The 55,182-nt window shown below is 68.7% G+C and carries 60 protein-coding genes (2 of these 60 running past the window's edge); 23 read left to right on the top strand and 37 right to left on the bottom strand.

Annotation, left to right across the window (positions count from 1 at the left end; translation table 11 throughout):
- From P0W64_RS06480 to P0W64_RS06510, 7 genes are all read right to left on the bottom strand, one after another.
- Positions 1 to 245, bottom strand: the 5' end (the start) of a protein-coding gene (locus tag P0W64_RS06480; protein ID WP_275479260.1) for a MarR family transcriptional regulator. The gene continues 265 nt to the left of window position 1, outside the view; the window shows 245 of its 510 coding nt (coding positions 1-245); the start codon lies at positions 243 to 245; its stop codon lies off the left edge, out of view.
- Positions 242 to 1,111 carry a 3-hydroxyisobutyrate dehydrogenase gene (gene mmsB, locus P0W64_RS06485; protein WP_275479261.1) on the bottom strand — a complete coding sequence of 290 codons (870 nt, stop codon included), beginning with the start codon at positions 1,109 to 1,111 and terminating at the stop codon, positions 242 to 244. Before mmsB ends, P0W64_RS06480 begins: the two co-directional genes overlap by 4 nt.
- Before the next feature lie 24 nt (positions 1,112 to 1,135).
- On the bottom strand, positions 1,136 to 2,299 hold the full coding sequence (locus P0W64_RS06490) for an acyl-CoA dehydrogenase family protein (RefSeq protein WP_275479262.1): 1,164 nt from the start codon (positions 2,297 to 2,299) through the stop codon (positions 1,136 to 1,138).
- Positions 2,300 to 2,312: 13 nt separating this feature from the next.
- On the bottom strand, positions 2,313 to 3,836 hold the full coding sequence (locus P0W64_RS06495; protein ID WP_275479263.1) for a CoA-acylating methylmalonate-semialdehyde dehydrogenase: 1,524 nt from the start codon (positions 3,834 to 3,836) through the stop codon (positions 2,313 to 2,315).
- Positions 3,837 to 3,964: 128 nt separating this feature from the next.
- The gene (locus tag P0W64_RS06500; protein WP_275479264.1) at positions 3,965 to 4,546 is read right to left on the bottom strand and encodes a GNAT family N-acetyltransferase; all 582 of its coding nucleotides are present in this window, start codon (positions 4,544 to 4,546) and stop codon (positions 3,965 to 3,967) included.
- 10 nt (positions 4,547 to 4,556) lie between these two features.
- The gene (locus P0W64_RS06505; RefSeq protein WP_275479265.1) at positions 4,557 to 5,417 is read right to left on the bottom strand and encodes an SDR family NAD(P)-dependent oxidoreductase; all 861 of its coding nucleotides are present in this window, start codon (positions 5,415 to 5,417) and stop codon (positions 4,557 to 4,559) included.
- The gene (locus P0W64_RS06510; RefSeq protein ID WP_275479266.1) at positions 5,414 to 6,907 is read right to left on the bottom strand and encodes an NAD(P)/FAD-dependent oxidoreductase; all 1,494 of its coding nucleotides are present in this window, start codon (positions 6,905 to 6,907) and stop codon (positions 5,414 to 5,416) included. Before P0W64_RS06510 ends, P0W64_RS06505 begins: the two co-directional genes overlap by 4 nt.
- 122 nt (positions 6,908 to 7,029) lie before the next feature.
- Here P0W64_RS06510 and P0W64_RS06515 point away from each other — a divergent pair, with 122 nt between their 5' ends.
- Entirely contained in the window at positions 7,030 to 8,250 is a 1,221-nt protein-coding gene (locus P0W64_RS06515) for a PucR family transcriptional regulator (RefSeq protein ID WP_275479267.1), read from the top strand.
- On the opposite strand, the gene P0W64_RS06520 is transcribed toward P0W64_RS06515, so the two are convergent.
- Positions 8,223 to 8,642, bottom strand: coding sequence for a hypothetical protein (locus tag P0W64_RS06520; protein ID WP_275479268.1), 420 nt, complete (start codon positions 8,640 to 8,642; stop codon positions 8,223 to 8,225). The genes P0W64_RS06515 and P0W64_RS06520 overlap by 28 nt on opposite strands.
- Before the next feature lie 91 nt (positions 8,643 to 8,733).
- Between P0W64_RS06520 and P0W64_RS06525 the strand changes: the two genes are divergently transcribed.
- Entirely contained in the window at positions 8,734 to 8,856 is a 123-nt protein-coding gene (locus tag P0W64_RS06525; protein WP_275479269.1) for a hypothetical protein, read from the top strand.
- A 23-nt stretch (positions 8,857 to 8,879) separates the two neighbouring features.
- On the opposite strand, the gene P0W64_RS06530 is transcribed toward P0W64_RS06525, so the two are convergent.
- From P0W64_RS06530 to P0W64_RS06540, 3 genes are all read right to left on the bottom strand, one after another.
- A complete protein-coding gene (locus P0W64_RS06530; RefSeq protein WP_275479270.1) occupies positions 8,880 to 10,088 on the bottom strand; it encodes an FAD-dependent oxidoreductase in 1,209 nt (402 codons plus the stop codon).
- Between the two features lie 120 nt (positions 10,089 to 10,208).
- The gene (gndA, locus tag P0W64_RS06535) at positions 10,209 to 11,642 is read right to left on the bottom strand and encodes an NADP-dependent phosphogluconate dehydrogenase (RefSeq protein ID WP_275479271.1); all 1,434 of its coding nucleotides are present in this window, start codon (positions 11,640 to 11,642) and stop codon (positions 10,209 to 10,211) included.
- A gap of 100 nt (positions 11,643 to 11,742) precedes the next feature.
- On the bottom strand, positions 11,743 to 12,150 hold the full coding sequence (locus P0W64_RS06540; protein WP_275479272.1) for a YbaN family protein: 408 nt from the start codon (positions 12,148 to 12,150) through the stop codon (positions 11,743 to 11,745).
- Positions 12,151 to 12,387: 237 nt separating this feature from the next.
- Between P0W64_RS06540 and P0W64_RS06545 the strand changes: the two genes are divergently transcribed.
- Positions 12,388 to 12,645, top strand: coding sequence for an acyl-CoA-binding protein (locus P0W64_RS06545; protein WP_275479273.1), 258 nt, complete (start codon positions 12,388 to 12,390; stop codon positions 12,643 to 12,645).
- A 17-nt stretch (positions 12,646 to 12,662) separates the two neighbouring features.
- Here the strand turns inward: P0W64_RS06545 and P0W64_RS06550 are convergent, their stop codons facing one another.
- Together P0W64_RS06550 and P0W64_RS06555 are read right to left on the bottom strand one after the other, a co-directional pair.
- Positions 12,663 to 13,826, bottom strand: a complete 1,164-nt coding sequence (locus P0W64_RS06550; RefSeq protein ID WP_275479274.1) for a DUF6596 domain-containing protein — start codon at positions 13,824 to 13,826, stop codon at positions 12,663 to 12,665.
- Positions 13,827 to 13,839: 13 nt separating this feature from the next.
- Positions 13,840 to 14,226, bottom strand: a complete 387-nt coding sequence (locus P0W64_RS06555) for a YciI family protein (RefSeq protein ID WP_275479275.1) — start codon at positions 14,224 to 14,226, stop codon at positions 13,840 to 13,842.
- Here P0W64_RS06555 and P0W64_RS06560 point away from each other — a divergent pair.
- Complete coding sequence (locus tag P0W64_RS06560) at positions 14,225 to 15,772, top strand: FAD-dependent oxidoreductase (protein ID WP_343232841.1); 1,548 nt, start codon at positions 14,225 to 14,227, stop codon at positions 15,770 to 15,772. The two genes, P0W64_RS06555 and P0W64_RS06560, sit on opposite strands and share 2 nt — an antisense overlap.
- A gap of 1 nt (position 15,773) precedes the next feature.
- Here P0W64_RS06560 and P0W64_RS06565 read toward each other — a convergent pair whose 3' ends face one another.
- On the bottom strand, positions 15,774 to 16,124 hold the full coding sequence (locus P0W64_RS06565) for a hypothetical protein (RefSeq protein WP_275479277.1): 351 nt from the start codon (positions 16,122 to 16,124) through the stop codon (positions 15,774 to 15,776).
- Positions 16,125 to 16,227: 103 nt separating this feature from the next.
- Here P0W64_RS06565 and P0W64_RS06570 point away from each other — a divergent pair, with 103 nt between their 5' ends.
- Positions 16,228 to 16,857, top strand: a complete 630-nt coding sequence (locus P0W64_RS06570; protein WP_275479278.1) for a DUF2461 domain-containing protein — start codon at positions 16,228 to 16,230, stop codon at positions 16,855 to 16,857.
- Here the strand turns inward: P0W64_RS06570 and P0W64_RS06575 are convergent.
- Positions 16,854 to 17,411 carry a dihydrofolate reductase family protein gene (locus tag P0W64_RS06575; protein WP_275479279.1) on the bottom strand — a complete coding sequence of 186 codons (558 nt, stop codon included), beginning with the start codon at positions 17,409 to 17,411 and terminating at the stop codon, positions 16,854 to 16,856. The genes P0W64_RS06570 and P0W64_RS06575 overlap by 4 nt on opposite strands.
- Positions 17,412 to 17,500: 89 nt before the next feature.
- Between P0W64_RS06575 and P0W64_RS06580 the strand changes: the two genes are divergently transcribed.
- Positions 17,501 to 17,968, top strand: coding sequence for a Rid family hydrolase (locus P0W64_RS06580; RefSeq protein ID WP_275479280.1), 468 nt, complete (start codon positions 17,501 to 17,503; stop codon positions 17,966 to 17,968).
- Here P0W64_RS06580 and P0W64_RS06585 read toward each other — a convergent pair.
- Positions 17,913 to 18,377: a peroxiredoxin gene (locus P0W64_RS06585; protein ID WP_275479281.1), complete on the bottom strand. Its 465-nt coding sequence runs from the start codon at positions 18,375 to 18,377 to the stop codon at positions 17,913 to 17,915. The two genes, P0W64_RS06580 and P0W64_RS06585, sit on opposite strands and share 56 nt — an antisense overlap.
- 48 nt (positions 18,378 to 18,425) lie before the next feature.
- Here P0W64_RS06585 and P0W64_RS06590 point away from each other — a divergent pair, with 48 nt between their 5' ends.
- Complete coding sequence (locus P0W64_RS06590) at positions 18,426 to 18,866, top strand: VOC family protein (protein ID WP_275479282.1); 441 nt, start codon at positions 18,426 to 18,428, stop codon at positions 18,864 to 18,866.
- A 17-nt stretch (positions 18,867 to 18,883) separates the two neighbouring features.
- On the opposite strand, the gene P0W64_RS06595 is transcribed toward P0W64_RS06590, so the two are convergent.
- The 5 genes from P0W64_RS06595 to P0W64_RS06615 all read right to left on the bottom strand — a co-directional run bounded on the left by P0W64_RS06595 (position 18,884) and on the right by P0W64_RS06615 (position 24,075).
- Positions 18,884 to 20,686 carry a glutamate decarboxylase gene (locus tag P0W64_RS06595; protein WP_275479283.1) on the bottom strand — a complete coding sequence of 601 codons (1,803 nt, stop codon included), beginning with the start codon at positions 20,684 to 20,686 and terminating at the stop codon, positions 18,884 to 18,886.
- A 253-nt stretch (positions 20,687 to 20,939) separates the two neighbouring features.
- On the bottom strand, positions 20,940 to 21,800 hold the full coding sequence (locus tag P0W64_RS06600; RefSeq protein ID WP_275479284.1) for a fructosamine kinase family protein: 861 nt from the start codon (positions 21,798 to 21,800) through the stop codon (positions 20,940 to 20,942).
- Positions 21,801 to 21,864: 64 nt separating this feature from the next.
- Positions 21,865 to 22,905 (bottom strand): acyl-CoA dehydrogenase family protein, encoded by a 1,041-nt coding sequence (locus P0W64_RS06605; protein ID WP_275479285.1) that lies wholly within the window; start codon positions 22,903 to 22,905, stop codon positions 21,865 to 21,867.
- Between the two features lie 73 nt (positions 22,906 to 22,978).
- Positions 22,979 to 23,521 (bottom strand): hypothetical protein, encoded by a 543-nt coding sequence (locus tag P0W64_RS06610; RefSeq protein WP_275479286.1) that lies wholly within the window; start codon positions 23,519 to 23,521, stop codon positions 22,979 to 22,981.
- Positions 23,518 to 24,075: a putative immunity protein gene (locus tag P0W64_RS06615; RefSeq protein WP_275479287.1), complete on the bottom strand. Its 558-nt coding sequence runs from the start codon at positions 24,073 to 24,075 to the stop codon at positions 23,518 to 23,520. Before P0W64_RS06615 ends, P0W64_RS06610 begins: the two co-directional genes overlap by 4 nt.
- Before the next feature lie 143 nt (positions 24,076 to 24,218).
- Here P0W64_RS06615 and P0W64_RS06620 point away from each other — a divergent pair, with 143 nt between their 5' ends.
- A complete protein-coding gene (locus P0W64_RS06620) occupies positions 24,219 to 24,827 on the top strand; it encodes an ElyC/SanA/YdcF family protein (protein WP_275479288.1) in 609 nt (202 codons plus the stop codon).
- 59 nt (positions 24,828 to 24,886) lie between these two features.
- Here P0W64_RS06620 and ychF read toward each other — a convergent pair whose 3' ends face one another.
- Positions 24,887 to 25,960 (bottom strand): redox-regulated ATPase YchF, encoded by a 1,074-nt coding sequence (gene ychF, locus P0W64_RS06625; protein WP_275479289.1) that lies wholly within the window; start codon positions 25,958 to 25,960, stop codon positions 24,887 to 24,889.
- Positions 25,961 to 26,089: 129 nt separating this feature from the next.
- Between ychF and P0W64_RS06630 the strand changes: the two genes are divergently transcribed.
- Genes P0W64_RS06630 through P0W64_RS06660 form a run of 7 tightly spaced genes read left to right on the top strand, consistent with a single transcriptional unit; the run spans position 26,090 to position 34,495 of the window.
- The gene (locus P0W64_RS06630) at positions 26,090 to 28,363 is read left to right on the top strand and encodes a carbon starvation CstA family protein (RefSeq protein WP_275479290.1); all 2,274 of its coding nucleotides are present in this window, start codon (positions 26,090 to 26,092) and stop codon (positions 28,361 to 28,363) included.
- The gene (locus P0W64_RS06635) at positions 28,360 to 28,533 is read left to right on the top strand and encodes a YbdD/YjiX family protein (RefSeq protein ID WP_275479291.1); all 174 of its coding nucleotides are present in this window, start codon (positions 28,360 to 28,362) and stop codon (positions 28,531 to 28,533) included. Before P0W64_RS06630 ends, P0W64_RS06635 begins: the two co-directional genes overlap by 4 nt.
- A gap of 52 nt (positions 28,534 to 28,585) precedes the next feature.
- Positions 28,586 to 30,043 carry an AlkA N-terminal domain-containing protein gene (locus tag P0W64_RS06640; RefSeq protein WP_275479292.1) on the top strand — a complete coding sequence of 486 codons (1,458 nt, stop codon included), beginning with the start codon at positions 28,586 to 28,588 and terminating at the stop codon, positions 30,041 to 30,043.
- Positions 30,044 to 30,090: 47 nt separating this feature from the next.
- Positions 30,091 to 31,185 (top strand): AI-2E family transporter, encoded by a 1,095-nt coding sequence (locus P0W64_RS06645; protein ID WP_275479415.1) that lies wholly within the window; start codon positions 30,091 to 30,093, stop codon positions 31,183 to 31,185.
- Positions 31,186 to 31,196: 11 nt separating this feature from the next.
- Positions 31,197 to 31,538: a DUF1801 domain-containing protein gene (locus tag P0W64_RS06650; protein WP_275479293.1), complete on the top strand. Its 342-nt coding sequence runs from the start codon at positions 31,197 to 31,199 to the stop codon at positions 31,536 to 31,538.
- A 55-nt stretch (positions 31,539 to 31,593) separates the two neighbouring features.
- Positions 31,594 to 32,667, top strand: coding sequence for a DNA recombination protein RmuC (locus tag P0W64_RS06655; RefSeq protein ID WP_275479294.1), 1,074 nt, complete (start codon positions 31,594 to 31,596; stop codon positions 32,665 to 32,667).
- 16 nt (positions 32,668 to 32,683) lie between these two features.
- Positions 32,684 to 34,495: a DUF6542 domain-containing protein gene (locus tag P0W64_RS06660; RefSeq protein ID WP_275479295.1), complete on the top strand. Its 1,812-nt coding sequence runs from the start codon at positions 32,684 to 32,686 to the stop codon at positions 34,493 to 34,495.
- Positions 34,496 to 34,499: 4 nt separating this feature from the next.
- On the opposite strand, the gene P0W64_RS06665 is transcribed toward P0W64_RS06660, so the two are convergent.
- Complete coding sequence (locus P0W64_RS06665; RefSeq protein WP_275479296.1) at positions 34,500 to 35,072, bottom strand: YdeI/OmpD-associated family protein; 573 nt, start codon at positions 35,070 to 35,072, stop codon at positions 34,500 to 34,502.
- Positions 35,073 to 35,078: 6 nt separating this feature from the next.
- Positions 35,079 to 36,029 carry a 4-hydroxy-3-methylbut-2-enyl diphosphate reductase gene (locus P0W64_RS06670; RefSeq protein WP_275479297.1) on the bottom strand — a complete coding sequence of 317 codons (951 nt, stop codon included), beginning with the start codon at positions 36,027 to 36,029 and terminating at the stop codon, positions 35,079 to 35,081.
- 60 nt (positions 36,030 to 36,089) lie between these two features.
- On the opposite strand from P0W64_RS06670, the gene P0W64_RS06675 reads away from it, so the two are divergent.
- From P0W64_RS06675 to P0W64_RS06685, 3 genes are read left to right on the top strand one after another with little or no spacing between them, the layout of a single operon-like run.
- The gene (locus P0W64_RS06675; RefSeq protein ID WP_275479298.1) at positions 36,090 to 36,764 is read left to right on the top strand and encodes a lipid droplet-associated protein; all 675 of its coding nucleotides are present in this window, start codon (positions 36,090 to 36,092) and stop codon (positions 36,762 to 36,764) included.
- A complete protein-coding gene (gene xseA, locus P0W64_RS06680; protein WP_275479299.1) occupies positions 36,761 to 38,035 on the top strand; it encodes an exodeoxyribonuclease VII large subunit in 1,275 nt (424 codons plus the stop codon). Before P0W64_RS06675 ends, xseA begins: the two co-directional genes overlap by 4 nt.
- Positions 38,032 to 38,256, top strand: a complete 225-nt coding sequence (locus tag P0W64_RS06685; RefSeq protein ID WP_275479300.1) for an exodeoxyribonuclease VII small subunit — start codon at positions 38,032 to 38,034, stop codon at positions 38,254 to 38,256. The genes xseA and P0W64_RS06685 overlap by 4 nt, the downstream gene beginning before the upstream one ends.
- Here the strand turns inward: P0W64_RS06685 and P0W64_RS06690 are convergent.
- Positions 38,253 to 38,840: a DUF4245 domain-containing protein gene (locus P0W64_RS06690; protein ID WP_275479301.1), complete on the bottom strand. Its 588-nt coding sequence runs from the start codon at positions 38,838 to 38,840 to the stop codon at positions 38,253 to 38,255. The two genes, P0W64_RS06685 and P0W64_RS06690, sit on opposite strands and share 4 nt — an antisense overlap.
- A 130-nt stretch (positions 38,841 to 38,970) precedes the next feature.
- Between P0W64_RS06690 and glpX the strand changes: the two genes are divergently transcribed.
- Both glpX and P0W64_RS06700 read left to right on the top strand, forming a co-directional pair.
- Positions 38,971 to 39,984, top strand: a complete 1,014-nt coding sequence (gene glpX / locus P0W64_RS06695; protein WP_275479302.1) for a class II fructose-bisphosphatase — start codon at positions 38,971 to 38,973, stop codon at positions 39,982 to 39,984.
- Positions 39,985 to 40,017: 33 nt separating this feature from the next.
- Positions 40,018 to 41,421: a class II fumarate hydratase gene (locus tag P0W64_RS06700; RefSeq protein WP_275479303.1), complete on the top strand. Its 1,404-nt coding sequence runs from the start codon at positions 40,018 to 40,020 to the stop codon at positions 41,419 to 41,421.
- A 55-nt stretch (positions 41,422 to 41,476) separates the two neighbouring features.
- On the opposite strand, the gene P0W64_RS06705 is transcribed toward P0W64_RS06700, so the two are convergent.
- On the bottom strand, positions 41,477 to 41,926 hold the full coding sequence (locus tag P0W64_RS06705; RefSeq protein WP_275479304.1) for an anthrone oxygenase family protein: 450 nt from the start codon (positions 41,924 to 41,926) through the stop codon (positions 41,477 to 41,479).
- 80 nt (positions 41,927 to 42,006) lie between these two features.
- On the opposite strand from P0W64_RS06705, the gene P0W64_RS06710 reads away from it, so the two are divergent.
- Positions 42,007 to 42,945, top strand: coding sequence for an AraC family transcriptional regulator (locus P0W64_RS06710; RefSeq protein ID WP_275479305.1), 939 nt, complete (start codon positions 42,007 to 42,009; stop codon positions 42,943 to 42,945).
- On the opposite strand, the gene P0W64_RS06715 is transcribed toward P0W64_RS06710, so the two are convergent.
- A complete protein-coding gene (locus P0W64_RS06715) occupies positions 42,921 to 43,235 on the bottom strand; it encodes a hypothetical protein (RefSeq protein WP_275479306.1) in 315 nt (104 codons plus the stop codon). The genes P0W64_RS06710 and P0W64_RS06715 overlap by 25 nt on opposite strands.
- 146 nt (positions 43,236 to 43,381) lie before the next feature.
- Here P0W64_RS06715 and P0W64_RS06720 point away from each other — a divergent pair, with 146 nt between their 5' ends.
- Complete coding sequence (locus P0W64_RS06720; RefSeq protein WP_275479307.1) at positions 43,382 to 43,969, top strand: class I SAM-dependent methyltransferase; 588 nt, start codon at positions 43,382 to 43,384, stop codon at positions 43,967 to 43,969.
- A gap of 7 nt (positions 43,970 to 43,976) precedes the next feature.
- Here the strand turns inward: P0W64_RS06720 and P0W64_RS06725 are convergent, their stop codons facing one another.
- The 7 genes from P0W64_RS06725 to P0W64_RS06755 form a co-directional block, all read right to left on the bottom strand.
- Positions 43,977 to 45,260: a permease prefix domain 1-containing protein gene (locus P0W64_RS06725; RefSeq protein ID WP_275479416.1), complete on the bottom strand. Its 1,284-nt coding sequence runs from the start codon at positions 45,258 to 45,260 to the stop codon at positions 43,977 to 43,979.
- A 65-nt stretch (positions 45,261 to 45,325) separates the two neighbouring features.
- Positions 45,326 to 45,682, bottom strand: a complete 357-nt coding sequence (locus P0W64_RS06730) for a PadR family transcriptional regulator (RefSeq protein WP_275479417.1) — start codon at positions 45,680 to 45,682, stop codon at positions 45,326 to 45,328.
- Between the two features lie 62 nt (positions 45,683 to 45,744).
- Positions 45,745 to 46,233: a nitroreductase/quinone reductase family protein gene (locus tag P0W64_RS06735; protein WP_275479308.1), complete on the bottom strand. Its 489-nt coding sequence runs from the start codon at positions 46,231 to 46,233 to the stop codon at positions 45,745 to 45,747.
- A gap of 115 nt (positions 46,234 to 46,348) precedes the next feature.
- A complete protein-coding gene (locus P0W64_RS06740; RefSeq protein ID WP_275479309.1) occupies positions 46,349 to 47,644 on the bottom strand; it encodes a PhoH family protein in 1,296 nt (431 codons plus the stop codon).
- A 348-nt stretch (positions 47,645 to 47,992) separates the two neighbouring features.
- Positions 47,993 to 48,823, bottom strand: coding sequence for an acyl-ACP desaturase (locus P0W64_RS06745; protein WP_275479310.1), 831 nt, complete (start codon positions 48,821 to 48,823; stop codon positions 47,993 to 47,995).
- 64 nt (positions 48,824 to 48,887) lie between these two features.
- On the bottom strand, positions 48,888 to 50,186 hold the full coding sequence (gene glyA / locus P0W64_RS06750) for a serine hydroxymethyltransferase (RefSeq protein WP_275479311.1): 1,299 nt from the start codon (positions 50,184 to 50,186) through the stop codon (positions 48,888 to 48,890).
- 5 nt (positions 50,187 to 50,191) lie between these two features.
- A complete protein-coding gene (locus P0W64_RS06755; protein WP_275479312.1) occupies positions 50,192 to 51,421 on the bottom strand; it encodes a DUF885 domain-containing protein in 1,230 nt (409 codons plus the stop codon).
- A gap of 77 nt (positions 51,422 to 51,498) precedes the next feature.
- Between P0W64_RS06755 and coaA the strand changes: the two genes are divergently transcribed.
- Positions 51,499 to 52,440, top strand: a complete 942-nt coding sequence (gene coaA, locus P0W64_RS06760; protein WP_275479418.1) for a type I pantothenate kinase — start codon at positions 51,499 to 51,501, stop codon at positions 52,438 to 52,440.
- A gap of 3 nt (positions 52,441 to 52,443) precedes the next feature.
- On the opposite strand, the gene P0W64_RS06765 is transcribed toward coaA, so the two are convergent.
- The 3 genes from P0W64_RS06765 to P0W64_RS06775 all read right to left on the bottom strand — a co-directional run.
- Positions 52,444 to 53,268, bottom strand: a complete 825-nt coding sequence (locus P0W64_RS06765; RefSeq protein ID WP_275479419.1) for an isoprenyl transferase — start codon at positions 53,266 to 53,268, stop codon at positions 52,444 to 52,446.
- A 172-nt stretch (positions 53,269 to 53,440) separates the two neighbouring features.
- On the bottom strand, positions 53,441 to 54,232 hold the full coding sequence (locus P0W64_RS06770; protein ID WP_275479313.1) for an ABC transporter ATP-binding protein: 792 nt from the start codon (positions 54,230 to 54,232) through the stop codon (positions 53,441 to 53,443).
- A protein-coding gene (locus P0W64_RS06775; RefSeq protein ID WP_275479314.1) for an ABC transporter substrate-binding protein crosses the window boundary here: on the bottom strand, positions 54,229 to 55,182 show its 3' portion. Its footprint extends 99 nt past the window's final position; the window shows 954 of its 1,053 coding nt (coding positions 100-1,053); the start codon falls outside the window, past its right edge — the gene reads right to left on this strand; its stop codon occupies positions 54,229 to 54,231. Before P0W64_RS06775 ends, P0W64_RS06770 begins: the two co-directional genes overlap by 4 nt.

A 55,182-nucleotide genomic window follows, 5' to 3' on the forward strand; every position in this document is an offset into this window, starting at 1 on the left:
CTCGCGCGGGAGATGGGCAGCGCGCCGCGCCGGCTGAACGCGAGCAGGCGCAGGAGTTCGAAGCGCGCGAAGGTGAGTCGGAAAGGCTTGAGTACGTGCTCGATCCGGCCCAGCATGATCTGGTGCGCGCGCATCACCGAGGTGACCGCCTCCATGCCGACGGCGATATCGCCGCCCCACCCGGCGTTCTCCCAATTGGCGCGCGCGAGCGCGATGGGGTCGGACCGCTCCTCGGGACTACTCATCTCAAGGTCGAGATTATTGCACTGAAGTCCAGACCACCGTGATCTGCCGCGAACGCCCTATACAGGTCCGCGGCGTGCGAGCCGATCGGTGCAGTGGCCCCGGTCGACGCCACGGCGTCCATAGCCAGGCCGAGGTCCTTGTTCATCAGCGACGTGGCGAAGCCCGGCTGGAAACCGTTGCCGGAAGGCGCCCCGGGCACCGGCCCGGGCACAGGGCAGTTGGTGTGCAGGGCCCAGCAGTTGCCGGTGGCACCGGTCACGACGTCGTACAACGCCTGGTCCTTCAGGCCGAGCTTCTCTGCGAGCACGAACGCCTCGCCCACCACGATCTGCTGCGCCGCGAGGATCATGTTGTTACAGACCTTGGCCGCCTGCCCGTTGCCGGGCCCGCCGCAGTGGATCACCTTGCCCGCCATGGGTTCCAGGATCGGCTGCGCCGCGGCGAACGCGGCGTCCTCGCCGCCCACCATGAACGCGAGGGTGCCCGCGTCCGCGCCCTTGACTCCGCCCGACACCGGCGCATCCACCTGCAGGCAGCCCGCAGCGACCGCCCGCGCGTGTACCTCACGGGCGTCATCGACGGAGATCGTGGAGCTGTCGACGAGCAATGTCCCTGCCGTGGCAGCGGACAGGATCTCGGAGTAGCACTCCTTCACTGCCGCGCCGTGGGGCAGCATCGTGATCACAGCGTCGACGCCCGTCACCGCTTCGACCGCGGAGGACACGACCGTGACGCCGTTCGCCCGTGCCGTCTCCTGCGCCGCGGGTACGGGATCGAACCCGGTCACCGAATGCCCCTCGGCCACAAGGTTCTTCGCCATAGGACCGCCCATATGTCCCAGCCCGAGGAATCCGATAGTGCTCATCTCACGCCTCCCGTGGTCATCCGCTCATCGCCCGCTCACGCGTACCGCCTCGGCTCGGCCGATGACCATCCGCATGATCTCGTTGGTGCCCTCCAGTATCCGGTTCACCCGGAGGTCGCGGACGATCTTCTCGACCCCGGTCTCATGGAGGTAGCCGTATCCACCGTGCAACTGGAGGGCGGAGTCAGCCACGCCATAGCAGGTCTCGGTGACGAAGCGCTTCGCCATGGCGCACAGCTCGACCTTGTCGGGATCGTTGTCGTCGAGGGCCGCCGCCGCGCGCCACAGCATCAGCCGCGACGCCTCGAGCCCGGTAGCCATATCGGCCAGCGTGAACCGGATGGTCGGCTCCTCGATCAGCTTGTGTCCGAACGCCTCACGCTCGCTCATGTACCGCAGCGCAAGGTCGTACGCGGCTTGCGCACCACCCATGGAGCAGGCGGCGATGTTGAGGCGCCCGCCGTTGAGCCCGTTCATCGCGATCCCGAAACCCGTGCCGGCGCCGTCGTCGCCGCCCAGCATGTTCTCGGCCGGTACGCGCACGCGATCCATGACCACCTGCGTCGTGGGCTGGCTGTTCCAGCCCATCTTCTGTTCGGGAGGACCGAAAGACAGTCCCTCGCTGCCCTTCTCGACGATGAACGTCGATATCCCGCGGGGACCGTCGACGCCCGTGCGCGCCATGACGACGTACACGTCGGAAGCGCCGCCCCCGGAGATGAACTGCTTGGTGCCCGTGAGGACGTACGAATCGCCGTCACGCTCGGCCCGTGTCGACAGAGCCGCCGCGTCCGACCCGGCATTCGGCTCCGTCAAGCAGTAGCTGGCCAGCAGCTCCATGGTCGCGAGCCTGGGGATCCACACCTTGCGCTGGTCCTCGGTGCCATAGGTGTCGATCATCCACGTGCACATGTTGTGGATCGACAGGAAGGCCGCTGTCACGGGGTCGCCCTTGGCGAGCTCCTCGAAGATGCGGACACCGTCGATGCGGCGCAGACCCGAGCCCCCGACGTCTTCGCGGGTGTAGATCGCGGCCATGCCGAGGCCGGCGGCCTCGCGCATCTCGTCGACCGGGAAGTGCTTCGTCTCATCCCACTCGAGTGCACTGGGCGCCAGGCGCTTCCGCGCGAAATCGCGGGCTGTCTCGACGATGTCGCGCTCGTCGCCCGAGAGGTTGGGATACGGCATGTGTCAGGCGCTCCTAGTGCATCGTCGGGATGGAGAACTCGGCGCCGTCCTTGATACCCGAGGGCCAGCGCGAAGTCACTGTCTTGACCTTGGTGTAGAACATGATCGACGCCGGTCCGTGCTGGTTCAGGTCGCCGAAGCCGGAACGCTTCCAGCCACCGAACGTGTGGTAGGCCACCGGGACCGGGATGGGCACATTGACGCCCACCATGCCGACCTGCACACGTGAGGTGAAGTCGCGTGCCGCGTCGCCGTCGCGGGTGAAGATCGCCACCCCGTTGCCGTACTCGTGCTCACTCGGCAGTCGGAGGGCCTCCTCGTAGTCCTGCGCCCGCACGATCACGAGCACCGGGCCGAAGATCTCGTCGGTGTAGATCGACATGTCGGACGTCACGTGGTCGAATAGCGTCGGACCTATGAAGTAGCCGTCCGAGAGGTCTGCATCACCGAAAGACATCTCGTCGCTTGATTTCTCGCGCCCATCGACCACCAGCTCTGCCCCGGCGTCGACACCGGCGGCGATGTAGCCCTTCACGCGCTCGAGCGCGGCTGCCGAGACGAGCGGCCCGTAGTCGGCCTTCGGGTCGTGGCTATGCCCCACCCGAAGGTGGGCGATGCGCTCGACGAGGCGCTCCCGCAGGCGATTCGCCGTCTCCTCACCCACCGGGACCGCCACGGAGATCGCCATGCAGCGCTCGCCCGCCGAGCCGTACCCGGCGCCGATCAGGGCATCCACGGCCTGGTCGAGATCGGCATCCGGGAGGATCACCATGTGGTTCTTCGCACCGCCGAAGCACTGGCTGCGCTTGCCGTTCGCCGCAGCGGTCTCGTAGATGTACTGCGCGATATCCGAGCTCCCGACGAAGCCGACCGCCTTGATCTCCGGATGCGTGAGGATCGCGTCGACGGCCTCCTTGTCGCCGTGCACCACCTGGAACACGCCGTCGGGCAGGCCTGCCGCCGTGAACAGTTCGGCGAGCCGCACCGGGACCGAGGGGTCCCGCTCGGAGGGCTTGAGGACGAACGCATTGCCACAGGCCAGGGCCGGCCCAGCCTTCCACAGCGGGATCATGCCCGGGAAGTTGAACGGCGTGATGCCGGCGACCACCCCGAGGGGCTGGCGCAGCGAGTACACATCGATACCGGCGCCTGCACCCTCGGTGTACTCGCCCTTGAGTAGATGCGGGATGCCGACCGAGAACTCGATGACCTCGATGCCGCGTTGGATGTCACCGCGCGCGTCTGCGATCGTCTTGCCGTGCTCGGAGGAGAGCAACCCGGCGAGCTCGTCCATGTTCTGGCCGACCAGGTCGATGAACTTCATCAGGACGCGCGCGCGGCGCTGCGGATTGAAGGCGGCCCACTCCCGCTGCGCCTGCGCCGCTGTGCGCACGGCCGCGTCCACCTCGTCCGCGGTCGCCATCGGAACCGTCGCCTGCACCTGTCCGGTGCTGGGGTCCATCACATCCGCGGTGCGCCCCGCTCCCTCGACCCGGCGCCCGTCGACGAAGTGCGGAATCGTCCTCGTACTCACCATCAACCCATCCCGTCGCCTAGTACTGTGTTCCCCATCACCATATACTTGGACATCCAAGTAATCAACCGAGTGTACCGAAAGCTACTACTACACAGGACTATCGGCCGGTACGCAGTACCCGTCGACCTCTACCCGGGGCGGTACATGGCGGCGAGCGGCGGGCTTCCGGCGATGCTCACCTCGCCCGTGACCTCGAATCCGAAGCGTTCGTACAGCGGGAGGTTGCGAGGGTTGCTGCTCTCCAGGTAGGCGGGCCCCTCGACGCGGTCGAGACCGTGCCGGAGTAGAGCCGTGCCGATACCCCGCCCAGGTGTCACAGCGCCGAGGGTCGAGAGATACCAGTGCGGTTCCGCCGGGCGCAGCTCCAGCATGCGCATCACGAGCCGCGCTCCGCGCACCGAGCCGGTCCGTACCGCCAACGCGAGCGGCGGCAACGCCAACAGCTGCATCACGGGCGGCGGCTCGTATCCGGGCGGGTCCCAGAATGCGGCGCCCACCGCGACACCGCGATCCCGAACGAGGTGCGCCGACCCCGGCGCACCGTGCATCGACGCGTACATCGCACGGAACAGCAGCACGTCGGCGGCCTGCAGACGACGCGGCTGCACCCACCGCACCACCGGATCGTCGGCGAATGCGCGCGCCATGACTCCGCACGCCTCGCGCACCGTCGTCGGGGTTACATCCAGGATCGTGCGGTCGAGACCCATGCTGGTGAATCTAGTGCCTGCGGGCCAGCTCCATCGCGGAGTCACCCATCACGCGCGCCATCATGCGGTTGACGAGACGCGGGTAGAGCGAGGGCAGGAGCCGCACCAGGACATCGACGCTCCGCGCGTCATTCCCAACGAGCACCCGCGCCTTCTTCTTCGCCACGCCGTCGAGGATGATCCGGACGGCGTCGGTCGGCGCCATCTTCAGCAGCTTGGCGTTGTAGGCGTCCACGGCGGCCCGCTCGGCGGCGCCCGCGTCGTCGCCGCGTGCCGCCAGCCCCGAGGTGGCGATGTTCGTCTTGACCCCACCGGGGTGCACCACGGTGACGGCGACCGGCAAGCCGGCCGCGAGCATGTCGGACCGCACCGACTCGGTAAAACCCCGCACCCCGAACTTCGTTGTGCAGTAAGCACTCAGCCCGGCTTGCGCCATGTAGCCGTTCAGGCTGGACACGTTGACCAGATGCCCGTCGCCCGACGCGATGAGGTGCGGCAGGAACGCCTTGGTGCCGTGCAGCACGCCCCACAGGTTCACGCCGATCACGCGCTCGTAGTCCTCGTACGAGGTGGTGAGCACACTTCCGGCGACGGGTGCGATGCCGGCGTTGTTGTAGACCTGGTGCACGACACCGTAGTGCTCAGCCACGTCGGCGGCATACCGCTCGACGGCGTCGCGATCCGTGACGTCGAGGACGCGGGTGTGCGCATCGGTACCGCCCAGTGAGGCTACGGTGCGCCCCAATCCCTCGGCATCCACGTCACTCAGCGCCAGGCGCGCGCCCCGCTCGGCGAGCCCGGCCGCGAGCGCCGCGCCGATACCCGAGCCGGCGCCGGTGACGACTGCGACCTTCCCTGCGAACGCGCTCATACCGCGACCCGCTCGCGGGCCGTGCCGAACCGCAGACGCCGGTCGGCGACCTCGCCCGAGCGCAGGAGCTTCGCGTCCGCGGCGTAGCTCATCGACATCAGCCACGGCGCCTCGGTGCCCTGACGCGGCAGCCGGTCGAGCGACCGCTGGACATACCCGGCACCGAAGTCGAGCAGCGGACGCGTCTCCATGCCCGGATCGTCGAGCTCGGCCCGGCACGTGTCGTACCCCTGATCCTCCATATGTTCCAGCAGTCGGCAGAAATGCTCGCACAGCAGGCCGATCTTGAGGGTCCACGACGAGTTCGTGTACCCGATGGCGAAGGCGAGATTGGGCACGCCGGACAGCATCATGCCCTTGTAGGCGACGGTCTGGTGCAAATCGACGGGCTCGCCGTCGACGACGAGGGGTACCCCGCCGAACGGCTGCAGATTCAGCCCCGTCGCGGTGACGATGATGTCGGCGTCGAGGTGCTCCCCCGATTCCAGTTCGATCCCGGTCTCGGTGAACGTCGCGATGCGGCCGGTCACCACGGAGGCGTCACCGCTCCGGATCGCCTTGAACAGGTCGCCGTTCGGGACGGTGCACAGACGCTGGTCCCATGGGTTGTAGGCCGGATTGAAATGCACGTCGACCGGGTAGTCCTCCGGCAACGCACGGGCGTTCAGATGGCGCAACACCTTTCGCGCGGGACCGGGGAACCGCTGGCAGAGCTGGTAGACGATGCGCTGCTGCACGATGTTCTTGCGCCGGGTCAGCGCATAGCCGCGTTCGAGTCCGACGACTCGCTTGAGCAGGTTCGCGATCGGATCCTGCGAGGGCACCGGAAGGATGTACGTAGGCGAGCGCTGCAGCATGGTCACGTGCCCGGCCTCGTCCGCCATGGCGGGTATCAGCGTCACTGCCGTCGCGCCACTGCCGATCACGACGACGCGCTTGCCCGCGTAATCGAGGTCCTCGGGCCAGTGCTGCGGATGCACGATCGTGCCCTGGAAACGGTCGCGCCCCTCGAAGTGCGGCGTATATCCCTCGTCGTAGCGGTAGTACCCGCCGGCCGAGAAGATCCAGCCCGCACTGAGACGGATCCGCTCGCCGGTGTCACCGCGGTCGATGTCTACGTACCAGCGGGCGTCGCCGGTGGACCACTCGGCGCCGACCACGCGGTGGTGGAGACGGATGTGCTCGTCGACGCCGTTCTCGGTGGCGGTCTCGCGGACGTAGGCGAGGATCTTGTCGCCGGCCGCGATGGCGTCCTCGTCCTGCCACGGCTTGAATTCGTAGCCGAAGGTGTGCAGATCGGAGTCGGATCGGATGCCCGGATACCGGAACAGATCCCAGGTGCCGCCGGTGGCGCCACGTGCCTCGAGCACGGCGAACGTGGTGCCTGGGCGCTCTCGCTGCAGGTAGGAGGCAGCGCCGATACCGGATATGCCGGCGCCGACGATGAGGACGTCGAGGTGCTCGACGGAGGTGCTGGACTGCGATGTCATGGGTTACTCCTCGCGTTGATACCTCTATGGTCCGCGCCGCACGCCGCCGACGATAGGGCCGCACCGCCCCACATCCATCATCAGATGGTGCATGGTGCACCAAGAGCCGCTACCTTGGCCTAATGGAGTGGCAGTCACCGTCCCCGCGCGTCCGCGAGTTGATCCGCACGGGAGCACAGCTCGCACTGTCCCCGCCGGTCGAGTGGAAGGGCGCACTCGACGAGGCCGTCCTCGCCGCGGCCCCGGTGCTCGCATCGGATCCCGACCTCGCCGCCGCCGCGAGCCGCAGCAACAGCGCGAACCTCCTGCACTGGGCCGCTGCCAACGTCCGGGATCCCGGCGCACCCGTCGCCGCGAACGTGGGCGCCGAACCCCTCGCGATCGCCCGCGACATCGTGCGTCGGGGACTCGATGAGCGCGCCCTCGACGCGTACCGCGTGGGCCAGACGGTCGCACTGCGCTTCTGGATCCAGATCGCGTTCAGCCTCACCGACGACCCTGCCGAACTGCGCGAACTCCTCGACATCACGACCGCGTCGATCTCCACGTTCGTCGACGCCACGCTCGCGGCGCTCGAACAGCAGATCCGGAGCGAGCGCCACGACCTCACACGAGGCGCGCACGCCGACCGACTCGCCGCAGTCACCCTGCTGCTGGACGGGGCGCCGATCCCCCCAGACCGCGCCGAAGAGCGTCTCGGCTACCGCCTCGATCGCCGCCACATCGCCGCGATCGCCTGGTCCGACGGCGCCCCAGGCGGGGACGCGCGCGTACTCGACCGGGTATCCGAGGCGCTCGGCCGCGCCTCCGGCGCTCGCCCGCTGAGCATCCTGGCGAGCGGTGCGACCCGCTGGGTGTGGGTCCCGGCCGACGACCTCGACCTCGCGCCCGTACGTGCCGCCGTCGAGGGCCACCCCGACGTGCGCGTCGCCCTCGGCCCCGCGGCCGACGGCGCCGACGGCTTCCGCCGCAGCCACCTGGACGCACTCACGACTCAGCGCATGCTCGCGCGCCTGCGGTCGACGGAGCAGGTGGCACAGTTCAGCGAGGTCGAACTCGTCGCGCTGATCACATCGGATCCCGAGGCCGCGGGGCGGTTCGTACGGAGGACGCTGGGCGGGCTCGCCGCAGCAGACGCCGAGCTACGCCGCACAGTGGCGATGTATATCAGGGAGCAGTACAACGCCTCACGCACCGCGGAACGGCTGTATACGCACCGGAACACCGTGCTGCGCAGGATATCCCGTGCACAGGAGCTGTTACCCGCACCGCTGGAGGAGTCGGGCGCGCACGTCGCGGTCGCACTCGAGGTGCTCTACTGGGGAGCAGGTGGGGTGACCTGACCGCCGTCGTCACCCGCGGCACCGTCGGGCCGGTCAGGCAGGGATCCGCGCGCCCCGTCGAGCTTCCGCTCGGACTTCTCTAGCCGACGGTCTTCGACCTTGTCGACCACGCCGTCCGCGGCCTGGAGCACATCCCGGTGCGTATCGACCACATTGTCCGTCAGCAACCGCGTTCCCTTGGACGCGGCCTTCGCCGCGATCTGTGAGGCTCCCTCGACGATGCCCGCCACACCCCCGCCCACGTCGCCCTTGAGGATCCGGGCCGCACTCTTGACGATCTTGGAAGAGCCTTCGAGCGAATCGGTGGCTATCTCCGTGGCCCCGTCGACGTTCCTCGCGTAGCGCGACGACTTCTCGGTGTTCTGTTCATCAGCGTTCTGTTCATCAGCCATGAGGCCCTCCTGGAGGCTGGCGGGTATTGCGCTAATTGTGATCCCGCTAACACGCCCCTCGATAATAGAACGACTCATTCGATGATCGAACGTGATCGACGTGCAGTTCCATCACGCGACTGCCCGGCTCGCGGCGTTCTTCGCCGGCGACACGCGCTCCGCAATCACATCCGCAGAGCGCGCGGCGGATGTGATTGCGGGACTCGGCCGCTGAGGGCGAGCCCGCGGACGCGGCTCCTAGACCTCGCCGAGCGGCACCGTGGGATCTGCGAGCTTGGCGGTATCGACAGCGCGGCCCGAGGAGATGAGCTCCTTGATCGCGTCGCCCTGGTCCCAGATATTGACGTTCATCGCCGCCGTCACCTTCCCGTCCTGCAGCCAGAAGGCGAGGAACTCGAGCTTTGCGACATCGCCCCGGAGCACCGTGTCGTACGAGCCGTCCGCGTATCCCGTGTACTCCATACCGAGGTCGTACTGGTCGGTGAAGAAATAGGGCTGACGATCGTAGACCTCGTCACCGCCGAGTGCGTTCGCCGCGGCGACAGCGGGCTGGTTGAGCGCATTAGCCCAGTGTTCAACGCGGATTCGCTTCCCTACCGCCGGGTTCTCGGCGTTCGCGATGTCGCCGACCGCGAAGATGCTCGGATCGGATGTGCGCAGGTGCGCGTCGACCTCGACGCCGTTCGAGACCGTGAGGCCCGCCTGCTCAGCCAGGTCGGTGTCCGGGATCGCACCGATGCCGACGACGACCGCGTCGGCCTCCAATTCCTCCCCGCCCTCGAGCACGACCGTGCCGGTGGTCGTGTCGATACTGTCGACCTTCACGCCCGTCCGGAGCGTGACCCCGTGCCGCTCATGGAGATCCGCGAAGATCTGTGCGACATCGGTGCCCAGGATGCGCACCAGCGGAAGCGGTTCGGGCTCTACCACCGTCACCTCGACGCCCGCCTCGCGCGCCGCTGCCGTGGCCTCGAGCCCGATCCAGCCCCCGCCGACCACCACGATCCGCTTCGCCTCCGCGAAGGTCGCACGCAGCCGGTCCGAGTCCTCGAAGGTCCTGAGGTAGTGACCGCGAGTACCTTCGCGCGGCACGCCTGGGAACTCGCGGGCACGGGCGCCCGTCGCGAGGATGAGGCTGTCGTAGGAGATCGGGTCGCCGGACTCCACCGACACGGTCTTCACGGCGGGGTCGATAGCCGTCACCCTCGTGCCGGTCCGCAGCTCCACATTGTGCGCGGCATACCAGTCCGCATCGTGTACGAACGCCTTGTCCCGGTCTGCCTTGCCCATCAGATAGTCCTTGGACAGCGGCGGCCGCTCATAAGGCCGATCGGCCTCAGCACCGATCAGCACCAGCCTTCCGTCGAACCCCTTGTCCCGTAGCGCCTCCGCTGCCTTCGCGCCGGCCAGCCCCGCTCCGATGATCACGATCGTCGACTCACTCATGACCCAACGCTACGCGCCACCCGCGACCCATGGTCCACTTCTCGGCCGCCGAGGTAGCGCGCCGCCGTGACGGCGACGCTGTCCGTCTACGGCCGAGAACCGGACCACGATCATCTGTGATCAGGACGTCTGGACCTCCGAACGATCGCCGGACCACAGCGTGTGGAAGACGCCGGGACCGTCGACGCGGCGGTAGGTGTGCGCACCGAAGAAGTCGCGCTGCCCCTGCACGAGCGCCGCAGGCAGGCGGTCGACGGACAGCGAGTCGAAGTAGCTCAGCGCCGCCGAGAAACCCGGGATCGGTACGCCGGCCTGCGTCGCGGTGATGACCACGCGGCGCCACGCGTCCTGACCGTCGGCGATGGCCTGCGCGAAGTACGGCGCCTCGAGTAGCGTCGCCATATCCGGGTTCTGCTCGTACGCGTCGGCGAGAACGTTGAGGAACTGCGCGCGGATGATGCAGCCGCCGCGCCAGATCTTCGCGATCGCACCCTTGTCGACGTTCCACCCGTACTTCTCGGCGCCCGCGATGATCGCGTCGAATCCCTGCGCGTACGCGACGACCTTCGAAGCGTAGAGCGCCTTCGCCACGTCGTCGACGAAGCCGTCGGGAGCTGCCGGGATCGCGGGCCGGGCCAGGCGGAGCCCCGCGACACCGTCGCGCTGGGCACGCTTCGACGACACGGCGCGCGCGAACACGGCCTCCGCGACGCCGCCGACGGGAACACCCAGATCGAGCGAGTTCTGCACGGTCCACACACCGGTGCCCTTGCTGCCGGCCTCGTCGACGACGACGTCGACGAGCGGCTTACCCGTCTTGGCGTCGACATGGCGCAGCACCTCGGCAGTGATCTCGATGAGGTAGCTGTTGAGAGGTCCGGCGTTCCACTCGGTGAAGACGTCCGCGATCTGCGCGGGCTCCAGACGGCCGACGTGGCGGAGGAGGTCGTAGGCCTCGCCGATGAGTTCCATATCGGCGTATTCGATGCCGTTGTGGATCATCTTGACGAAGTGTCCGGCGCCGTCGGTGCCGACGTGGGTGACGCACGGCTCGCCCTCGGCGACCGCAGCAATGGACGCGAGGATCGGGCCTAGTGTCTCGTAGGACTCGGCGGATCCGCCGGGCATGATCGACGGTCCGTTGAGGGCGCCCTCCTCGCCGCCGGAGATGCCGGTACCGACGAAGTGGATGCCGGTGGGCGCGATACGCGCCTCGCGCGCGATGGTGTCCTGGAAGTTGGCGTTGCCGCCGTCGACGATGATGTCGCCGGGCTCGAACCGCTCCAGCAGTTGCTCGATAACGGCGTCGGTCCCCTTGCCCGCCTGCACCATGATGATCGCGGTACGCGGCTTCGCCAGCGATGCCACGAAGTCGTCGATGGACTCCGAGGCGACGAATCCCGCCTCGGGATGCTCCTTCACCAGTTCCTCTGTGCGGGAGTAGGTTCGGTTGTACACCGCGACCTTGTTGCCCTCACGCGACGCGAGGTTGCGGGCGAGGTTCGAGCCCATCACCGCCAGCCCTACGACACCGATATTCGCCGAACCGCTCATCAACACACCTCTCGCAGACCTGGGAATCGAACTCAGACAGCCTAACTTTCGCGGGCTTCGCGCGGCAGGGCCGATCTCGAATACTGGGCGGCCACCGGAGTCAGGATCCGGCCGCGGCTTCCGAGTCGGGCGCGGCGGGTGGTTCCGGACGGAACCACAGCCACGTGCCCGTGCAGGCCATGATCGCCGTGGCCAGGGCCGCGGTCCACCACAGCGGGCTCACCAGCCAGAGGATCACCGCGCAGACGGCCATCGTCGACACCGCCATCAGCTTCGCGCGGCGGCTGACCGCGCCGTGTTCCCGCCAGTCGCGGATCATCGGACCGAAGCGCGGATCGCTCATGAGCCGCTGGTGCAGGCGTTCCGAACCGCGCGACGCGGCGAAAGCGGCCAGGAGGATGAACGGCACCGTCGGCAGCCCGGGCAGCACGATCCCCACGATGCCCAGCCCCAGCGACACGTACGCCAGTACCCACCAGGCCCAGCGGAACCGCGATCGTCGTGCCATACCCGCGATTGTAGGTAACCCTCTCCTCGAATCGGACAGGCCGTGCCGCGCGGTCGGGTCACGGTACCGTCGGGACGATCCGCTCGAGACGATCCGGGCGCAGCCGACATGTATCGGGTGTGAGCACCTTGACCAGCGCTGACGACGACCAGGCCTATTCGACGGTGCGCACGCCGACGCCGCGCAGCACCGGGCTACGGTGGACGCGACCGCTTCCCGAAGACGCCAGGAGTGCCGATGTCCGAGTTAGACGACAAGTTCGCGTTCGCCCAGGAGGACGTGAAGAAGCTGACCAGCAAGCCGTCCAACGAGGACCTGCTAACGCTGTACTCGACGTTCAAGCAGGCCACCAAGGGCGACGCGACGGGCAAGCGCCCCGGTCGCCTGGACATGGTGGGCCGCGCCAAGTTCGACGCGTGGGCCGCACTCTCCGGCACCTCCTCCGATGCGGCCAAGGAGAAGTACGTCGCGACGGTCGCCCGTCTGCGCGGATAGCACTTCCGCCGAGGGCTTCAGCGCCCGGCGAGATACTCCCGCTCCGCGGGATCCGTGGTCAAGGAGATCGCCTTGGCGTAGGCGTCCTTCGCTGCCGGTTCATCGAGCCGGTCGAGCAGGTGGGCACGCAGCGCCCAGGCGGGCTGCAGCCGTTCGGCGCCCTCGACGGCGTCGAGCGCGGCGAGCCCGGCCGCCGCACCATCGGTCTCGGCGGTCACGGCGGCGAGTGCGACGGCGCCGCCACCTGTCGGCGCGATGGCCTGCAGGTGCTCGTACAGCCGACGCAGGGTCGGCCAGTCCGGCTGCGCGCCGGGTTCTCTCGCGCAGTGCACCGCCCCGATGGCAGCCTCCAGCTGGAATCGGCCGAGGTCGCCCAGCGCATGTGCGCGGCGAAGGCGACGGTGCGCGGCGGCGATCAGGTCTCGATCCCACAGCTGCGGATCCTGCCGCGGCAGCGGAACATATCGACCGTCGTGGATCCGGGCCGGCAGCCGCGCGCTGGACAGGTAGAGCAGCGCGGCTAGTCCGTGGGCCTCGGCGCTGGCGGGGGCTGCCTCGGTGATCGTCTCCGCGAGCCCGAGCAGCAAGGCGTGACGCTCGCGCGGAGGAGTCGGCCACTCGATGCTGTACGCGCCGTACACCGCCTCGAGCACCGGATCGAGGCGCTCGGGAAGCGCTGCGCCGTCGGGAATCTCGAACGGTATGCGGGCGCTCCGGATGCGCTTCTTGGCGCGGGTGAGACGGGCGGCCATCGTCGCGGTCGGGATCAGGAACGCGGCACCTATCTGCTCGGCGGTGAATCCCAGTACAGCGTTGAGCATCAGCGGCACACCGGCCTGCGCTATCCCCGGATGCGCACAGACCAGCAGTAGCTCGAGGCGGCGATCCGGCAGCGCGGCGCCCGCCTCGCCGTCGTGCTCGTCTGCCAGCGGCACCGACGTCCGCTCGGCCGCCGACTTCCACCTGTCCCGCTGGCGATTCCGCGCCACCGTCAGTAGCCACGCGTCGGGTTCGCGCGGCACGCCGTCGACGGGCCAGCGGGTGAGCGCACGCTCGAAGGCATCGGCAAGCGCATCCTCGGCTGCGGCAACGTCATGGGTTCGAGCCGCAAGCAGCGCTAATAGCCGGCCGTACGAGGTGCGGGCTGCGGCCTCCGCCCGCATCTCGCCTTCCGTGCGCATCAGTCCGTGCTCGTCAGTCCGTGCAGGCCGCGGTGTTCCAGACCCCGGCCTCACACGCCGCCGTCACCTTGCGGACCTCCAGCACCGCGTACTGCGTGGCCGGGCACTTCTCGGCCCACGCGATCGCGGCGTCCCGGTCCGGCACATCGAGGATGAAGACGCCCGCCAGGGCCTCGCGGGTGTCCGCGAAGGGGCCGTCCTGCACACGCAGGTCGCCCTCGCGGCGGGTCACGGTTACCGTACGGGCCGGGGATTCCAGAATCTCCGCGCCCACGAACACCCCGGCGGCATGCAGAGCGGCCGTGTAGTCGGACATGGCCCGCTGCATCTGCAGCAGGGTCTCGGTAGGTACCTCCCCCTCGGCGGGCTCGGCATTGTTGAGCAGAAGCGCGTATTGCATGGTTCCTCCTGGTGTCCACTGTGCCCCAGGGGCGGGGCACAGTGGTGACGATCGAGCGCGACGGAGATCGACACACACGCGTACGGTGGCTGTGGTGACCGACGTCCTCGTGATCGGAGCCGGGCCCACCGGTCTCACCGCCGCCCTCGAACTCGCGCGCCGTGGCGTGCATGTCCGCATCATCGACCGCTCCGACGGCCCGTTCGAGGGTTCTCGCGGCAAGGGCGTCACCGCCCGCACGCAGGAGGTGTTCGACGACCTCGGCATAGCGGATAGGTTGGTGGAGTCCGGGTTCCGGCATCTCCCGGTCCGGGTGACCTCCAGCGGCGAGATCCGCTCCGACGAGGACCCGCTCGCCGCCGCGGTGCCCACCGCCGATCGCCCGTACGAGTCCGGGCTGCTGCTGCCGCAGTGGAGAACGGAGCAGATACTCCGGGATCGGCTGGGCGAGTTCGGAATCCACGTCGAATACGGTCTCGCCGCAACCTCCGTCGAGCAGCAGGGCGAGCACGTGGAGGTGACCAGCGGAGGGACTGCGGAGCAGGTCCGGTACGTCATCGCCTGCACCGGCGGCCGAAGCGACGCCCGCGACTGGATCGGCGCCACCTTCGAGGGACACGGCGGCCCGCAGGCGCTACTCATCGCGGACGTCCGCGTCGACGGGTTGACGCCCGACCGCTGGTACCAGTGGAACCATCCCGAGCGCGGCTTCGTTGCGCTGTGCCCGTTCCGGTGCACGGACATCTGGCAGTTCCAGGGCGCCCTTTGGTCGTGGTTCGTGGACGGTACCGACCTTCCGGAACCGAGCCTCCCGCGGCTACAGGACGCGATCGACACCGTGGCCGGTGACGGCATCCGTCTGTCCGCGCCTGCGTGGACGTCCCGATGGCGCGTGAATGTCCGGCTCGCCGATCGGTTCCGGTCCGATCGCGTGTTCCTGGCCGGCGACGCGGCACACGTGCACTCCCCGGCAGGCGGGCTCGGAATGAACACCGGGATCCAGGACGCGTACAACCTGGGTTGGAAGATCGCCGCCGTACTAGCGGGCGCCGATGCGGCGCTGCTCGACACCTACGCCGAGGAGCGCATCCCCGTGGCGCAGTGGACACTCGGCGTCAGCAACCGCGGGCTCGAAGAGATGGCCGGCAACATGACGAGCGCCGACGCGACCCACTTCATCACGCCGCAGGAGGACGGTCAACAACTGGCCATCGGATATCGATGGAGTCGATTGTCCGTCGAGACAGACGGTTTCGCCGCCCGCGGCGGCCCGCTACGCGCCGGGGACCGCGCTCCCGACGGCGCCTACGGCCGGGAGACGTTCTTCGACGCCTTCCGTGGGCCGCACGCCACCGTCATCGCCGTCGGGACGGACGAGCCGCTACCCTCGCCGACCGAGCGGCTCGCGGTGTTGCGTACGCCGTCGGCGCCCACCTACACACCTACGGACGGACTGTTCGTCGTGCGTCCCGACGGCTACGTCGGATTCGCGGGTGTGCCCGGCGACGGTTCCGCGCTACGTGAGTACGCAGCGGTCTTCGCGTGAATCAGTCGTCGAGTGCGCTGACCGGGATACCGTAGGGGAGGAACCGGACGCGACGCTTGGTGTCGGTGTTGTGCTGGTGCGCGCGTAGGGCGTCGAGCTCTGTCTTGAAGACCTGCTCGACACGGGCGCCACCGTCGTCGTCGGTGGCGATGACGGCCCATACCCCGTCCCCGGTCTCGCCTGTGGTCTCGGGCTCCGGCCGCGGGCGCGGCTTGGGCTCGTTGAACAGCCCCGAGAACGCTTCCCGCCCGACCTGGCTGCCCACGAAACGGCCGACGATATCGCGGGCCTCGCGCGCGAAGTCGTCGAAGTCGCCGGGTCCGAATCCGAACGGTCTGTCGTTGTCCGCCATGAGGGCTCCTTCGCCTCGCTGTGCCTATCCCACCAGTGTCCACAGCAATGGCCGGTTCAGCCACCCCGGTCGCTTGGAGGGACGTAGCGGTAGCCTCGGCGCCATGGGCTTCACCGGTTTCCCCGAGGCTGCGCTCGACTTCTACGACGACCTCGAGGTCGACAACTCGAAGACGTTCTGGGAGGCGCACAAGGAGGTGTACCGCACCGCGGTGGCAGCGCCGATGACAGCCCTACTGGACGATCTGGCCGACGAGTTCGGGGCCGCCAAGATCTTCCGGCCGTACCGTGACGTGCGGTTCTCGAAGGACAAGACCCCGTACAAGACCCATCAGGGCGCATTCGTCGCGGTCGGCCCGGCGACCGGGTACTACGTCCAGCTGGGCGCTGCGGGCGTCCGCGTCGGCGCGGGCTTCTACGAGGCGAACGCGGACCGGCTCGCCTTCCTGCGCCGGGCGATCGATGACGAACGGCACGGCCCCGCCCTCGAACAGGTCATCGCGAAGCTGCGGCGCCAGGGCTGGGAGATCGGCGGCGACACCCTCAAGACCGCACCCCGAGGCTGGGATACCGGCCACCCGCGGATCGAGCTGCTGCGCCACAGGTCGCTGGTCGCCTCCCGCGACTACGGGTTCGGCGAGATAATCGGCTCCCCCGCCCTCGTCGACCGGATCCGCAAGCATTGGCGGCAGACGCGGCCGCTACTCGACTGGGTCGTCGAGCACGGAGCCTAGTCGGTCGTGTAATGCAGGTACGCGAGCCCGTTGCCGAAGATCCTGTGTTCGGCGAGCCGCAGCTCGAGCCGGACGTCGTCGGGCAGGGCCCGCGTCCCGCCACCGACGACCATGGGGACGACGAAGAAGTGATAGTCCTCGACGAGGCCCGCCCGGATCGCCGTGGCGGCGACGGTGGGCCCGAAGATCTCGACCGCGCCGGTCGCGTCGTCCACGATGCGGCGCAGCTCGTCCAGGTCGAGATCGGCGACGAGGCGGTCACGGGGCGAGCCGAGGCCGTCTGCGGCAAGGGTCGACGATGCGACCACCTTGTCGATCGCGCGCCAGCGCCGCGCGAACTCCAGATCCGCCTCCGGGCCCTGGTCCGGATGTTTCTGCCAGTACTGCATCAACTCATAAGTCCTGCGCCCGAGCACCTCGACCGATACCCCCTTCATCCGTTCGATGTGGAGCGCGAAGACGTCGTCACGCGGTCCGGACCATTGGAAGTCGCCCGCCGCGTCGTTGACATAGCCGTCGATCGACATCGTCGCGGTGAAGGTCAGAGTGCCCATGGGATTCAGTATGTCTCGCCACGCGCCGAGACGTCCCGATCCGGAGTCGAACGAGAACGATTGCGGCCCGGTCTGAGAGGATTGCGGGCATGCCACGTGCCGTCCAGCTGATCCGCGCCACCGCCCTCGCCGACGTCGCCGAGTACGCGTACGCGGCCACAGCACCGAAGGACGCGCGGATGATCTTCCTGGCGGGCGCCTGCCCGCTCGACGGCGACGGCGCGACAGTTGCGGTCGGCGACTACGCCGGGCAGGCGAGGGCCTGCTTCGGGACGATGTCCGCCGCGTTGGCAGCGGCGGGCGCGACGATCCGTGACGTGATCGGTACCCGGGTGCTCGTGGCCTCATCGCGGCAGGCAGATCTGGTGGCCGCGTGGAACGTGGTGCGGGAGTCGTTCGGCGAATACGACCCGCCCAGCACCCTGCTAGGCGTCACGGTCTTAGGATACGACGATCAGCTAGTCGAGATCGAAGCCGTTGCGGCGGTGGTTGATCGACCCATCAGCCCCGAGGGGTCAGCGCAGCGAGAGCACGATCGGCATGGACCTGCATGTTGACCTCGGACGCGATGACATCGGCCACCGTGCCGTCTGGGCGGATCGCGAACGTCGTTCTTTTCGTGGGCATTCCAGCCAGCTTGAGCAGCCCGTCGCGACGCACGCCGAAGGCGGACGCCACTGCACCGTCGACGTCGGCCAGCAACGGGTAGTCCAGGCCGTGTTTGGCGGTCCACTCCTGCTGCTTACCTACCGCGTCCCTGCTGATACCCACGCGCTGCACGCCGGCATTCGCGAATTCCGTTGCCAGATCCCGGAAGTGGCATGCCTCCTTGGTGCAGCCAGGCGTGAATGCAGCCGGGTAGAAGAACAGCGCCACCGGCCCGGCCGCGAGCAGGTCGCTCAGCTTCCGTAGGTTGCCGTCCTGGTCGGGCAGTTCGAAGTCGGGGGCCTTGTCACCGGGTTTCATACCTACAAGCTAACCCCGAACGCCACGACGCCTCCATAGGATGGCCCCATGAACGTGAGGATGGACAACGTCGGCATCGTCGTCGAGGACCTCGGCCCGGTGATCGAGTTCTTCCGCGACCTGGGGCTCGAGTTCGAAGGGCGGACGATGGTGGAGGGCCCCTGGGCAGGGCGGGTGACAGGCCTGGGCGATCAACGCGTCGAGATCGCGATGATGCGTACGCCCGACGGCCACGGGCGGCTCGAGCTGTCGCGCTTCCTCTCGCCTGCCGTCGTCGCCGACCACCGGGCGGCCCCGGTCAACGCCCTGGGCTACCTGCGCGTGATGTTCGAGGTCGACGACTTGGACGGCACCCTCGAGCGCCTGCGCACGCACGGCACGGAACTCGTCAGCACCGAGGTGGTCCGCTTCGAGGACGCCTACCGACTCTGTTACGTGCGCGGGCCCGAAGGCGTCCTCGTCGGACTTGCCCAGTCACTGGCGGACTAGGCGCACCTCCGGCAGGATCAGTGGGCGAAGACCTTCTCGTCGCTGGTCAGCACCGATGGCAACGGCGCACGAAGTGCCTCGAGCTTGGCAGTGTGCTTTCGTAGGTCGGCTAGGAGCAGATCGGCCATGTCGAGATTCATCCCGGCGCGCACGACGACGCGAAGCACCGCGAGGTCCTCACGGTCGGCCGGGAAGGTGTAAGCCGGCACCTGCCAACCACGTTCGCGAAGGCGATCGGATACGTCGAAGACCGTGTAGTTCTTCACGGAATCCTTGAGCTTGAAAGCGAACACGGGCAGGTCAGCCCCTCGAGTGATCAGCTCGAACGGGCCGATCTTCTCGATCTCGGCAGCAAGGTACTGCGCCACGTCGCTGGCGTGCTGCTGGATCCGACGATACCCCTCGAACCCCAGGCTGGTGAACATGAAGTACTGCGCGACCACCTGACTTCCGGGCCGGGAGAAGTTCAGCGAGAACGTCGGCATGTCGCCGCCGAGGTAGTTCACGTGGAACACCAGTTCCTCGGGCAGATACTCGGGGCTGCGCCAGATCGCCCATCCGACGCCGGGATAGACGAGACCGTACTTGTGTCCAGACGCGTTGATCGAGCACACCCGTGGAATCCTGAAGTCCCACACCAACTCCGGCTGAATGAAGGGTGCGACGAAACCTCCGGACGCGGCGTCGATGTGGAGCGGGATGTCGAGGCCCGTATCTTCTTGGATACGGTCCAGCTCGGCGGCGATCTCAGCGAACGGTTCGTAGCGCCCGTCGAAGGTGGAGCCGAGCACGGTAGCGACACCGATCGTGTTCTCGTCCACGAAGTCTCGCAACCGCTCTGCCGTGAGGCACAGATGGTCCTGGTCCATGGGGACGAGCCGCATCTCGACGTCCCAGTAGCGCATGAACTTCTCCCAGCACACTTGGACGTTTGCGCCGGTCACCAGATTCGGCTTGTCCGTGGGCTTCCCGAGCCGACGCATCTTCTCGCGCCAGCGCCACTTCATCGCCAGTCCGGCCAGCATGACCGCCTCGCTCGAACCGGTGGTCGAGCACCCGACGGCCTCCTCGCCCACGGGCGAGTTCCAGAGACGGGAGATGATGTTGACACAGCGATTCTCGAATTCGGCAGTCTGCGGATACTCGTCCTTGTCGATCATGTTCTTCTGTGCGGTCTCGATCATCAGCCGATCCGCGAGCGCCGGCATCTGCGTCGAGCAGAAGGTGGCGAGATTCAGCCGTGCGCTGCCGTCGAGACAGAGCTCGCTGGAGATCATGTCGTACGCCGTCTCGTGGCCGACGCCCTCGCCGTGCAGGAAGAACGTCGGTGCGCGATGCGAGCCCTCGAGCAACAGCTCGGGGGTGTGCGTCAACGTGGGCACGGGCGCATGCGCCGCGTGGTCCTCCGGAGACGATTCGCCCGCCGCGCTCTCGTCCGCCTGCTGCGGCCGGTCGGCACCGGACGGCCCCTGCGACTGCGGTGCAGCGGAGGGTGACTGAGGCGACGCACCCTGGGCAACCTCCGACGACGATGCGGGCGCCGCATCCTCGCTGTCCGCGAGCCGCCCGAGACCGCCGAAGTCCCGAAGGCGTTTCGTCAGAGCGCCGCCGAGGTCGCCGCCGCGCTGCGTCAGCCCCTCGGCGATCCTCGCCGGTGCATTGGTCAGGGCGGCGCCCAAGTCCCCCGCGGTCGTCGACGCCGCGTCCAGCTGGCGCCGGACCGCCACGGTGAGATCCTCTGTGAACACGCCCGCCGCCGCCTGCGTGCGTGTCGCCCTGCGGGCGATCTCCTCGATTCCCGCCTTCCTCGACAGCCCCATGCGATTACCTCCATAGACTCGGCGACCAACTGGACGATAGTCCAGCATGCGCGCCCCGATACCCCGATTGACCCAGGCTATCGGAATGAAAGCGGGAACCGTTCTGCCGCATCGTGTCTCGATGCACGAGGAGAGGCCTGAAGGGAGCTGGTCACATAGGCGGAATCCGCCCGAACGGGCCATTACGGGGCATACGCATAGCGCACCGGCGACCGGATCCGGCGACACCCACGGGCCGTTCAGCTATGACGTCTCACCGAGCGTACTGGCGGAGCACGCTGAGCGCCGCCGCCCCGTAGCCTCCACCGAACAATATGGCGTGCACCAACAACGGTGGAAGTTGATACCAACGGATGCGGTCTCGCCAGCCGTCGGCGAGCGGGAACGCCTCGTGGTAGGCGTCGAAACACACCGCTCCGAAGCCGCCGAACAGCGACATCATCGCCAGGTCGATCTCGCGGTGCGCCCAGTATGCGGCGGGGTCGATGAGCCAGTTCCGTCCCCCGGTGCCGACCATCCGATTGCCCGCCCACAGATCGCCGTGCACCAGCGACGGCGGTTCGGGCGGACCGCACAGCTCCGCGGCGCGCGGTTCCACACGGTCCATCAGGTCGCGGGCCTCCCGAGGCACGACACCTGCTCCGATGCCGCGGTCGATCAGTGGTACGACCCTGCGCCACACGAAGAACTCAGGCCAGTCCGCGGACGGTGTCAGGTCCACCTCCGCCGAGCCGAGATACCCGGCCAGGGCGCCGTCGAGGGAACCGAACGAATCGCCGACCGTGCCGTGGAGGTGCGCGAGTCCACGCCCGAAGTCGACCTCGGTAGTCGACGACGGCGCCCCGCTCTCGATCCACTCGAGCACCAGGCCGGAACCGTTCTCCCGCAGAACTTCTGGAACCATCAGAGCGCCACGGTGCGCACGCAGGGCACGTAATCCGGCAGCCTCGCGCTCGAACAGGTCGGGCGTGACATCGGGCCGCCACTTCAGGAACAGCGGCCCGTCGACCGTGTCGAGGCGATACGCCCGCGCGATATCCCCGCCGGACAACGGATGTGCGGCACGCACCCCGAAACCGTCGATCAGAGCTTCTGGCAGGTCTGGGAACGACATTCCGCCATCATGCCGCGATACCGGAGCTCAGCGCGCGCACTCGGCCTCGCGAGACACGGCAGGATCACCGCGCGAGCAGAGACTCCAGCTCCGAGCGCATGTCTGGCCGGCTCGCAGCGACCAGGGCGAAACACGCCTCGCGGAGAAGCCTCTGCGCGGTCTGCCCGGCCAACACCGCAGAACTCCCCGTCGCGGCCACCAAAGCGCCTGCCGCCCGCAATGCGACGTCTGCAGCCGCGGCACGCGATGCGGGTAGCGTCGTCGCGTCCACCAGCCCACGGTCGAGGTCGGACCGCACGCGCTCCAGCTGTCCACGAAGGGACCTCGCCGCCTCGGTCCGGCCGCGCTCGTCGAGCAGTCTGATCGCCCTGCGTGCGATCCCGCATGCCACACAACCGTTGAGCCGTGAGCCGAACGACTGCAACGCCTGGAATCGCCCCAGTGGCGCCGAGCCGGTGATCCGCTCAGTCGGAAGAAGGTACGCGTCGAAATGTAGACCGACGGTATTGGTGCCCTGCCCAGCAACGAGTCTCAGTTCGTCGACGCTCAGGTGCTCGCCTGCGCGAGCGTCGATCAGACCCGACACGATCACGCCACCCTCCGCCTCGGCGGCACGGTCGCGTGCCGACACCTGGAGCACGTCTACAACGCCCCACCCGCTGACGAAGGGCGCCTCGCCGTCCAGGACGTATCCTTCGGGCACCTTCGTGGCCCACAGCCTGGGCGGGGTAGGCAGGGCGCCGGCGAACGCCACGCCCGCCCGGACGCTGCCGGCGACCAGGCCGTCGAGATACTCCTCGCGTAACGGCGCGTTGTCCGTGGCCTGCACCGACATCACCGCCCCGTTGTGCTGCATCCAAGTGAACGTGGTGGAAAGACACCCGCCCGCAAGCGCTTCGAGCACCTCGGCTATCCCCGCGAAGTCCAGTCCCGAGGCTGTCGTGCTGCCCGCGAGACCGTAGAAACCCTCGCGCGCCAACAGATCCCAGTGCTCCGGCGGAACGACGCCGGTCTGGTCCACCTCGTTCGCAGCGGGAAAAAGCACTTCGTCCGCGATGCGGTGGGCCTGGTCGATGATCGGATGGTCGCCTCGCGCCTCAGCCACCGACTTAGTCTACCCTTAGTTGTCAAGACACTATGCGCACCGGGATTCATCCGCCCGCGCCGCAAGGCGTGGACTATCGCGCAACATCCATGGCACGTACGAGGTCGTCGACATCACGTCGAGTGCGCAACCGGTGGAAGGTCAGATGCGCGAACCTCGGGTCCGACATCGCAGCTTCATAACTCGCTTGTACTCGCGGATATGATCTCCACGCCCAGGTCAGAGACGAACGGTCGCCTCGCCAGAACATGAGACCACCGATGCTCTCGCGGTTTCCATTCCAGAGCTCCTGTCTGGATATCCCACGAACCACTGTGCGGCGCAGGACCTGCCACATCACCCGCCACCTAGGAGGGGCGATCCAGACGACGACGTCTGCCCTATCCCAGACGATCGTTCCCATCTTGCGTTGATAATCGCCGTCGACGACCCAGCTGTCGCCGCCGATCACGGCGATCACACGCTCTGCCAGCTCGACCTCTGTGGCCGCATTCCAGCCCGGGCCCCAGTGCAGCGCATCGAGTTCGATGAACGTGCTGTCGAGCACCGAAGCCAACCGCTTAGCCACCGTCGTCTTACCCGCTCCCGAACACCCGACAACCGAGACCCGTGTCATCCGGCTCCCTCCTGAGCATCGACCGCCCGCAACCTCGAATCGAGCTCACTCACCACGACCGATACGTCCTTCCCGCGCACATCGGCCCGTGGATAACGCCGAAGAACGTCGACAACCGTTGCTGTGACGAGCCCGAACACGGCTGCCATCGCCTCCTCGCTCGACGGCGCGTCGGTGCACTGCATCCGAGCCAGCACACAGTGCGCCGGACCGCGGAGTATGTGCCCGACCTGTGCAGCGTCCGCCAACGGGTGCAGATAGCCGGACGCAGCCGCGTCGCCCGCCGACATCGCAGCGTGTGCCGGCGCCGACGCAACCTCCTTGGCGGCACGATGCGCAGCAAGCGCAGTGACCCGTTGCGTTCCCGTGCGAGGGCCGCCCGCCGCGAAAGCGGCTGCCGCATCGAGGGCTACGCGCGGACGAGGGTCATCCGGTGCGGCGACCTCGAACACATCGATGACGAGTTCTGCGCACGCGACGTTGAATGCCGTGATCGCCCGCAATTCGTCCAGAGTCAGCACGAAGCCCGCAGCCCGACGGTTTCGATCCTCCACGGTGCTAGACGTTAGCCCCGTCTTCGATCAAGTCGTCGTGGCTTCACGTACCCGGACCAGCCGAGCCCTGAGGCACCGGTACATACGACAGAGCGCGTGATCGGCCCCTCCCCACGCCCGGAACGACCGCTACGCTCGGCCGGGTGTCCGCTCGGTTGCGCCGCTTGATCCGGATCGCCGTGGTCGTGGTGATCGTCATCGTCGCGGCCTCCAGCGCATGGGTGCACTGGGAGAGCCGGTCGCGCATATCCGCGGACGCGACCCGGCCGTGGGTGATCGTGCTCGGAGACCGCGTGCGCGACGGCGAGCCGTCGGTGTACCTACGCGAACGCCTCGACACCGCACTGACCGTCGTGCGGGAACATCGCGCCCAGCGCGTTCTGATCTCGGGGCACGCAGCATCGACCAGGGGCGACGAGGTCGCAGCGATGCGCAAGTACCTGGTCGACCACGGAGTCGACGGCCGGGCGATCACCGACGACCGCTTCGGGGTGACGACCTACAACACCTGCGCCCGCGCGAAGTCCGTCTTCCAGGTCGACAAGGCCATCGTGGTCACGCAGGACTTCCACCTGCGCCGTGCGGTCGCCCTGTGCGTCGCCGAGGGTATCGACGCAGTCGGCCTCGAGGCGGATTCTGATGCCGGCGCCTACCTGACCGTACGCAACTGGGTCCGTGAGATGACACTGTCACGCCCCAAGGCCGCGCTCGACGCACTCATCGACCCAGGCCCGGAGACCCGCGAACGCTGAGCCGTGGGCGATGCGCTATGCCGAACGCCGCCCGCGCTGCGATCAGCGCGATGCCACGCTTACACGTTGAAGCGGAACTCCACCACGTCCCCGTCTGCCATGACGTAGTCCTTGCCCTCCATCCGCACTTTGCCGGCGGCTTTGGCGGCGGCCATCGAGCCGGCGGTGTCGAGGTCCGCGAAGGACACGATCTCAGCCTTGATGAAGCCCTTCTCGAAGTCGGTGTGGATCACTCCGGCGGCCTTGGGGGCGGTGTCGCCCTTGCGAATCGTCCAGGCGCGCGATTCCTTGGGACCCGCGGTGAGGTAGGTCTGCAGGCCGAGCGTGTGGAAGCCGGCCCGCGCCAGCGCGTGAAGTCCCGGCTCGGACTGGCCGATGGATTCGAGCATCTCGGTCTGGTCCTCAGGCTCGAGCTCGAGCAGCTCGGATTCGATCTTGGCGTCCAGGAACACGGCATCGGCGGGAGCGACCGCCGCGACCAGCTCGGCGCGGCGGGCCTCGTCGGTGAGTACGCCCTCGTCGGAGTTGAAGACGTAGAGGAAGGGCTTCGCGGTCATCAGGTGCAGGTCGCGGATGGGGGCGGTGTCGAACCCGGCCGCGAACAGCGTACGCCCGTCCTCGAGCACGAGTTGCGCAGCGCGAGCCACCTCCAAGACCTCGGCGAGGTCCTTGTTCTTACGCGCCTCCTTCTCGAGCCGCGGCAACGCCTTCTCGATGGTCTGCAGGTCGGCGAGGATCAGCTCGGTGGCGACGACCTCGATATCGGCGAGCGGATCCACCTTGCCGGCCACGTGGACGACGTCGTCGTCGGTGAACACGCGCACCACCTGGCAGATCGCGTCGGCCTCGCGGATGTTCGAGAGGAACTGGTTGCCCATGCCCTCGCCCTCCGACGCGCCCTTGACGATGCCGGCGATGTCGACGAACGACACGGTCGCGTGCAGGATGCGTTCCGAGCCGAAGATGTCGGACAGGCGGTCCAGGCGCGGGTCGGGCAGGTTGACCACGCCGACGTTGGGCTCGATGGTCGCGAACGGGTAGTTCGCGGCTTCGACCTCGCTGTTGGTGAGGGCGTTGAACAGGGTGGACTTGCCGACGTTGGGCAGACCGACGATTCCGAGGGTAAGGCTCACGACCGGCCAGTCTACGGGCCGGATCCCGCCCGCCGGGAAGCCGATCCATTCCGCCCCACCGGCCGGCCATCGATGCGACGATTCGACCACGCCGAGCACAACCAACGACCCGAACCCGGAGGTCCCGGAGTGTCAGCACCAGCAGCGCCGCTCGAAGAGCGCGACGGCGATGTCACCTACATCCGCACCGACGCCGACAAGCCGCCGGTAGCGATCATCGACCGCAGCCCCATCACCGTGCGTCACAAGGTCGTCTTCGGCGGGATCGCGCTGATCGCGGCCGTCGCCTGGGCGGTCATCGCGTTCGAGCGCGGCGAGTCGGTCAATGCGATCTGGTTCGTGCTCGCCGCCGTATGCAGCTACGTCGTCGGCTACCGCTTCTACGCACGCCTTGTGGAGATGAAGATCGTCCGCCCGCGCGATGACCGCGCGACCCCGGCTGAGATCCTCGACAACGGCACCGACTACATGCCCACGGATCGCCGCGTCCTGTTCGGCCACCATTTCGCCGCGATCGCCGGCGCGGGTCCGCTCGTCGGCCCCGTCCTCGCCGCTCAGATGGGCTATCTCCCCGGCACGATCTGGATCATCGTCGGTGCCCTCGTCGCGGGTTGCGTGCAGGACTATCTGGTGCTGTGGGTGGCGACCCGGCGACGGGGACGCTCGCTCGGGCAGATGGTGCGGGACGAGCTCGGCGCCGTCGGCGGAGCCGCGGCCATCATCGGCATCACCGCGATCATGATGATCCTCATCGCGGTACTCGCCCTCGTGGTGGTGCAGGCACTCGCGGTGAGCCCGTGGGGCGTGTTCTCCATCGCCGCAACCATTCCCATCGCTCTGTTCATGGGCCTGTACCTGCGGTTCCTGCGACCGGGCCGCATCTCGGAGGTGTCGTTGATCGGGGTCGTGCTGCTGCTCGCCGCGGTCGTCGGCGGCCGGTACGTCGCCGAGACGTCCTGGGGTGCATCGTGGTTCGGCCTCTCCCCGGTCGCCCTCTCGTGGGCGATCATCATCTACGGCTTCTGTGCATCGGTACTCCCGGTGTGGCTGCTCCTGGCGCCCCGCGACTACCTCTCGACGTTCATGAAGGTCGGAACCATCGCGCTGCTGGCGATCGGCATCGTCATCGCCCGGCCCGTGATGTCGGCGCCGGCGGTCACCGACTTCGCACACAACGGCGCGGGGCCGGTCTTCTCGGGTGCGCTGTTCCCGTTCCTGTTCATCACGATCGCGTGCGGAGCGCTCTCGGGCTTCCACTCCCTCATCAGTTCGGGCACCACACCCAAACTGCTGGAGAAGGAGGGGCAGATGCGGATCATCGGTTACGGCGGCATGCTCACCGAGTCGTTCGTCGCGATAATGGCCCTCGTCACCGCCTCGATAATCGACCAGCACCTCTACTTCGCGATCAACGCTCCCGCGGCCAAGACGGGCGGCGCGGCCGATACCGCCGCGGCCTACGTCAACGGCCTCGGGCTGCACGGTGACCCGATCATCGCGGATCAGATCACCACCGCTGCCAAGGACGTCGGAGAGTCCACCATCGTGTCCCGCACGGGCGGGGCGCCCACGCTCGCGTTCGGGATGTCAGAGGTACTGCATCGGGTCTTCGGCGGCAGCGGGTTGAAAGCCTTCTGGTACCACTTCGCGATCATGTTCGAGGCGCTGTTCATCCTCACCACCGTCGACGCCGGCACCCGCGTGGCGCGCTTCATGATCTCGGACGCCTTCGGCAACTTCGGAGGTCCGTTCCGCAAGCTCCGCGACCCGAGCTGGCGCCCCGGCGCATGGGCGGCCTCGTTCGTCGTGGTGGCACTGTGGGGTTCGATCCTGCTGATGGGCGTCACCGACCCGCTGGGCGGCATCAACACGCTCTTCCCGCTGTTCGGCATCGCCAACCAGCTGCTAGCGGCGATCGCACTGACGCTCGTCACAGTGATCGTCGTCAAGAAGGGCTATCTGAGGTGGGTGTGGATCCCGTTGGCGCCCTTGGCCTGGGATCTCACAGTCACCATGACAGCGTCGTGGCAGAAGATCTTCTCGTCCGACCCCACAGTGGGCTATTGGAAGCAGCACAGCCAGTACGCCGCGGCGGCCCACGCCGGCAAGGAGAGCTTCCGCTCCGCGAAGACGCCCGCCGCGATCGACGCCGTGGTCCGCAACACCTTCATCCAAGGCACACTCTCGATCGTGTTCGCGCTCATGGTTCTCGCAGTCTTCCTTGCCGGGATCTACGCCGTCGCGCGGACGCTGCAGGGACGTGGCCGTCCGCTCACCGAGGATCCGCCCGAGCCCAGCCACCTGTTCGCCCCGAGCGGGTTGGTTCCGACGGAGCACGAACGCACTGTCCAGCACGCCTGGGCCGGCGCCCGGCAGACCGAGACCCATGGAGCACGAAGGTGATCCGCGCACTCCGGGCGGTCGTCCGGTACGTGGGGGACGTCATGGGCGACACCCATTACGCACGCTACGTCGAGCACCGCCGGCGGGATCACCCCGGCGAGTCCGTGCTCAGCGAACGAGAGTATTGGCGGGCCAGACACGAGGGCGCCGTGACGGCGAGGTGCTGCTAGCCCGTCCGATTCCCGCTAGCGCACCTGAGGTTCGGATGCCAGAGTGGACCCCGTGATCGCCGCGACAACACTCGACTTCGACTCCTGCTACCGGGCGATCGCCAGCCGAGACCCGCGGTTCGACGGGCAGTTCGTCACGGCCGTCAGAACGACGGGGATCTACTGCCGACCTTCGTGTCCGGCACGAACACCCAAGGCGGAGAACGTCAGCTTCCACCTCACCGCCGCCTCGGCACAGGCCGCCGGGTACCGCGCGTGTCGGCGGTGCCTCCCGGATGCGGTACCGGGCTCGCCACGCTGGAATCGCGAGTCCGATCTGACGGCCCGCACCATGCGCCTGATCGCCGACGGCGTGGTCGATCGCGACGGTGTCGGGGGCCTCGCGGCCCGGCTCGGATACAGCAGCCGTCAGCTGAGCCGGGTCCTGACGGCGGAACTCGGCGCCGGGCCGCTCGCCCTAGCCCGCGCGCACCGCGCGACGACGGCGCGGATCCTCATACAATCGACATCGATGCCGTTCTCCGACATCGCCTTCGCCTCAGGATTCAACTCCATCCGGCAGTTCAACGACACCATCGGCGAGGTCTTCGGTGTCCCGCCCGGAAGGCTCCGCGCCACCCGGCACCGCGACAGCCCGCCCGGCGAGATCACCCTCCGGCTCGCGCTGCGGCCTCCGTACGACATCGACTGGTGCACATGGTTCCTCGGATCTCACGCCGTGAGCGGCGTCGAGCACCTCGCAGGCACGGTGTACACCCGCACCCTGCCGCTGCCGCGCGGCCCCGCCGTGGCCGAGGTCGAACTCGCCACAGCAGCAAGTGGATTCGTCCTCGCGAACCTGCGGCTTGCCGACCTGCGCGACCTCCCTGCCGCGGTCGCCCGACTTCGCCACCTACTCGATCTCGATGCCGACCCGGAGGCTGTCGACGCCGCCCTCGCCGCCGATCCGGTACTCGCACCCCTCGTCGCCCGGAGCCCCGGTATCCGACTGTTCGGCAGTATCGACGGATCGGAGCTGTTGCTGCGCACCATGATCGGACAGCAGATCTCTGTCGCGGCAGCCCGTACGCACCAGTCACGGCTCGCGGTCGAGCTGGGGGACGCCGTCGACGGCCCGGGGATCACGCGTGCGTTCCCCACCGCCCGCGCGGTCGCAGATCGCGGCGCCGAGATCCTGACAGGGCCCCGCGCGCGGATCCAGGCGATCGTGGCCGCGGCGGCAGCCCTCGCGGACGGGACCGTCGATCTGCATCCAGGCCTCACCCGCGACGAGGCACGCACCCGCCTTCTCGCCCTGCGCGGCGTCGGTCCGTGGACCTCTCACTACGTCGCTATGCGGCTGCTCGCGGATCCGGACACGCTGCTCGACACCGACCTCGTCATCCGCAGAGCCGCCTCGTCCCTCGGCATCGATCTCGCCGAGAACCGTTGGAGTCCCTGGGCGTCCTATGCCTGCATGCACCTGTGGAACCACGCCGTCCGCGGAAGCGCACTACGATCGGCCACGTGAACCGGACACGAGGAGCGGTATACGGCAAGTCGGGTCGCTGGCTCGCCATGTGGAGCGTCCGTATCGTCGCCATCGCCGCGCTGCTGTGGGTGCTGTCGAAGGTGATCGGGATGCTGTGGAGCGTCCTCCTTCCGGTGCTGTTGGCCGTGATCGTGTGCACCGTCCTGTGGCCACTCGTGGACCGCCTGCGGCGCTGGCGCCTGCCGCCCGCACTCGCGACCGCCGTCACGATGATCCTGGCGCTCGCAGTGCTCGCGGGAATCATCGGGGCCATCGCGCCATCGGTAGTGAGCCAGTCGCAGCAACTCGCGACGCAGGCCTCGACCGGTGTGCAGCATGTGCAGAAGTGGGTTCAGGGTCCGCCGCTCAACCTGGGCGACGAGCAGATCAGTCAGTTCGGCGACTCCATAACCTCCAAGTTGCAGTCCAGCGCCCAGTCGATCGCCTCCGGCGTGTTCACCGGCGTCAGTGCCGCGACGTCGGCTGTGGTCACGGTCGTGATGGTGCTCATGCTGATGTTCTTCTTCCTCAAAGACGGCGACCGCTTCCTGCCCTGGCTCCGCCGTACCGTCGGCGACCCGGCGGGCGGTCACGTCTCAGAGGTCCTGCGGCGCGTATGGCAGACCCTGGGTGGGTTCATCCGCACGCAGGCGCTCGTCAGCCTGATCGATGCGGTATTCATCGGGCTCGGCCTGGTCCTGCTCGACGTCCCGCTCGCGTACGCCCTGGCCGTGGTGACGTTCATCGGTGGTTTCATCCCGATGGTCGGCGCATTCGTCGCCGGCGCCCTCGCGGTGCTCGTCGCCCTCGTGTCGGGCGGCTTCGGCACGGCGCTCGCGGTGCTCGCGGTCGTCATCGCGGTGCAGCAGCTCGAGGGCAATGTGCTGTCGCCCATGCTGCAATCCAAGTCCATGGACCTGCACCCGGCGGTCGTGCTGCTGTCTGTAGCGCTCGGCGGGACCACGTTCGGCATAGTCGGTGCGTTCCTCGCGGTGCCCGTCGCCGCCTCCGTCGCCGTCCTCGTGCGGTACCTCGGGGAACGCGTCGACGCGCAGGTCGACGACGGTGCCGACCTCGCACACCCCGCCCCCGACGACGGGCAACCCGAGGATGCGCCCATCGCCTCTCCTGCGACGGAGTAGACATGAGTGCCATGAGCGGAGACTGGAGGACGCACCTAGTGGACAAGGTGCGGTCCCTCATCAACGAGGCCGAGCCCGACGTCGTCGAGGAGGCCAAGTGGAAGAAGGCGTCCAATCCGGACGGTGTGCCCACCTTCTCGGCCGACGGGCTGATCTGCACCGTCGAGACCTACAAGGACAAGGTGAAACTGACGTTCGCCAAGGGCGCGTCCCTCCCCGACCCGACGGGGCTGTTCAACGCGAGCCTCGACGCGGGCACGCGGCGGGCCATCGATATCCGCGAGGGCGAGCCGCTCGCCGACGACGCCCTCGTCGCGCTGGTCCGCGAGGCGGTCGTCCTCAACCGCGCGTAGCGCCGTCACCTGCACCGACCGAAACCTGTCGGTGGGTCGCGGTAGACAACGAGGCATGAACACCGTGTGCCTACTCGTCGCCACGATCACACTCCTGATCGGGGCGATCGTCGGCTGGTTCGCGCACGCTCGGGTTGCAGCCCGCGGGCCGCAACCCGTGCAGGCCGCCGAGCTCGGCGGGGCGATCGGCTCGCTGGTGATGCCGCTCCGGCAGACCGTCGACGCCCTCGGTCGCAACCTGATGGCAGCGGAGCGCGATCGGGTGGCCGCATTCGCCGGGCTGCGCGAACAGATCGGGAACGTCGCCCGCACATCCGATCAGCTCCGCGCCGAGACGGTGTCGCTGCGTTCCGCCCTGCGTTCGCCGCAGGTGCGCGGTCGGTGGGGTGAGTTGCAACTGCAGCGCGTCGTGGAGCTCTCGGGCCTGTCCAGATACTGCGACTTCAGCACTCAGGTCTCGGCGCAGAACGGGCAATCGCGAATCCGGCCGGATCTCGTGGTGCATCTAGCCGGCGGGCGCGAGCTGGTCGTCGATTCGAAGGTGCCTCTCGACGCGTACCTCGACGCGGTCGACGCCCCCGCGGCCGAGCGGCCAGCGCTGCTCGCCGACCACGCCCGCCACGTCCGCTCCCACGTCACCGCACTCACGTCGAAGCGGTACTGGGACGCCTTCGGATCGCCGGAGCTGGTGGTGATGTTCGTCCCGGCCGAACCGTTCCTCGACGCCGCGCTCGAGGTCGACCCCGAACTGCTCGAGTTCGCGCTGGAGCGCAACGTGGCGCTCGCCACTCCGACGACCCTCGTCGCCATGCTGCGTGCAGTCGCCCTCGCCTGGCGGCAACACGCTCTCACCGAGGATGCCGCGCGGATCCACGCACTGGGCAAGGAACTCGGCGACCGGCTGGAGACCGTGAACAATCACTTCGCAGGCCTGGGCACCGCGCTGACCCGCACCGTCGACGCATTCAACACGACGGTCGGCTCCTACAACGCGCGCGTCGCCGTCACAGCCCGTCGCCTCGCCGACCTCGATTCCATGCCGAATCGGGCGATTGAGGAACATGAAGGTATCCACACGAGGCCACGCGCGGTCCCCACGGTGGCGGGTACAGAGTTCTCCCGCGGTTAACCGGTACGGTTCATGTGTGTCGAAGTTCCAACCGTCGCGCTCCCAGGTACCGATCGATGAACGGTCGGTCCTGGCCACAGTGCCTGGACTGCCCTGGTGGGGCGCGATCCTCACCCTTGCGGCGTTCACCGCGCTCGGGGCGTTGCTGTCCGCCGCCGTCTCGGGCGGGCACATCGGATCGGTATGCATCGCAATCGGAGCGATCGTCGCGGTGCTCGTCATACGCAACCGCGCGCTGTTCACCGCGATCGTCCAGCCGCCCCTGTTCATGGCGCTCACGATCCCGCTGTACAACTGGCTGACTCTGTCGGATGACAGCTCATCGTCGGCGGCGAAGATCGTGCTGGACGTGGCGCTGCCACTGGTGCGGCTGTTCCCGTGGATGTTCTGGATCACGGTCGTAACGGCGGTCATCGGGATCTCGCGCTGGGTCCTCTACCGAGCTGCCACGCACACGGCCCGATCGGCTGCGCGCGGCAAGCCGGCATCGGCCCCGGCGTCTGCACGATTGCGGCTCAAGGACATCGCGGCCAAGGCCGAGCCCAAGAGCGGGCGCAGCTCCTCCCGCACCGTCCCCTCGACCGCCGCAGGCCGTGCCCGGCGCCCTGCGACCGTCGCCGCCGGCGTGGCGGGTGGCGCGGCCACCGCAGTCGCGGGCGCTGCTCTTGCGGGCAGCGCGGGAGGGACTTCCGAGGCCCGTCCCCAGCGCCGCTCCGCGAAGTCCGAGGTATCGGGTGGAGGGCGCGCTGAGAAGGCACCGTCCCACGCCAAACGTAAGCCCAAGTCCACCGAGTCCCCGCTGGCGAGGCTGCGGAGGCTGGGCGCCGACCGCACGCCCGACGAGCGGCGCGACGCCCGGCCCGCGTCCGGCGAGACCGACCGGCCCCGCCGCGGAGGCGACCGCCGCGGCGCACGCGACGAGCACCAGCGGGCGCGGACCGCGATGGCTCGCGACGGCCGCGAAGCCGCGTCCTCCGGCCGGCCGCACTCGGACCGGCCGACCCGTCGGCCCCGTGACCTGTCCGAGGCGGAGGCGCCTCGCACGCGGCCGCACCGCATCGTTCCTCCGGGGCTCGCGGACACCCAGATCGTCCCCCCGGTGCGCGACGAGCCGCCCGCGTGGGAGCGGCCCGGCCGTAACCCGGAGTCGCAGCCCAGGGGCGACCGTCGCGGCCGACCGGCCGCTCCGCGCGCCGACCGTGCCGCGGAGTCCCGTGTCCCGCGCCCGCCAGAGTCCCGCGTCTCCCGCCCGGGCGAGCCACGAGGACGCTCGGCGGATCCTCGCCCTGCCGAACCCCGAGGAGCGGCGGCACGCGGCCGCGCGTACGGCCCCGGTCCACGCGGCTCGGAGGCGCCGCGCAGTGATCCTCGCGAGCCTGGTCCAGCGCCGCGCCGGGAACCGCGCGCCGGCGACCCGCGTCGCGAGGGCGACCGCCGCCCGGTGGCCCCGCGCCCGTTCCCCGTCGGGTCGGAGCCCGCACGCGACGAAGCCCCGCCCCGTCCCGCTTCGCGCCGGGGCGATGACGAAGGCCGTTCCGAAGGCCGCGGCGGCCGCCGCCGAGCGCCCGAGGACCGCGCCAGGGATTACCGCCGCGAAGCCCGCGATCTCGACCGCGCCCGTGGCCAGCGCCCCGACGCACCACAGCCGATCCGACCCGATTCGAGCCGGGAGGCTGCACGAGCCGAGCGTCCCGGCCGCTACGACCACTACAGGTCCCCCCGCTACCGCGGCGAGCCGGATCAGAACTTCCACGACGACTTCGCGGACCAGGAGCAGGCGCCCGAGCCGCCCCGCCGCGAGATCCGCCGGCACCGCTACAAGGACTGAGTCGTCAGTGGAACGTCTCGCCGCGTTCCAGCATGTCGACCAGGTCCGCGATCCGTCGCGCGCGGGTGTCGGCCCGCTTGGCCGTCTCGACGCGGTAGAGGACGGCGTACCGATTCTGCGACGTCAGCCCGGCGAAGAAGTCGCGGGCACCGGGTCGGGCGTCGAGCGCGGCCTGTAGGTCGGGTGGCACGGTCGCCGCCGCTGGGCCCGCATACGCGGCGTCCCACCGCCCGTCGGCCTTCGCAGCGTCGACGGCAGCCTGCCCCGCGGGTCGCATCCGGCCCTCGGCCGTCAGCCGCGCGACGTGGTCGCGATTGCGCCGCGACCACGACGACCGCCGGGTCCGCGGCGTGAAACGCTGCCGGAAGTAGTCCTCGTCGACGCGGCGCACCTGCCCGTCGATCCAGCCGAAGCACAGAGCCGCATCGAGCGCGGCCGGGTAATCGATGCTCGCGACGTCGACATGCTTCTTTGCGATACGCAGCCACAGCCCGGGCGACGACGAGTGATTCCGCTCCAGCCAGCGGTAGAACGCATCGCCGTCGGAGAAGAACTCCTCCGGCAGCTCCGTGGTCATATGCCGCTACGCGCGGGTGCGCGGCCGCAGCTCTCGCGGCAGCGCGAAGACCAGCGTCTCGTTCGCGGTGGTGACCGTCTCCACCTCGCCGAAGCCCCGCTCGGCGAGGTAGTCGACCACGCCGCGCACCAGGATCTCGGGAACCGACGCACCGGATGTGACGCCCACGGTCTCCGCACCCTCGAGCCACGCCTCGTCGATCTCGCGGGCGAAGTCGATCAGGTGGGAGGTCCGCGCGCCCGCCTGCAGCGCGACCTCGACGAGCCGCTTAGAGTTCGACGAGTTGTTGGAGCCGACCACGATCACCACATCGCAGCGAGGCGCCATCGCTTTCACCGCGACCTGCCGATTCTGCGTCGCATAGCAGATGTCGTCGCTGGGCGGGTCCTGCAGATTGGGGAACTTCTCCCGCAGTCGCCGCACGGTCTCCATCGTCTCGTCGACGGACAAGGTGGTCTGCGACAGCCAGATCACCTTGTCCTCGTCGCGCACCGAGACCGACTCCACCGCGTCCGGTCCGTCGACGAGCTGCACGTGCTCGGGCGCCTCGCCCGCGGTGCCCTCGACCTCCTCGTGACCCTCGTGACCGATCAGCAGGATGTCGTAGTCGTCACGGGCGAACCGCTTCGCCTCCTGGTGCACCTTGGTGACCAGCGGGCACGTAGCGTCGATCGTGCGCAGGCTGCGGTCGGCCGCGCCGGCGTGCACCGCGGGCGACACGCCATGCGCCGAGAACACCAGCAGCGACCCCTCGGGTACCTCGTCCGTCTCGTCGACGAAGATCACGCCCTTCTCCTGCAGCGTGTCGACGACGTGCCGGTTGTGGACGATCTCCTTGCGCACGTACACGGGCGCGCCGTGCTTCTCGAGCGCCTTCTCGACGGTCTCGACGGCCCGGTCCACGCCCGCGCAATAGCCGCGCGGCTCGGCCAGCAGGACTCGCTTGGCTGAACTCATGCCATAAAGGCTACGGCACCTGAGCGCCCCCTCGCCGCGCCGATGAGGCACCCTAGACGGATGAGCCGTTTCCCGTTTGTCGTCCGTGTGGCGGTCGGCGCGGTCGCCGTCGCCGCTGAGAAGGGCCAGGAGCTCGTGACCGGCGCCGTCAGCGCGCCCCTCGTCGTCGGCAGCAAGAGCGCGAGCGCGTTCCTGCGGGTCCAGCAGGACATCGCAGGCCTCGCTGTGCGCGGCGACGAGGCCATCGACGCCCTGTTCCCCACCGCACCCGAGGAGAAGCCGGCCTGGGCGACCTTCGACGACGAGGACGACGTGGAGGTCGAGTTGCCCGTACGGCAGACGACCGTGACCGTCATCGACCCGGAATCGGTACCCGACGTGGCCGACGACACGGACGCGCCGGCACTGGCAGAAGCCGACGCCGCCCCGGCCGCGCCGGAGCGCGAGGAGAAGCCGACGTTCGATGCGGGACCGCCGTCAGGCCGGTACGCGCTCTACAGCTCGCCGCCCGCGGAACCCAGCAGCCCGGAACCGAAGGCCGAACCGCAGGTGGACGCACCTGCGGTCGTCACGCGGTTGGACTACACCGAGCTGACCCTCGCGCAGTTGCGCGGCCGCGTCGGATCCCTGGGCGCCGACGACCTGCGCGACCTGCTCGCATACGAGAAGGCCAACCGCGCGCGGCCGCCGTTCCTGACGATGATCGAGAACCGCCTGGAGCGCGCGAGAAGGTGACCTCGCCACAGGGCGCCGGACCCAGCTCACCCGAGCATCCGTGGCCGGTCCGCGTGGTCGCGATGAAGATCGCGCAGTGGATCGACCGGCTCGGCGAGATCTGGGTCGAAGGCCAGATCACGCAGCTCAACCGCCGCGGTACCGGCACGGCGTTCCTGACGCTGCGCGATCCGTCCGCCAACATGTCGGTGCAGGTCAGCTGTAATCCTCAAGTCCTGGACCGCTCGGAGGTTCCACTCACCGAGGGCACCCAGGTGATCATGCGCGGCAAGTTCAGCTACTGGACGGGCCGTGGGTCGCTGTCTCTGCGCGTCACGGAGGTGCGCGCCGTCGGAATCGGCGAGCTGCTCGCCCGCATAGAACGCCTGCGCCAGCTGTTGCACGCCGAGGGCCTGTTCGACCCGCGGGTCAAACGGCCCCTCCCATTCCTGCCGCGCACCGTTGGACTCGTGACGGCGAAGGCCAGCGCGGCCGAGCGCGACGTGCGTTCCATCGCAGAGTCCCGCTGGCCCGCGGTGCGGTTCCGCACGCAGTACGCCACCGTGCAGGGGCCGAACGCCGTGCCACAGCTGCTCGACGCGCTGCGGGCCCTCGACCGCGACCCGGATGTAGACGTCATCGTGCTCGCACGCGGCGGCGGCAGCGTGGAGGACCTTCTGCCGTTCTCCGACGAGGCCCTGTGCCGCGCCATCCACGCCGCGACCACACCGATCGTCTCCGCGATCGGTCACGAGCCGGACAATCCGCTCTGCGACCACGCGGCCGACGTCCGCGCCGCGACCCCCACGGACGCTGCCAAGCAGGTCGTGCCCGACGTGGCCGCCGAGTCCACCCGCGTCAGGGAGCTGCGCGAGCGCAGTCGCACGGCACTGCGCGGGTGGGTGGCGCGCGAGACCCACGTCCTCGCCGCGCTCCGCTCACGACCGGTGCTGGCGGACCCGATGCGTACCGTCGACGCCCGTGCCGACGACGTAGCGAGGCTGCGCCGGGACGCGCGACGGGACGTGACCCGCCTGATCGACGCGGAGGGCTCCACCGTCGGGCACCTGGCCGCGCGGCTCTCCGCGCTCGGTCCCGCGGCGACGATGGCCCGCGGCTACTCGATCGTGCAGCGGGTCACGCCCGAGGGTGACAGCCCCGTCGTGCGGTCCGTCGACGAGCTCGCGCCCGCAACGCAGCTTCGCATCCGCCTACCCGACGGTGCCGCACGCGCCGCCGTCATGGGCGTGGATCGGATACCCACAACCCGAGCCCAGGAGGAGCAACAGTGAGCGATCCGGAGGAGAAGGACGTCGCGACCCTCGGCTACGAGGAGGCCCGCGACGAGCTCGCGGGCGTCGTGCAGATCCTCGAGCGTGGCGGCCTCGATCTCGACGAGTCGCTGCGGCTGTGGGAGCGCGGCGAAGCCCTCGCCCGGCGCTGTGAGGACCACCTCGCGGGCGCTCGTGAGCGCATCGAGAAGGCCATCGCCGCAAGCGATTCCGAAGACTAGCGCGCCAGCGGCGCCTGGTCCTGGACGGCGGTTGCGAGCTGTTCGAAACTCGGCACGGTGGCCGAGCCGGACAGAGCGAGTGTGACGCCGTCGAGCGGCAGGAGCCACGCATTGCGGCCGTCGCCGCCCGGTCCGTACACCTGCCACGTGCGGTCGCCGACGGGGATCGTGCCCGCCTGCTTCGTCGTCGCGCCCAGCAGGTATCGAACGAAGGAGTCCGCGGGGCCATCGGATTGCGAGAGCTGCAGGAAGGTCTGGTCCGTCGGCAGGTAGCCGACGTTGACGACGTTCTGGCCGCTGCCGAGCTGAGCCTGCGACGTCGAGTTCGCCTTCCAGCCGTCGGGGACGGCCTTCGTCACGCCCGGGCCGGCCGGGGCGCGCACCGGGAACGGCGTGGTATGCGCCACCGCGGTGAGCGTTCCCTGCGCGTCGACGGCGGGCAGCTTGCTGTCCTTCGGGTTGGCCCCGAAACCGAACTGGAAGTTCCCCGAGGCGAACAGGACGATGAGCGCCAGCACGAGGAGTGGAATGATCGTCAGCGCCAGGTCGCGGGAGTTCTGCAGTAGTCGGGGTTTGTCGGCCACCCCGCCAGTATCCCCCGTCGGCGAGGTCGCCCGGCCCGCGGGGCGGTCGGCAGGCATGGAAGAATCGCCGGAGGATGAAGCCGCACCCGGCCAACGGGGGCCGAACGCGCACGGCCGAGAGGGTTGGAAGATGTCTGACGCCGATTCGACGGAGCACCAGCCGGTACGCCCGGATCGCAACCTCGCGATGGAACTGGTCCGCGTCACTGAGGCGGGCGCGCTGGCCGCAGGCCGCTGGGTGGGCCGGGGGCAGAAGGAGTCCGGCGACGGCGCCGCGGTCGACGCGATGCGGCAGCTGGTGTCGACGGTGTCGATGCAGGGCGTCGTCGTGATCGGTGAGGGCGAGAAGGACGAGGCGCCCATGCTCTACAACGGCGAACTCGTCGGCAACGGCAGCGGCCCCGAGACCGACGTCGCGGTCGACCCGGTGGACGGCACGACCCTGATGGCGAAGGGCATGCCCGGCTCGATCGCGGTCCTCGCGGTCGCCGAGCGCGGAGCGATGTACGACCCGTCCGCCGTCTTCTACATGAACAAGATCGCCGTGGGCCCCGAGGCCGCAGGCGTCATCGACATCAACGCGCCTATCGCAGACAACATCGCGAAGGTCGCCAAGGCGAAGTCCATCAAGGTCACCGACGTCACCTGCACGGTGCTGGAGCGGCCCCGGCACGAGCGGTTGATCGCCGACATCCGCGCCACCGGCGCCATTGTGCGGCTCATCTCCGACGGCGACGTCGCAGGTGCCATCGCAGCCGCGCGCCCGGAGGCCAAGACGGACATCCTGGTCGGCATCGGCGGGACACCCGAGGGGATCATCGCCGCAGCAGCGCTGCGCTGCATGGGCGGCGAGATCCAGGCGACCCTGGCACCGTCGTCGGACGTCGAGCGCACGCGGCTCGCGGACCTCGGGATCGATCCCACGGTGGTCCTGGGCACCGAGGACCTGGTGCGAGGCGAGCACGTCTACTTCGCGGCCACCGGGGTCACCGACGGCGATCTGCTCCGCGGCGTGAAATACCGCGCCGACGGCGCCACCACCCAGTCCATCGTGATGCGCTCACGCTCCGGCACCGTCCGGATGGTCGACGCGACGCACCGGCTCACGAAGCTGCGCACCTACGCGCCCATGTTCAGCAAGTAACCCCCCATCACAAGAGGAGGCGTCGCAGAGAAGATGACCGACGACACCGAGTACCGCATCGAGCACGACACCATGGGCGAGGTACGCGTTCCCGCGGCCGCGCTGTGGCGGGCGCAGACCCAGCGCGCCGTCGAGAACTTTCCGATCAGCTTCCGCCCGCTCGAGCGGACCCAGATCCGCGCCATGGGTCTGCTCAAGGCCGCATGCGCGCAGGTGAACAAGGATCTCGGGCTGCTGGATGCCGAGAAGGCGGACGCGATCATCGCTGCGGCGACGGAGATCGCGGACGGTAAGCACGACGACCAGTTCCCGATCGACGTCTTCCAGACCGGCTCGGGCACCAGCTCCAACATGAACGCGAACGAGGTCATCGCGTCGATCGCCAAGACGAACGGCGTGGAGGTGCACCCCAACGATCATGTGAACATGTCACAGAGCTCCAACGACACGTTCCCGACCGCGACGCACGTCGCCGCCACCGAGGCCGCCGCAACGGATCTCGTTCCCGCACTGCAGCATCTGCAGGAGGCCCTGGCCACCAAGGCCGGCGAGTGGCGCACCGTCGTCAAGTCGGGCCGCACACACCTGATGGACGCCGTTCCGGTGACCCTCGGCCAGGAGTTCGGCGGCTACGCCCGCCAGGTTCAGGCCGGCATCGAGCGCGTGCAGTCGACGCTCCCCCGCGTCGGCGAGCTGCCGATCGGCGGCACGGCCGTCGGCACCGGCCTCAACGCCCCCGACGGATTCGGCACCAAGGTCGTCGCCGAGCTGGTGAAGCTCACGAACGTCGACGCGCTCGGTCTCGCGCAGGACAACTTCGAAGCACAGGCAGCGCGCGACGGGCTCGTCGAGCTGTCGGGCGCCCTGAAGACCGTCGCGGTGTCGCTGACCAAGATCGCGAACGACGTGCGCTGGATGGGCTCAGGACCGCTGACCGGACTCGGCGAGATCGCCCTTCCGGACCTGCAGCCGGGCAGCTCGATCATGCCGGGCAAGGTCAATCCCGTTCTGCCCGAGGCGGTCACGCAGGTCGCCGCGCAGGTGATCGGCAACGATGCCGCGGTCACCGTCGGCGGGTTGTCGGGCGCCTTCGAGCTCAACGTGTACATCCCGATGATGGCGCGCAACGTGCTCGAGTCGCTCAAGCTGCTGGCCAACGTGTCCCGACTGTTCGCCGACCGCTGCATCGCGGGTCTGCAGGCGCACGAGGATCGGCTGCGCACGCTCGCGGAGTCGTCGCCGTCCATCGTGACGCCGCTGAACTCGGCGATCGGCTACGAGGAGGCTGCGGCGGTCGCGAAGCAGGCCCTCAAGGAGGGCAAGACGATCCGCCAGACCGTGATCGACCGCGGTTTGATCGGAGAAAAGCTGTCCGAGGAGGAGCTCGACCGCCGGCTCGACGTACTGAAGATGGCCAATCTGGACCGTCAACGCTGACAACGGATTCCACGGCGGGCTCGCGGCATTGCGTTGCGGGCCCGCCGTTCTCTTCTCATCTCCAGGCGCCCGCCAACGCACCGAGCGCAGCCAGCGCGCACAGCGCAGCACGGCCGGCGTTCCACGGCCCCCACGTCGCGACGAACTCGGACCAGGACGCCGTCCCCGCCTCGATCCGCGTGTTGAGTGGAACGTTGACCGCGATGGTGGTGACGGCGGCTAGCACGGCCGCCACTCCGCCGCCGGCGCCCAGTAACGCTGCGCCGCTGCGGTGGCCCGCAGCGAGCGACCAGACCGCCGACACCAGGCCACCGAGAGCCGCGAGGGCGAACAGGAGCAGGAACGGCGCCCGCTCGACCGACTGATTCATCCGGACCATAGCCGCCGCGGCCTGCGCCGGCTCGGCGGAGCGCTGCGCCGAGATCACGGTCGCGTATGCGAAGTAGAAGCCGGCCAGCACCGCATTCGCCAGCGCGGTCCCGGCGAGTATCCATCGAAGTGTCATACCTGCACACTGCCGCGGGCGGTCGGACGATCCCATAGCTGTTCCACTCGGTCGCATATCAGATCGTCTATGTTCGAGGGATGGACCCGCTACAGAGGTTCGTGAGCGGCCCGCGGGCGCAGGGCGTGTTCTCCCTGCACGTCTCCATGCGACCGCCCTGGTGCGTGGACGTCGACGATCGCGCCCCACTCACCGTGGTCGCCGCGACGACGGGCTCGACGTGGCTGGTCCATTCGACCGAGCCGCCGGCGCTCCTCGAGCCCGGGACGGTCGCGCTCCTGGCGCACGGCCGCCGGTACTTCGTCGCCGACGAGCCGAAACGCGCGCCGACGGTGCGCATAGGCCCGGGCCAGGTGTGTGAGCCCATGCCCGGCAGCGGAATTCGCGAGGCCGATGCGCGCGGTCTGCTCACCTGGGGCAACGCCGACGACGGCCCCGATCAACTGCTGATCGGCACGTACGAGGCGCGCTCGATGGTCGGCGACCACGTCACTGCCGCGTTGCCCGACCTCGCCGTACTCGCTCCCGGAGCCGTGGACCCCGCGCTGCTGGACCTGCTGCGGCGGGAGCTCACGGAGCCGGGTGCCGGGCACGGCATGGTCGTCGACCGGTTGCTGGACCTGATCGTGTGCATGGCGGTCCGCGCTGCCGCCGATTCCGGTTCCGGGTGGCTCTCCGGCACAACGGATCCGGTCGTGGCGGGAGTTCTGGACCTCATCCACGGCGCGCCCGCGGAGCCGTGGACGCTGGACCGCCTGGCCGACGCGGTGCATGTGTCCCGCGCGACCATGGCGGCCCGGTTCCGCACACACGTCGGGTGCCCGCCCGGCGACTACCTGATCCGTTGGCGCATCGCGCTCGCCGCGGACGCGCTGACCGAGACGGACCTACCCCTGACCGCGATCGCCGAGCGAGTGGGCTACGCGACGCCGTTCGCGCTGAGTACGGCGTTCACCCGCGTGCAGGGCACGAGCCCCGCGAGCTATCGAGCCGATCAGCGCCTGTCGGACAGGGTGTAGGAGGCTGCGGCAGACGCGGTCGCCACCGCGAACACCGCGGGCCAGGCGCCGATCTTCTTGGCGAGAGGATGCGACGCGCCGAAGCCACCGAGGTATACGGCGGCGAGCCCCGCGGCGGTCGCCGGCCCACCCTTGACCAGCCAGCTGCGTCCCGCGTAGGCGCCGGCGGCGGCCAGCACCACGCCGCCCAACGGCCGGATGCCGGTCTCCCGCGCCGCCAGGTACCCGCCGATCAGCCCCACCGCCACGATCGGCGCCGTCTGCACCGTCTCTGCACTTCGCATCGCCATGGCGCCCAGGCTACGCACCGTCGGCGACGCATAGACCGCCGGCCGCCGTCGCGAATCGAAGCCTGGGAGCGCCTATCCCGCCATATAGCGGGATAGGCGCTCTCAGAGCTCGGTTGGTGACGTGAAGCGCCGGGTAGCGTCGGGGTATGGCAGAACCGCGGTGGATAACGGACACCAAGCCCGGGCACAGCGAGTGGTATATCGAGCGATTCCGGAAGATGGCCGCCGGCGGAGCAGACCTGGACGGCGAAGGCCGCCTGATCGACGCGATGGTCCCGCGCAACGCGAAGATCCTCGATGCAGGGTGCGGACCAGGCCGAGTCGGCGGCTACCTGCACAGCCGCGGCCACACGGTGACGGGCGTCGATGTGGATCCGAAGCTCATCGAGGCCGCCGAACAGGATCACCCCGGCCCGCGGTGGCTGGTCGGCGACCTCGCCGAGCTCGACCTGGGCGAGCGGTTCGACGCGATCGTGTGCGCCGGCAACGTGATGGTATTCGTCGCCGAGGGGACCGAGACGCGAGTCCTACAGCGCTTCCGCGACCACTTGACGCAGGACGGCTTCGCCGTGGTCGGCTTCCACGTCGACCGCGGTCTCACACCGCAGCGGTTCGACGCCTACGCCGAGCAGGCGGGCCTGCGGATCGATCTCCGCCTCGCCACCTGGGACGTCAAGCCGTGGCACGAAGGCGCCGACTTCGCGGTCAGCGTCTTGCGCCCATCGGACCTGTGATCGACAGTCAGGAGAACGCGAACAACCACCCGAACCCGGCGACCACCACCGCCGCCCAGACCGCGTACACGGGAAGCATCGCGGTCTGCCACTTCTCGAGCTCATCGAACCTGCGCCGTCCTCGCACGAAGCCGATGCCCAACCATGCCGACCACGAGAGACTCACCAGCAGAAGCAGGTTCAGCCCGAGCGCGGCCGCCTTGTTGGGCGACGTCCCGAACTCGGCGGTGCGGGTCACCATCGCCAGCAGGACGATCAGATCGACCACGACGGCCGCCACCACCAGCGCCACCTGGAGTCCGTCGAACAGATCGGGGCGCCGACGCGGATCGCGCGCCGAGATCGCGTACAGCAGTAGCCCCATCACCAGAACGAGCACGCCGGCCATCAGCACGAGCAGGTCGCGATCCACGCCGATCAGGCCGGGATGCACGCCGAATGCCGCCAGCACGGCGATCAGCATCGTGAGGGTGACGGGCGTGAATATCCTGGTCAGGACTGGTGCCATGTTCTCGATGACGTCCTGTTTGGCCTCGACCAGCCATGCCGCCACGAGCACGGCGCCTGCCGCACAGCCTGGGATCAGCCAATCCTGGAAGAACGCCTCTGCGTCGATGCCGATCGCGTGGAACGAGTTGATGGTCAGGGCGCACACCACTCCGCCACCCAGCGCGATGAGCGCGTAATAGATCACGAACTCGCCGGTGAACCGGACGAAGTCCATCCGCCGCGGAGACGATCGCCACGCGCCGCCCGTGTAGAAGACCCCTACGACGAGCCACAGCAGCACGGGCGCGTGCATGGCCGCCAGCGCCTCCGTGCTGCCGCCACGCACGAAGGGATATACCGCGAGAACCACTGCGGCAACGGCGAATACGGTTCCAGACAGGAGCGCGACGCGAGCCGGTGTGCCCCGCTTCCAGCCGAAGTAGGCCGCTAGGAGTGGAAGGACGAACAGGGCCAGGAAGCGCGGGACTGCGTCGCCGAGCAGGTGCACACCGATGCATGTGGCCACGCCGGCCGACGCTCCCAGCGCCAGGACCACGACCGACTCGTGATGCCGCCCAGAGTGTTCGGGAGCCGCGTCGAGCACGAGTTGCTTCCACAGCCTGTCCGAGTGCTCACGTGCGAATTCGCGCGCAACGGCATCGGTGGATCCCATCCGCTTGATGGCGACGAGAAACGCCTCGTCGTCGTCGAGCCCCCGCGCGCCGAGGGCATCGATCGAGTCCCGCAGGTGCGCTTCGAGTTCGTCTACCTCGTCGCGTGCGATGCGGCGGCGCCGCTCCATGTATCCGCGCCACTGGCCGACCTGACCATCGAGGCCACTCGGGACGGCTCCGTCCGTGCCGCCCGTCACGCGTACCCTGCATCGGTCGCGGGCCCGAGACCCTCCCAGGCGCGGTCCAGCGCCGAACTCACGACGGCCCACTGTTGCCGCCGCTCCGCGAGCGCCTCTCGGCCGACCCCGGTGAGAGCGTAATGTTTACGCCGACGACCGGTACTCGGTGTCTCCCAGTAGGATTCGACCATTCCCGTCCGCTCCAGACGGTGCAGCAACGGGTACAGCATTCCGTCGGTCCACTCCATGCGGCCATCGGACAGCCGTCGCACCTCCGAGAGGAGGGCGTAGCCGTACGAGTCTCCCCGCGCCAGCACTCCCAGCACGAGCGGCGTCGCCGATGCCGCCACCAGATCCTTGTCGATCTGCACATCCACCTCGCATACCTAGAACCATTAGGTATGACGATACATAGCGGTTCTAGGGGTGGCAATCAGGCGAAGCTGAGTAGTCCGACCGGGAACGTGCGCTCGGTATGCGCCTCGTACACCAGCATCCCTGGGTAGACGCGCGCGAATGCCTGCCGGCACTCCTCCACCTCTTCCGGATCGTCGACCTCCCGGAACGTCACCGGGCGCGCACGCCCATCGATCTCTGCCGTCGCCTCGCCCGCGGCACGCAGGTTGAGGAACCAGTTCGGCGTCTCGCGCGCGCCGGCGTTGCCGCCGATCACCACGATGTCGTCGCCGCGTAGCACGTGCATCAAAGCGACCGACCGTGGCTCCCCCGACTTGCGCCCGCGCACGGTGAGCCGGAACACGGGCGCGGACAACCAGATCCGCGAGTACAGACGCCCCGGCAGCCGATCGACGTATCGACTGTGCAGCCTGGTCCCGGCGCGCGCGAACGAACCGAGACGCCGCATCATCAGATTGTTGGCGCGCGCCCGCACCGTGGTCCATCGGCCCAGCTGAGAGGTCATGCAGGCACTGTAGAAGCAGCGCCACCACCACGTCATCCGCCCGGAGGCCGATCTCATCCTCCGCCCCTGGGCGGATGCCGAGGGTGGGCCGGTGAGCGGACGCCGGCCGGCCCGGTCAGACGCCTGGCGCGAACTCCTCCAGCATCTCGGTGACGAGTGCGGCGATGGGCGAGCGCTCGGAGCGCGTGAGAGTCACATGCGCGAAGAGGGGGTGCCCCTTGAGCTTCTCGATGACCGCGGCGACGCCGTCGTGCCGCCCGACGCGTAGATTGTCGCGCTGCGCGACATCGTGGGTGAGCACCACGCGCGAGCCCGCGCCGAGTCGGGACAGCACCGTCAGCAGGACGTTGCGCTCGAGGGACTGGGCCTCGTCGACGATGACGAACGAATCGTGCAGGGACCGGCCGCGGATATGCGTCAAGGGCAGCACCTCGAGCATGCCGCGTGACAGCACCTCTTCGATCACCTCGGTCGAGGCGAGCCCGTCGAGCGTGTCGAATACGGCCTGTGCCCACGGCCCCATCTTCTCGTTCTCGGTGCCGGGCAGGTAGCCGAGCTCCTGCCCGCCGACCGCGTACAGCGGCCGGAACACCACGACCTTCCGCTGCGTCCGCCGCTCCAGCACAGCCTCGAGACCCGCGCACAGCGCGAGCGCCGACTTGCCCGTGCCGGCCTTGCCGCCGAGCGACACGATACCTACCGACTCGTCGAGCAATAGGTCCAGCGCCACCCTCTGCTCTGCACTGCGGCCGTGCAGCCCGAACGCCTCGCGGTCCCCGCGCACGAGCTGGACCCGCTTGTCGGGTGATACGCGGCCGAGCGCGCTCGACGTCCCGCCGAGGAGCCGAACTCCCGTGTGGCAGGGCAGGTCTCGCGCCACATCGTGGTCGAGGACGCCGTCGGCGAAGAGCGTGTCGATGTCACCCGGAGCGACTTCGAGCTCCTCCATGCCCGTCCAGCCGGACGTCACGACGTCCTGCGCGTGGTACTCGTCTGCGGCCAGGCCGACGGCGCCGGCCTTGACGCGCAGCGGGATGTCCTTCGACACCAGGACGACCTCGCGCCCCTCGGCGCGCAGGTTCAGAGCGCAGGCCAGGATGCGGGCGTCGTTGGTCTCGGTGCGGAATCCGGCGGGCAACACCGACGGGTCGGTGTGATTCAGCTCCACCTGCACCGTGCCACCGGTGGGCAGCGGGATGGGCTGATCGAGCCGGCCGTGCTCGACACGCAGGTCGTCCAGCATCCGCAGCGCTTCGCGGGCGAACCACCCCAGCTCGTGGTGATGACGCTTCCCCTCCAGTTCGCCGATGACCACGAGCGGGAGCACCGCGTGGTGTTCGGCGAATCGGACGGCGGCCCACGGGTCGGAGAGCAGGACGGAGGTGTCGAGAACGTAGGTCCGGTTGGTCACGTGGCGCTCCTAGCCCGGGCTGGCACCCGCCCGAGCGTGTTGCTCCGGCCGGTCGGTTCCGCGGTCGGGACTCCTCAGCGCAGATGCGCCGCGGGGACCTCGACGAGGACCGGGGCCGGCCCTCCCGTGTCGACGATTCGTCTTCTCACAGTGGGACCCTTCCGTAACAGGCCACTTCCCCTGGGCCCGTCTCCGCCAAGGTATCCCCCATGGCGCCGGGATGCTCGCACCACGCGCAGCGGCGAGGTGAACTTCTGATGTCGGGCCGATTTCGCCTGTCCTAGTGCCACGAAACCCCCGCCCGCGACACGCGGACGGGGGTGAAGTGAGTAACCGTCAGGTAGAGCCTCAGAGGCTCAGATCGTACTTGGCGAGAATCCCGTTGATGATCGCCCTATCGCCCTCTTCGGTACCGATACCGGCGCCGTGAACGATGCGACGGGACTCGTCGAGCCCTTCGGCGGTTTCGGCGCCGATCGCGGTGGCCTTGCGCGCCTGGTCGAGGATCGCGGCCTTGGCGACCTCTTCGTTGACGTCCAGCACTACTGCGAAGAAATCGGACCAGACCGAGCGCTGCAGCGTGTCGTCGGCGGAGATCTTCCGCAGAGTCTCGACCAGACCCCTGGGCGTTCCCTCGGACTTGTCGGCGACGTCCGCCAGCTTCGCGAAGTAGTCCGCCGAGAGTGCCTCGTGGAAGACGATCATCGCGACCTGATCGATGATGCCGTAGTCGTCGATGGACTTCTCGTACTGCTTATAGCCGCGGGTGACGGCCTCGAGGCGCCACAGCTCCAGCTTCTCGACGTCGAACGTACGGCTGACGACGACGTGGTCGCGCAGCGCGATCGCGTGCCGGTTCTCCTCGGCCGTCCAGTGGCCGACCATGCGGCCCCAGTCCGACTCGATGGGGTGGTGCTGCGCCATCAGGCGGTGCAGCGACGGCAGGTGGTCCTTGGTCAGCAGACCCAGCACCAGGCCGTGCCCCACGACCGGGTCGATGGCGACATCCGAATCGACGAAGTCGTCACCGCCGAGGAAGGCATAGTTCCGCCCGTCGTCCCACGGCACCAGGTCATGCGGCTTCCACGGGTCGCCCTCGGCAAGGTAGCGATCCCGGATCTCCGGGAGGGCCTTGTCGACGGCGATGATCAGCTCGTCCTCGATGGGGGTCACACTCACGGGGTGCAACCTTAGGCGAGTACGCGGGCGCCGTTCAAGTCACCACGGCCTAACAATGCGCCGCTCAGCGGGACAGCAGGCCCCAGTCCTCGAGGCCGTCGTACAGGGGGTTGTCCAGCGCGAGCGCGGACACGCGCGCCCGCAGCCCCGACACATCGGCGGACGGCCCGGCGGCCAGAGCGGTGGCGATGACATCGGCCACCTCACGGAACTCGGCGTCCCCGAAACCGCGGGTCGCGAGCGCCGCGGTGCCGATCCGCAATCCGGAGGTCACCATCGGCGGACGCGGGTCGAACGGCACGGCGTTGCGGTTCACGGTGATGCCCACCTCGTGCAGGAGATCCTCGGCCTGCTGGCCGTCGAGGGGGCTGTTGCGGAGGTCGACGAGCGCAAGGTGCACGTCGGTGCCACCCGTGAGGACTGTGACACCCGCGTCGGCGACGTCCCTACCCGTCAGGCGCTCGGCGAGAAGCCGCGCGCCGTCGAGGGTGCGCTGCTGACGCTCCTTGAACTCCTCTGTGCCCGCCACCTTGAGCGCGACCGCCTTCGCGGCGATGACGTGCATGAGCGGCCCGCCCTGCTGGCCGGGGAACACGGCCGAATTGAGCTTCTTGGCCCACTCCTGCTTCGCGAGGATCAGACCCGAGCGGGGACCGCCGAGCGTCTTGTGCACGGTGGTGGACACGACGTCGGCGTGCGGCACCGGGCTCGGGTGCAGCCCCGCGGCGACGAGACCCGCGAAGTGCGCCATATCGACCCACAGGTACGCGCCGACCTCGTCGGCGATCCGACGGAACGCAGCGAAGTCCAGGTGCCGCGGGTACGCGGACCAGCCGGCGACGATGACCTTCGGCTTGCTGTCGAGGGCGATCTTGCGCACCTCGTCCATATCGATCCGGTGGTCCTCCTTGGAGACGCCGTAGAAGACGTTCTCGTACAGCTTCCCGGAGAAGTTCAAGCGCATGCCGTGCGTGAGGTGGCCCCCGTGTGCGAGGTCGAGGCCCATCAGCGTCTCACCCGGCTGCATGAGGGCCTGCAGCACGGCGGCGTTGGCCTGCGCGCCCGAATGCGGCTGGACGTTGGCGAACTCCGCGCCGAACAACTCCTTGGCGCGCGCCCGCGCGAGGTCCTCGACGACATCGACGTATTCGCAGCCGCCGTAGTAGCGACGCCCCGGGTATCCCTCGGCGTACTTGTTCGTGAGGACGCTGCCCTGTGCCTGCAACACGGCGCGCGGAACGAAGTTCTCCGACGCGATCATCTCCAGCGTGTCGCGCTGCCGGGCGAGCTCGCCGTTCATGGCGGCAGCGACCTCGGGATCGAGCTCGGCAAGAGTGGCGTCGTTCACGCTGGGTTCCGTCATGCGCCCTAGTTTAGGGTGCTGGATTCTGCAGCCAGTTCCCGGCGCAGGCTCGACGGGACGAGCGGCTCGTCGAGCAGCCGGCCGAACCGGTCCAGACGCTCCCTTCCTGCGGGGACGACGTCCAGCCAGCGACGCAGCAGCGCGTAACCCTCGACGTATGTGGACACGTACGCCCGCCACAGCGGAGACGACAGGAACCGCAGCGACTGACGCGCCGTGCGCTCGGCCATCAGGCCCCAGCGCTGCAGATACGCGACGACGTCCTCGGTGTCGGCGTGCCGGTCGTGCAGCATCAGGGCCGCGTCCTGCCGGACGTGCAGCAACCCGGCGCTCGCGCGCGCGATCCGCTCGTGCAGGTCGCCGTCGAACCGGAGACCGAGATCCGCGTAGATCTCCTGCGCCCAGCGGCCCCACCCCGGACCGATCGCCGCCCCGAGCGCATGGTCGGCGAGCCCCTCGGCCATGAGGCACTGCGGGGTGTTCACCAGGAAGATCGTCTGCTCCGGCTGGTTCTCTCCGTGTACCAGCAACTGTTCCTTGCGGCAGTGTTCCGTATGGTGCCCGGGATACGCCTCATGTGCGATGAGGTGCGGCATGGCCGACAGGTATTGCGTGAGATCGCCGTTCACCGCCACCGTCGACCGGTAGTCGCCCAGGTAGTAGTTGAATCCCGACCACGGCTTGTCCGAAACCACCTCGAAGTCCACGGTCTCCGCCGCGGGCAACGGATACCGCTCGCGCACGACGTCGCGCAGCGCCCCCGCCAGCGCATCCATCACCTCGGGTACCCGCTCGGGCGGGACCTCGGCGGAGTTCTTCGCGGCCAGCACCCGCTCGCGCAGCGGGCCGGGTCCCGGCAGTACCTCGTCGAGCGCCGCGTGTGAAGCCTCGTAGTCGACCGTGTCGTGCGGAGCTACATCGACGTCGAAGTAGGCCTTGACCTCGTCGACGAAACCGATCGGCTCGCCGTCGAACTTCCGCGCCGACATCTCCAACGCCGCGACGTGCCCCGTGACGAACTCCCGCCGCGCCGGTGGCAGGGACGTATCTGTAGCGAGGTCACTGAGCAGGCCACGCGCATCGCGTGCCAGTCCCGACGGTGTGGGGGTCGGCCCCTCCTCGACGGCGCGACGGTGCGCCGGGTCCCCGAAGTACGCGTCGACGAAGCCCGACTCCAGCCGGTCGAACGCAAGACCGAGGCGCAGATATCGGTCCGTCAGGGAGGATTCGGCCATGGCCGCAGGTTAGCCCAGACCCCGGTTTCGCGTTCCCTCGTCGCGTTCGCCAGACTGAAGGACATGTCTCCGTCGGCATCGACCCCGGTCGCCTCGTGAGCGAACCGAGCCCGTACATCGAGCTCGACCGCGCGCAGTGGCGGGAGCTCAGGCAGGCGACGCCCCTCTCGCTGACCGAGGAGGAGCTGCACGACCTGCGCGGTCTCGGCGAACAGATCGACCTCGCGGAGGTCGCGGAGGTGTATCTCCCGCTGTCCCGCCTCATCCATCTACAGGTGGCTGCGCGGCAGCGGCTGTACGCCGCGACTGCGACGTTCCTCGGCGAGCAGCGGCGCGACCAGCAGGTGCCGTTCGTGATCGGTGTGGCCGGTTCCGTGGCCGTCGGCAAGTCGACGACGGCCCGCGTGCTGCAGGCGCTGCTCGCGCGGTGGGAGTCGCATCCGCGCGTCGACCTGGTCACCACAGACGGATTCCTCTACCCCAGCGCCGAGCTCGAGCGACGCGGAATCATGCACCGCAAGGGTTTTCCCGAGTCCTACGACCGGCGCGCGCTGCTGCGCTTCGTGACCGCCGTGAAATCCGGCGCCGAGGACGTGTCCGCGCCCGTGTATTCGCATCAGCTGTACGACATCGTGCCCGGGGAACAGATCCACGTGCAGCGCCCGGACATCCTGATCATCGAGGGCCTGAACGTGCTGCAGACGGGCCCGCGGCTGATGATCTCGGACCTGTTCGACTTCTCCCTGTACGTCGACGCGCGCATCGAGGACATCGAGCAGTGGTACGTCGACCGTTTCCTGTCGATGCGGACCACCGCGTTCGCCGACCCGAGATCGCACTTCCACCACTACTCCGGGCTGTCGGACCGCCAGGCCACCGAGCGCGCACACAGCATCTGGGCGGGCATCAACCGCCCGAATCTCGTACAGAACATCCTTCCCACCCGACCGCGCGCGACGCTCGTGCTGCGCAAGGACGCCGATCACTCGATCAATCGGGTGCGGCTGCGGAAGCTGTAGTACTCAGGATCCGAATCGGCGGTGCCGGTTGCCGTAATCGCGCAGCGCGCGGAGGAAATCGACGCGGCGGAACTCCGGCCAGTAGGCCTCCGTGAACCAGATCTCGCTGTAGGCGCTCTGCCACAGTAGGAAACCCGAGAGCCGCTGCTCACCCGACGTACGGATGACCAGGTCCGGATCCGGCTGGCCGCGGGTGTAGAGGTGCTGGTCGATCCCCTCGACGGTCACGGCGTCCGCCAGCTCCTCCGCGGTCGCACCCGACGCGAGCCGGTCTGCCAACAGCGACCGCACGGCGTCGACTATCTCCTTGCGGCCGCCGTAGCCCACGGCCACGTTGACGTGCGTGCCGGTCCGGCCCAGCGTCCGGTCGGCGGCCTCCGTGAGCCTGCGGGCGGCGGCTGCAGGGAGCAACTCCATCGCGCCGACGATCTTCACCGACCAGTTCTTGTCCGGCCCCGAGATCTCCTCCACCACATCCGTGATGATCTCCAAGAGGGCCGCGAGTTCGTCCGGGTCGCGGCGCAGGTTCTCCGTGGACAGCAGGTAGATGGTGGCGAGTTCGATGTCCGCCTCATCGCACCAGGTCAGCATCTCGGCGATCTTCTTCGCGCCCATGCGGTAGCCGTGGCTCACGTCGGTGAACCCGGCCGCACGCGCCCACCTGCGGTTTCCGTCGCACAGCACGGCCACGTGCCGCGGCTTCTCCGCGCCTGCGTCCTGCGCCCGGGCGATCTCGGCGCGCAAGCGGCGCTCGTAGAGGTGGTAGACCGGCTCCGCGAGGAGAGACGTGGGGACGCCGGGTAGGTCGGGGATCTTAGGGGCGCTCACCACGACCGCGACCTTACCGTTACCTCACCCGCCCCGGCGTGGATCGCAACCTGAGAAGTCCCAACGGATCGGGGCGACCACGAGCACCCGCCGAACCCGCGGTTCGGCACGCGAACAGGCTCGACCGCGTACCTCGGCACTGCCTCGATGGCGCGGTCGGCGTCCCGCAGGATCAACCGTGCGCCTCGTATATGGCCTGCGCCAGTTCGGCTTTCAGCTCCGTGAACTCGGTGGTCGCAAGGACCGAGGGATCTCGCACGCCGTCCTCGGTGTCACCGGGCAGGTCGATCCTTCGATCCACGATGACGCGGCCCGGACGCGCGCTCATCACCAGCACCCGGGTCCCGAGGAACACCGCCTCCTCGACGGAGTGGGTGATGAACACGATGGTCTTCCCCGCGCGCCGCCAGATCTTCAGCAGGTCCACCTGCAGGCGCTCGCGAGTCAGGGCATCGAGCGCGCCGTAGGGCTCGTCCATCAGCACGATCGCCGGGTCGCCCGCGAGCACACGCGCGATCTGCGCGCGCTGCTGCATGCCACCGGACAGCTCGTACGGCCGCTTATCGCCGAAGTCCGCGAGGCCAACGAGGTCAAGCATCTCGGTCGCCCGTTCGCGGCGCTTCGCCTTCGCGACGCCACGCACCTTGGGGCCGAACTCGACGTTGCCGCGCACCGTCAGCCAGGGATACAACGTCGGGGCCTGGAAGACGACGCCCCGCTCCGCCGCGGGCCCCTTCACGGGTTTCCCGCCGACCTCCACCACGCCGTCCGTCGGCGCGAGGAATCCCGCGAGCAGTTGCAGCAGAGTCGTCTTGCCGCAGCCCGAGGGGCCGACGATGCACACGAACTCCCCCGGCTCGATCACCAGGTCGGTCGCCTGCAGAGCGATGGTCGGACCCGACGCGGTCTCATACGTCTTGCTCGCGCCATTCAGGACGACGCGTTCCGTGTCTGCCGTGGTCACTTGCCACTCACCTCTCGTACCGCGCCCGTGTGGACCGCGGTGGTGTACGTATCCGCGGGCTTCACCGCATCGATCTGGCCCTGCTGCAGCAGGAACTGGGCGGTGTTACGCAGGTCGCCGCCGAGCGCGTTCAACCGGTCGGCCTGCTCGGCCGCGTCGAAGTACTGATAGCCCGCGAGCTGCTTCTGCACCTGGTCGACCGGCACGCCGAGCTGTCCTGCGATGCGGACCGACGCCCCGTGCGGGTCGGACTTCAGAAGCTTGACCGCCCAGTCCTGAGCGGCCGTCCATATCTTCAAGAAGCCGGGGTTGTTCCGGACGAACTCCGATCGCGCCCCCTCCAGGTCGTACGTCGGGGAGCCCTGCTTCGCCACCTGCGCGCTGTCGGTCAGTACGTGCGCGCCGTCCAACTGGCCCAGCGTCGGCTCCCAGATATAGGCGGCGTCGATCTGCCCGCCCTGCCAGGCGCCACGTATCGCGTCGGGTGACAGGTTGATGACGTTGGCTGCGCCGCCGACGCCGGCGCGGTCCAGCGCCGTCAGCAGGCTGTAGTGCGAGGTCGACGCGAACGGCACACCGATCCGCTTTCCGCGCAGGTCGGCAACGCTCTTGACCGACGGGTCGCGGCTCACCAGGGACTCCGCCGGCCCGATCAGGTCCTGGATCCACACGACGTTCATATCGATGTCGAGCGGCAGCGACAGCGCCTTCGCGGCGGGCGCGCTGCCGAGCAGCCCGATGTCCAGCGAGTCGGCTCCGAACGCCTGGATCACGTCGCCGCCCGACGAGAACTTGCTCCACACCAGCTTCGCCTTCGGTAGGCAGGTCTCGAGCAGTCCGGCGTCCTTGACGATGAGATCCCCGTTGGGGATCTCCTGCCACGCGATGCGGACGGTGCCGGTGACCGTCGGATCGGGAGCGACGGGGCACGCGATGGCAGCACCGATGGC

It is taken from the genome of Tsukamurella sp. 8F (assembly GCF_029167375.1).
Lineage (GTDB): Bacteria > Actinomycetota > Actinomycetes > Mycobacteriales > Mycobacteriaceae > Tsukamurella.

Coding starts and splice junctions, on each gene's coding strand:
- P0W64_RS06530 (WP_275479270.1), bottom strand. CDS start 10,088: ATGAGTGAGTCGACGATCGTGATCATCGGAGCGGGGCTGGCCGGCGCG.
- P0W64_RS06555 (WP_275479275.1), bottom strand. CDS start 14,226: ATGCAATACGCGCTTCTGCTCAACAATGCCGAGCCCGCCGAGGGGGAG.
- P0W64_RS06515 (WP_275479267.1), top strand. CDS start 7,030: ATGGAGTGGCAGTCACCGTCCCCGCGCGTCCGCGAGTTGATCCGCACG.
- P0W64_RS06495 (WP_275479263.1), bottom strand. CDS start 3,836: ATGGTGAGTACGAGGACGATTCCGCACTTCGTCGACGGGCGCCGGGTC.
- P0W64_RS06550 (WP_275479274.1), bottom strand. CDS start 13,826: ATGCGCACGGAAGGCGAGATGCGGGCGGAGGCCGCAGCCCGCACCTCG.
- P0W64_RS06570 (WP_275479278.1), top strand. CDS start 16,228: ATGGGCTTCACCGGTTTCCCCGAGGCTGCGCTCGACTTCTACGACGAC.
- P0W64_RS06725 (WP_275479416.1), bottom strand. CDS start 45,260: ATGGAGCGGCGCCGCCGCATCGCACGCGACGAGGTAGACGAACTCGAA.
- glpX (WP_275479302.1), top strand. CDS start 38,971: ATGTCTGACGCCGATTCGACGGAGCACCAGCCGGTACGCCCGGATCGC.
- P0W64_RS06590 (WP_275479282.1), top strand. CDS start 18,426: ATGAACGTGAGGATGGACAACGTCGGCATCGTCGTCGAGGACCTCGGC.
- P0W64_RS06505 (WP_275479265.1), bottom strand. CDS start 5,417: ATGAGCGCGTTCGCAGGGAAGGTCGCAGTCGTCACCGGCGCCGGCTCG.
- P0W64_RS06545 (WP_275479273.1), top strand. CDS start 12,388: ATGTCCGAGTTAGACGACAAGTTCGCGTTCGCCCAGGAGGACGTGAAG.
- glyA (WP_275479311.1), bottom strand. CDS start 50,186: ATGACGGAACCCAGCGTGAACGACGCCACTCTTGCCGAGCTCGATCCC.
- P0W64_RS06510 (WP_275479266.1), bottom strand. CDS start 6,907: ATGACATCGCAGTCCAGCACCTCCGTCGAGCACCTCGACGTCCTCATC.
- P0W64_RS06585 (WP_275479281.1), bottom strand. CDS start 18,377: ATGAAACCCGGTGACAAGGCCCCCGACTTCGAACTGCCCGACCAGGAC.
- P0W64_RS06600 (WP_275479284.1), bottom strand. CDS start 21,800: ATGTCGTTCCCAGACCTGCCAGAAGCTCTGATCGACGGTTTCGGGGTG.
- P0W64_RS06700 (WP_275479303.1), top strand. CDS start 40,018: ATGACCGACGACACCGAGTACCGCATCGAGCACGACACCATGGGCGAG.
- P0W64_RS06715 (WP_275479306.1), bottom strand. CDS start 43,235: ATGGCGATGCGAAGTGCAGAGACGGTGCAGACGGCGCCGATCGTGGCG.
- P0W64_RS06520 (WP_275479268.1), bottom strand. CDS start 8,642: ATGGCTGATGAACAGAACGCTGATGAACAGAACACCGAGAAGTCGTCG.
- P0W64_RS06610 (WP_275479286.1), bottom strand. CDS start 23,521: ATGACACGGGTCTCGGTTGTCGGGTGTTCGGGAGCGGGTAAGACGACG.
- P0W64_RS06705 (WP_275479304.1), bottom strand. CDS start 41,926: ATGACACTTCGATGGATACTCGCCGGGACCGCGCTGGCGAATGCGGTG.
- P0W64_RS06670 (WP_275479297.1), bottom strand. CDS start 36,029: ATGAGTTCAGCCAAGCGAGTCCTGCTGGCCGAGCCGCGCGGCTATTGC.
- P0W64_RS06540 (WP_275479272.1), bottom strand. CDS start 12,150: ATGGCACGACGATCGCGGTTCCGCTGGGCCTGGTGGGTACTGGCGTAC.
- P0W64_RS06595 (WP_275479283.1), bottom strand. CDS start 20,686: ATGGGGCTGTCGAGGAAGGCGGGAATCGAGGAGATCGCCCGCAGGGCG.
- P0W64_RS06645 (WP_275479415.1), top strand. CDS start 30,091: ATGTGGAGCGTCCGTATCGTCGCCATCGCCGCGCTGCTGTGGGTGCTG.
- P0W64_RS06650 (WP_275479293.1), top strand. CDS start 31,197: ATGAGCGGAGACTGGAGGACGCACCTAGTGGACAAGGTGCGGTCCCTC.
- P0W64_RS06655 (WP_275479294.1), top strand. CDS start 31,594: ATGAACACCGTGTGCCTACTCGTCGCCACGATCACACTCCTGATCGGG.
- P0W64_RS06580 (WP_275479280.1), top strand. CDS start 17,501: ATGCCACGTGCCGTCCAGCTGATCCGCGCCACCGCCCTCGCCGACGTC.
- P0W64_RS06490 (WP_275479262.1), bottom strand. CDS start 2,299: ATGCCGTATCCCAACCTCTCGGGCGACGAGCGCGACATCGTCGAGACA.
- P0W64_RS06560 (WP_343232841.1), top strand. CDS start 14,225: ATGGTTCCTCCTGGTGTCCACTGTGCCCCAGGGGCGGGGCACAGTGGT.
- P0W64_RS06720 (WP_275479307.1), top strand. CDS start 43,382: ATGGCAGAACCGCGGTGGATAACGGACACCAAGCCCGGGCACAGCGAG.
- P0W64_RS06500 (WP_275479264.1), bottom strand. CDS start 4,546: ATGGGTCTCGACCGCACGATCCTGGATGTAACCCCGACGACGGTGCGC.
- gndA (WP_275479271.1), bottom strand. CDS start 11,642: ATGAGCGGTTCGGCGAATATCGGTGTCGTAGGGCTGGCGGTGATGGGC.
- P0W64_RS06565 (WP_275479277.1), bottom strand. CDS start 16,124: ATGGCGGACAACGACAGACCGTTCGGATTCGGACCCGGCGACTTCGAC.
- P0W64_RS06665 (WP_275479296.1), bottom strand. CDS start 35,072: ATGACCACGGAGCTGCCGGAGGAGTTCTTCTCCGACGGCGATGCGTTC.
- P0W64_RS06675 (WP_275479298.1), top strand. CDS start 36,090: ATGAGCCGTTTCCCGTTTGTCGTCCGTGTGGCGGTCGGCGCGGTCGCC.
- P0W64_RS06755 (WP_275479312.1), bottom strand. CDS start 51,421: ATGGCCGAATCCTCCCTGACGGACCGATATCTGCGCCTCGGTCTTGCG.
- P0W64_RS06735 (WP_275479308.1), bottom strand. CDS start 46,233: ATGACCTCTCAGCTGGGCCGATGGACCACGGTGCGGGCGCGCGCCAAC.
- mmsB (WP_275479261.1), bottom strand. CDS start 1,111: ATGAGCACTATCGGATTCCTCGGGCTGGGACATATGGGCGGTCCTATG.
- P0W64_RS06710 (WP_275479305.1), top strand. CDS start 42,007: ATGGACCCGCTACAGAGGTTCGTGAGCGGCCCGCGGGCGCAGGGCGTG.
- P0W64_RS06575 (WP_275479279.1), bottom strand. CDS start 17,411: ATGGGCACTCTGACCTTCACCGCGACGATGTCGATCGACGGCTATGTC.